54 protein-coding genes and 1 riboswitch (1 of these 55 only partly in view) are annotated in these 57,671 nt (G+C 46.4%); of the genes, 19 read left to right on the plus strand and 35 right to left on the minus strand.

All coding sequences use genetic code 11. The features are described 5' to 3' along the window. Nucleotides 1-21 precede the first annotated feature (21 nt). The 3 genes from BBA02S_RS04060 to BBA02S_RS20530 all read right to left on the minus strand — a co-directional run bounded on the left by BBA02S_RS04060 (nucleotide 22) and on the right by BBA02S_RS20530 (nucleotide 3,097). Complete coding sequence (locus tag BBA02S_RS04060) at nucleotides 22-1,515, minus strand: peptide MFS transporter (protein ID WP_041100602.1); 1,494 nt, start codon at nucleotides 1,513-1,515, stop codon at nucleotides 22-24. Between the two features lie 255 nt (nucleotides 1,516-1,770). After that, nucleotides 1,771-2,712: a manganese-dependent inorganic pyrophosphatase gene (locus BBA02S_RS04065; protein ID WP_041113901.1), complete on the minus strand. Its 942-nt coding sequence runs from the start codon at nucleotides 2,710-2,712 to the stop codon at nucleotides 1,771-1,773. Between the two features lie 244 nt (nucleotides 2,713-2,956). After that, nucleotides 2,957-3,097 carry a hypothetical protein gene (locus BBA02S_RS20530; RefSeq protein WP_156136650.1) on the minus strand — a complete coding sequence of 47 codons (141 nt, stop codon included), beginning with the start codon at nucleotides 3,095-3,097 and terminating at the stop codon, nucleotides 2,957-2,959. 139 nt (nucleotides 3,098-3,236) lie between these two features. Between BBA02S_RS20530 and BBA02S_RS04070 the strand changes: the two genes are divergently transcribed. Next, nucleotides 3,237-4,541 (plus strand): MFS transporter, encoded by a 1,305-nt coding sequence (locus BBA02S_RS04070; protein WP_041113902.1) that lies wholly within the window; start codon nucleotides 3,237-3,239, stop codon nucleotides 4,539-4,541. Here BBA02S_RS04070 and BBA02S_RS04075 read toward each other — a convergent pair. The 6 genes from BBA02S_RS04075 to BBA02S_RS04100 all read right to left on the minus strand — a co-directional run bounded on the left by BBA02S_RS04075 (nucleotide 4,488) and on the right by BBA02S_RS04100 (nucleotide 12,685). Continuing rightward, entirely contained in the window at nucleotides 4,488-5,183 is a 696-nt protein-coding gene (locus BBA02S_RS04075; protein ID WP_041100596.1) for a uracil-DNA glycosylase, read from the minus strand. The genes BBA02S_RS04070 and BBA02S_RS04075 overlap by 54 nt on opposite strands. Nucleotides 5,184-5,393: 210 nt before the next feature. Beyond that, nucleotides 5,394-7,370 (minus strand): TRAP transporter permease, encoded by a 1,977-nt coding sequence (locus BBA02S_RS04080; RefSeq protein ID WP_041100594.1) that lies wholly within the window; start codon nucleotides 7,368-7,370, stop codon nucleotides 5,394-5,396. 21 nt (nucleotides 7,371-7,391) lie between these two features. After that, entirely contained in the window at nucleotides 7,392-8,396 is a 1,005-nt protein-coding gene (locus BBA02S_RS04085) for a TAXI family TRAP transporter solute-binding subunit (RefSeq protein ID WP_041100592.1), read from the minus strand. Nucleotides 8,397-8,638: 242 nt separating this feature from the next. After that, nucleotides 8,639-10,015 carry a sigma-54-dependent transcriptional regulator gene (locus BBA02S_RS04090; protein ID WP_041100590.1) on the minus strand — a complete coding sequence of 459 codons (1,377 nt, stop codon included), beginning with the start codon at nucleotides 10,013-10,015 and terminating at the stop codon, nucleotides 8,639-8,641. After that, nucleotides 10,012-12,060, minus strand: a complete 2,049-nt coding sequence (locus BBA02S_RS04095) for a transporter substrate-binding domain-containing protein (protein ID WP_041100588.1) — start codon at nucleotides 12,058-12,060, stop codon at nucleotides 10,012-10,014. The genes BBA02S_RS04090 and BBA02S_RS04095 overlap by 4 nt, the downstream gene beginning before the upstream one ends. A 91-nt stretch (nucleotides 12,061-12,151) precedes the next feature. Continuing rightward, the gene (locus BBA02S_RS04100; RefSeq protein ID WP_041100586.1) at nucleotides 12,152-12,685 is read right to left on the minus strand and encodes a hypothetical protein; all 534 of its coding nucleotides are present in this window, start codon (nucleotides 12,683-12,685) and stop codon (nucleotides 12,152-12,154) included. A gap of 118 nt (nucleotides 12,686-12,803) precedes the next feature. Between BBA02S_RS04100 and BBA02S_RS04105 the strand changes: the two genes are divergently transcribed. Further along, a complete protein-coding gene (locus tag BBA02S_RS04105) occupies nucleotides 12,804-13,439 on the plus strand; it encodes a TetR/AcrR family transcriptional regulator (RefSeq protein WP_052477327.1) in 636 nt (211 codons plus the stop codon). Further along, a complete protein-coding gene (locus tag BBA02S_RS04110) occupies nucleotides 13,420-13,905 on the plus strand; it encodes a GNAT family N-acetyltransferase (protein WP_052477328.1) in 486 nt (161 codons plus the stop codon). The genes BBA02S_RS04105 and BBA02S_RS04110 overlap by 20 nt, the downstream gene beginning before the upstream one ends. A gap of 26 nt (nucleotides 13,906-13,931) precedes the next feature. Here BBA02S_RS04110 and BBA02S_RS20155 read toward each other — a convergent pair whose 3' ends face one another. Next, nucleotides 13,932-15,071, minus strand: coding sequence for a TcaA second domain-containing protein (locus BBA02S_RS20155; protein ID WP_082028235.1), 1,140 nt, complete (start codon nucleotides 15,069-15,071; stop codon nucleotides 13,932-13,934). A gap of 13 nt (nucleotides 15,072-15,084) precedes the next feature. Beyond that, nucleotides 15,085-16,146, minus strand: coding sequence for a DUF5105 domain-containing protein (locus tag BBA02S_RS04125; RefSeq protein ID WP_041100582.1), 1,062 nt, complete (start codon nucleotides 16,144-16,146; stop codon nucleotides 15,085-15,087). Nucleotides 16,147-16,552: 406 nt separating this feature from the next. Between BBA02S_RS04125 and BBA02S_RS04130 the strand changes: the two genes are divergently transcribed. From BBA02S_RS04130 to BBA02S_RS04140, 3 genes are all read left to right on the plus strand, one after another. Continuing rightward, nucleotides 16,553-16,861: a PadR family transcriptional regulator gene (locus BBA02S_RS04130; protein ID WP_041100580.1), complete on the plus strand. Its 309-nt coding sequence runs from the start codon at nucleotides 16,553-16,555 to the stop codon at nucleotides 16,859-16,861. 31 nt (nucleotides 16,862-16,892) lie between these two features. Beyond that, entirely contained in the window at nucleotides 16,893-18,083 is a 1,191-nt protein-coding gene (locus BBA02S_RS04135; protein WP_041113932.1) for a chromate transporter, read from the plus strand. 117 nt (nucleotides 18,084-18,200) lie between these two features. After that, nucleotides 18,201-18,683 carry a hypothetical protein gene (locus BBA02S_RS04140; protein ID WP_041100578.1) on the plus strand — a complete coding sequence of 161 codons (483 nt, stop codon included), beginning with the start codon at nucleotides 18,201-18,203 and terminating at the stop codon, nucleotides 18,681-18,683. A gap of 57 nt (nucleotides 18,684-18,740) precedes the next feature. Here the strand turns inward: BBA02S_RS04140 and BBA02S_RS04145 are convergent, their stop codons facing one another. The 6 genes from BBA02S_RS04145 to BBA02S_RS21720 form a co-directional block, all read right to left on the minus strand. After that, nucleotides 18,741-19,424 (minus strand): hypothetical protein, encoded by a 684-nt coding sequence (locus BBA02S_RS04145; protein ID WP_041100576.1) that lies wholly within the window; start codon nucleotides 19,422-19,424, stop codon nucleotides 18,741-18,743. Between the two features lie 290 nt (nucleotides 19,425-19,714). Beyond that, complete coding sequence (locus tag BBA02S_RS04150) at nucleotides 19,715-20,725, minus strand: ABC transporter substrate-binding protein (protein WP_041100574.1); 1,011 nt, start codon at nucleotides 20,723-20,725, stop codon at nucleotides 19,715-19,717. 228 nt (nucleotides 20,726-20,953) lie between these two features. Then, nucleotides 20,954-21,268: a DMT family transporter gene (locus BBA02S_RS04155; protein ID WP_041113903.1), complete on the minus strand. Its 315-nt coding sequence runs from the start codon at nucleotides 21,266-21,268 to the stop codon at nucleotides 20,954-20,956. Continuing rightward, on the minus strand, nucleotides 21,268-21,603 hold the full coding sequence (locus BBA02S_RS04160; protein WP_041113904.1) for a DMT family transporter: 336 nt from the start codon (nucleotides 21,601-21,603) through the stop codon (nucleotides 21,268-21,270). The genes BBA02S_RS04155 and BBA02S_RS04160 overlap by 1 nt, the downstream gene beginning before the upstream one ends. Nucleotides 21,604-21,663: 60 nt before the next feature. After that, nucleotides 21,664-21,761: riboswitch (guanidine-I (ykkC/yxkD leader) on the minus strand. Nucleotides 21,762-21,830: 69 nt separating this feature from the next. Next, a complete protein-coding gene (locus BBA02S_RS04165; protein WP_041113905.1) occupies nucleotides 21,831-22,796 on the minus strand; it encodes a cation diffusion facilitator family transporter in 966 nt (321 codons plus the stop codon). Between the two features lie 175 nt (nucleotides 22,797-22,971). Continuing rightward, a complete protein-coding gene (locus BBA02S_RS21720; RefSeq protein WP_041100566.1) occupies nucleotides 22,972-25,071 on the minus strand; it encodes a methyl-accepting chemotaxis protein in 2,100 nt (699 codons plus the stop codon). Nucleotides 25,072-25,389: 318 nt separating this feature from the next. Here BBA02S_RS21720 and BBA02S_RS04180 point away from each other — a divergent pair, with 318 nt between their 5' ends. Further along, nucleotides 25,390-25,998: a hypothetical protein gene (locus tag BBA02S_RS04180; RefSeq protein ID WP_041113906.1), complete on the plus strand. Its 609-nt coding sequence runs from the start codon at nucleotides 25,390-25,392 to the stop codon at nucleotides 25,996-25,998. A gap of 103 nt (nucleotides 25,999-26,101) precedes the next feature. Next, nucleotides 26,102-26,893 carry a TIGR00266 family protein gene (locus tag BBA02S_RS04185; RefSeq protein ID WP_041113907.1) on the plus strand — a complete coding sequence of 264 codons (792 nt, stop codon included), beginning with the start codon at nucleotides 26,102-26,104 and terminating at the stop codon, nucleotides 26,891-26,893. A 100-nt stretch (nucleotides 26,894-26,993) separates the two neighbouring features. Here the strand turns inward: BBA02S_RS04185 and wrbA are convergent, their stop codons facing one another. Then, nucleotides 26,994-27,605 (minus strand): NAD(P)H:quinone oxidoreductase, encoded by a 612-nt coding sequence (wrbA, locus tag BBA02S_RS04190; RefSeq protein ID WP_041100558.1) that lies wholly within the window; start codon nucleotides 27,603-27,605, stop codon nucleotides 26,994-26,996. Nucleotides 27,606-27,869: 264 nt separating this feature from the next. After that, nucleotides 27,870-29,051 (minus strand): multidrug effflux MFS transporter, encoded by a 1,182-nt coding sequence (locus BBA02S_RS04195; RefSeq protein WP_041113933.1) that lies wholly within the window; start codon nucleotides 29,049-29,051, stop codon nucleotides 27,870-27,872. Between the two features lie 210 nt (nucleotides 29,052-29,261). Between BBA02S_RS04195 and BBA02S_RS04200 the strand changes: the two genes are divergently transcribed. Continuing rightward, entirely contained in the window at nucleotides 29,262-30,254 is a 993-nt protein-coding gene (locus BBA02S_RS04200; protein ID WP_041100556.1) for a LacI family DNA-binding transcriptional regulator, read from the plus strand. Nucleotides 30,255-31,118: 864 nt separating this feature from the next. Here the strand turns inward: BBA02S_RS04200 and BBA02S_RS04210 are convergent. Beyond that, nucleotides 31,119-31,727, minus strand: coding sequence for a flavin reductase family protein (locus BBA02S_RS04210; RefSeq protein WP_041100551.1), 609 nt, complete (start codon nucleotides 31,725-31,727; stop codon nucleotides 31,119-31,121). A 108-nt stretch (nucleotides 31,728-31,835) separates the two neighbouring features. Here BBA02S_RS04210 and BBA02S_RS04215 point away from each other — a divergent pair, with 108 nt between their 5' ends. Further along, complete coding sequence (locus BBA02S_RS04215; RefSeq protein ID WP_041113908.1) at nucleotides 31,836-32,582, plus strand: MerR family transcriptional regulator; 747 nt, start codon at nucleotides 31,836-31,838, stop codon at nucleotides 32,580-32,582. 62 nt (nucleotides 32,583-32,644) lie between these two features. Here BBA02S_RS04215 and BBA02S_RS04220 read toward each other — a convergent pair whose 3' ends face one another. Continuing rightward, nucleotides 32,645-33,412, minus strand: coding sequence for a vWA domain-containing protein (locus tag BBA02S_RS04220; protein WP_041100547.1), 768 nt, complete (start codon nucleotides 33,410-33,412; stop codon nucleotides 32,645-32,647). 175 nt (nucleotides 33,413-33,587) lie between these two features. On the opposite strand from BBA02S_RS04220, the gene trhO reads away from it, so the two are divergent. Further along, entirely contained in the window at nucleotides 33,588-34,547 is a 960-nt protein-coding gene (gene trhO, locus BBA02S_RS04225) for an oxygen-dependent tRNA uridine(34) hydroxylase TrhO (protein ID WP_041113909.1), read from the plus strand. 162 nt (nucleotides 34,548-34,709) lie between these two features. Here trhO and BBA02S_RS04230 read toward each other — a convergent pair whose 3' ends face one another. Together BBA02S_RS04230 and BBA02S_RS04235 are read right to left on the minus strand one after the other, a co-directional pair. Continuing rightward, complete coding sequence (locus BBA02S_RS04230; RefSeq protein WP_041100543.1) at nucleotides 34,710-35,927, minus strand: cytochrome P450 family protein; 1,218 nt, start codon at nucleotides 35,925-35,927, stop codon at nucleotides 34,710-34,712. 180 nt (nucleotides 35,928-36,107) lie between these two features. Further along, complete coding sequence (locus BBA02S_RS04235) at nucleotides 36,108-36,473, minus strand: hypothetical protein (RefSeq protein ID WP_041100540.1); 366 nt, start codon at nucleotides 36,471-36,473, stop codon at nucleotides 36,108-36,110. 181 nt (nucleotides 36,474-36,654) lie between these two features. On the opposite strand from BBA02S_RS04235, the gene BBA02S_RS04240 reads away from it, so the two are divergent. Further along, nucleotides 36,655-37,803 (plus strand): MFS transporter, encoded by a 1,149-nt coding sequence (locus BBA02S_RS04240; protein WP_041113910.1) that lies wholly within the window; start codon nucleotides 36,655-36,657, stop codon nucleotides 37,801-37,803. A 250-nt stretch (nucleotides 37,804-38,053) separates the two neighbouring features. On the opposite strand, the gene murB is transcribed toward BBA02S_RS04240, so the two are convergent. Both murB and BBA02S_RS04250 read right to left on the minus strand, forming a co-directional pair. After that, nucleotides 38,054-38,971 (minus strand): UDP-N-acetylmuramate dehydrogenase, encoded by a 918-nt coding sequence (murB, locus tag BBA02S_RS04245; RefSeq protein ID WP_087903755.1) that lies wholly within the window; start codon nucleotides 38,969-38,971, stop codon nucleotides 38,054-38,056. 234 nt (nucleotides 38,972-39,205) lie between these two features. After that, a complete protein-coding gene (locus BBA02S_RS04250) occupies nucleotides 39,206-39,571 on the minus strand; it encodes an MGMT family protein (RefSeq protein ID WP_306305163.1) in 366 nt (121 codons plus the stop codon). A gap of 257 nt (nucleotides 39,572-39,828) precedes the next feature. On the opposite strand from BBA02S_RS04250, the gene BBA02S_RS04255 reads away from it, so the two are divergent. After that, entirely contained in the window at nucleotides 39,829-40,188 is a 360-nt protein-coding gene (locus tag BBA02S_RS04255; RefSeq protein ID WP_041100534.1) for a DoxX family protein, read from the plus strand. A gap of 41 nt (nucleotides 40,189-40,229) precedes the next feature. Here BBA02S_RS04255 and BBA02S_RS04260 read toward each other — a convergent pair whose 3' ends face one another. From BBA02S_RS04260 to BBA02S_RS04280, 5 genes are all read right to left on the minus strand, one after another. Beyond that, nucleotides 40,230-40,673, minus strand: a complete 444-nt coding sequence (locus BBA02S_RS04260) for a hypothetical protein (protein WP_041100532.1) — start codon at nucleotides 40,671-40,673, stop codon at nucleotides 40,230-40,232. 148 nt (nucleotides 40,674-40,821) lie between these two features. Then, a complete protein-coding gene (gene hutH, locus BBA02S_RS04265; RefSeq protein WP_041113911.1) occupies nucleotides 40,822-42,342 on the minus strand; it encodes a histidine ammonia-lyase in 1,521 nt (506 codons plus the stop codon). Nucleotides 42,343-42,593: 251 nt separating this feature from the next. After that, nucleotides 42,594-43,031 (minus strand): hut operon transcriptional regulator HutP, encoded by a 438-nt coding sequence (gene hutP, locus BBA02S_RS04270; RefSeq protein ID WP_041113912.1) that lies wholly within the window; start codon nucleotides 43,029-43,031, stop codon nucleotides 42,594-42,596. A 221-nt stretch (nucleotides 43,032-43,252) separates the two neighbouring features. Further along, nucleotides 43,253-43,687 carry a hypothetical protein gene (locus BBA02S_RS04275; protein WP_041100526.1) on the minus strand — a complete coding sequence of 145 codons (435 nt, stop codon included), beginning with the start codon at nucleotides 43,685-43,687 and terminating at the stop codon, nucleotides 43,253-43,255. Between the two features lie 20 nt (nucleotides 43,688-43,707). Next, complete coding sequence (locus BBA02S_RS04280) at nucleotides 43,708-44,058, minus strand: ASCH domain-containing protein (protein WP_041100524.1); 351 nt, start codon at nucleotides 44,056-44,058, stop codon at nucleotides 43,708-43,710. Between the two features lie 379 nt (nucleotides 44,059-44,437). Between BBA02S_RS04280 and BBA02S_RS04285 the strand changes: the two genes are divergently transcribed. Further along, nucleotides 44,438-45,604, plus strand: coding sequence for a tetracycline resistance MFS efflux pump (locus BBA02S_RS04285; protein ID WP_041100520.1), 1,167 nt, complete (start codon nucleotides 44,438-44,440; stop codon nucleotides 45,602-45,604). Between the two features lie 53 nt (nucleotides 45,605-45,657). On the opposite strand, the gene BBA02S_RS04290 is transcribed toward BBA02S_RS04285, so the two are convergent. From BBA02S_RS04290 to BBA02S_RS04305, 4 genes are all read right to left on the minus strand, one after another. Continuing rightward, a complete protein-coding gene (locus tag BBA02S_RS04290; protein WP_041100518.1) occupies nucleotides 45,658-47,928 on the minus strand; it encodes an S-layer homology domain-containing protein in 2,271 nt (756 codons plus the stop codon). A gap of 186 nt (nucleotides 47,929-48,114) precedes the next feature. Further along, nucleotides 48,115-49,419, minus strand: a complete 1,305-nt coding sequence (gene hutI / locus BBA02S_RS04295) for an imidazolonepropionase (protein WP_041113913.1) — start codon at nucleotides 49,417-49,419, stop codon at nucleotides 48,115-48,117. Continuing rightward, nucleotides 49,419-51,092 (minus strand): urocanate hydratase, encoded by a 1,674-nt coding sequence (hutU, locus tag BBA02S_RS04300; protein ID WP_041100515.1) that lies wholly within the window; start codon nucleotides 51,090-51,092, stop codon nucleotides 49,419-49,421. The genes hutI and hutU overlap by 1 nt, the downstream gene beginning before the upstream one ends. 214 nt (nucleotides 51,093-51,306) lie before the next feature. Further along, the gene (locus tag BBA02S_RS04305) at nucleotides 51,307-52,785 is read right to left on the minus strand and encodes a helix-turn-helix transcriptional regulator (RefSeq protein WP_041100514.1); all 1,479 of its coding nucleotides are present in this window, start codon (nucleotides 52,783-52,785) and stop codon (nucleotides 51,307-51,309) included. 304 nt (nucleotides 52,786-53,089) lie between these two features. On the opposite strand from BBA02S_RS04305, the gene modA reads away from it, so the two are divergent. From modA to sspK, 5 genes are all read left to right on the plus strand, one after another. Then, on the plus strand, nucleotides 53,090-53,887 hold the full coding sequence (gene modA / locus BBA02S_RS04310; protein ID WP_041113914.1) for a molybdate ABC transporter substrate-binding protein: 798 nt from the start codon (nucleotides 53,090-53,092) through the stop codon (nucleotides 53,885-53,887). 24 nt (nucleotides 53,888-53,911) lie between these two features. Beyond that, nucleotides 53,912-54,598 (plus strand): molybdate ABC transporter permease subunit, encoded by a 687-nt coding sequence (gene modB, locus BBA02S_RS04315; RefSeq protein WP_041100512.1) that lies wholly within the window; start codon nucleotides 53,912-53,914, stop codon nucleotides 54,596-54,598. Between the two features lie 12 nt (nucleotides 54,599-54,610). Then, on the plus strand, nucleotides 54,611-55,291 hold the full coding sequence (locus BBA02S_RS04320; protein WP_041113915.1) for an ATP-binding cassette domain-containing protein: 681 nt from the start codon (nucleotides 54,611-54,613) through the stop codon (nucleotides 55,289-55,291). 28 nt (nucleotides 55,292-55,319) lie between these two features. Beyond that, nucleotides 55,320-56,114 carry a histidine racemase CntK family protein gene (locus BBA02S_RS04325; protein ID WP_041113916.1) on the plus strand — a complete coding sequence of 265 codons (795 nt, stop codon included), beginning with the start codon at nucleotides 55,320-55,322 and terminating at the stop codon, nucleotides 56,112-56,114. Nucleotides 56,115-56,221: 107 nt separating this feature from the next. Then, the gene (gene sspK / locus BBA02S_RS04330; RefSeq protein WP_041100506.1) at nucleotides 56,222-56,383 is read left to right on the plus strand and encodes a small, acid-soluble spore protein K; all 162 of its coding nucleotides are present in this window, start codon (nucleotides 56,222-56,224) and stop codon (nucleotides 56,381-56,383) included. Nucleotides 56,384-56,450: 67 nt separating this feature from the next. Here the strand turns inward: sspK and BBA02S_RS04335 are convergent, their stop codons facing one another. Then, nucleotides 56,451-57,671 carry the 3' portion of an aminotransferase-like domain-containing protein gene (locus BBA02S_RS04335; protein ID WP_052475290.1) on the minus strand. It continues 201 nt past the right edge of the window, so the window shows 1,221 of its 1,422 coding nt (coding positions 202-1,422); its start codon lies off the right edge, out of view — the gene reads right to left on this strand; it ends in the stop codon at nucleotides 56,451-56,453.

Consider the following 57,671-nt stretch of genomic DNA (forward strand, 5'->3'; position numbering starts at 1 on the left):
AACGGCAACGGTTGTCTCCTCTTAGTTAACCCCTTTCATCATTTTATGAATTTTTGGCGATACCAAGAAAAGGATTAACCCGAGCAGAACCGAAATTCCGCCGATCACACCGAAATAAATGATTTCTGTATCAGGATGATAAAAGCGGACAATCTGCGCATTGATCGCCTGCGCGGAAGCATTCGTCAAGAACCATAAGCTCATCGTCTGTGCTGTAAAGGCAGACGGCGCTAATTTAGTTGTTGCAGAAAGACCGACAGGAGACAAGCACAATTCACCGATAACGACGAGGAAGAAGCTAAGCACCAGCCACATCGGGTGGACAAGTGATTCGGTTCCATTCACATACGCCGGAATAATCATCACGATAAAGGACAACCCGGCAAACACTAAGCCAAACGAGAACTTTCGCGGAGTTGTCGGCTGGCGGTTTCCAAGCTTCACCCATAACCAGGCAAACACTGGAGCAAATGCCACGATAAACAGCGGGTTCAACGATTGGAACCAAGAAGATTGCAGTTCCATTCCCGCAAAGCTCAATTGTGTCCGTTCATCAGCATATCTGGCAAGAATAATCGAGCCTTGTTCCTGAATGGCCCAGAACATCATCGCCGCAATAAAGAGGGGAATATAAGCAAGCAGGCGGGAACGCTCTACTGCTGATGTTTTGGGGCTGCGATACATCACAAAGAAATAAACAGCCGGAATAACAATCCCAAGAATACTAACCATCAAAATAAAACGCTTGATTGTCAATAAGCCTGTCTGGATGCCAATCACACCTAAGACAGCAATGAGCAGTGCGCTTCCGCCGAGACGAATGAATACTTTCTTCTTTTCGTCGCCAGTTAATGGGTTAGGCACATAAGTTCCTGCTAACCCAAGATTTTTTTTCTTGGTGATCACAAAGACAATTAAGCCGAGCAGCATGCCAAACGCTGCTAAACTAAAGCCAAGGTGGAAATTATATTGCTGGCCGACAGTACCGACAATTAACGGAGCAATCAGCGCTCCGGCGTTAATGCCCATGTAGAAAATACTGAACCCTGAATCCCGGCGCGGATCTTCATCTGCGTATAGATCACCGACAATGCTTGATACATTCGGTTTTAACAGGCCGGTACCGATAACGATAAGCCCCATCGATACAAATAATGCGCTTACACCAAAAGGAAAGGCAAGAACAATGTGGCCGATCATAATCAGCACGCCGCCGTAAAATACCGTCCTCGAGGTGCCCAGCAGCCTGTCAGCAAGCCAGCCGCCAATAATACCGGACATATAAACAAGCGAGCCATAAATAGCCATAATCGAAGCAGCTGTCTCTTTATCAAGACCCAAACCGCCTTTAGTCACTTCATAATACATATAGTAGAGCAAGATCGCTCTCATGCCATAATACGAAAAACGCTCCCAAAATTCCGTGAAAAACAGCGTAAACAGCCCTTTAGGCTGACCGAAAAATCCCTTCTGCGGTACACTTTGGACAATTTGTTCTTTCTGGTGACTGTCCAATGAAAACTCTCCTCTCTACCTATCTCTTTATTTCCTGTATTATCAAAAAATTCAATAGGTATAAGTTATTTAAGAAAAATTAAACCATCTTATCATAAATTGATTTTACTTAATTGTCAATCAAATAAAATTATTTCAAAATAATTAAAATGTTCTTTTTATTTACATTCCTAATAAGAAGTCTCCTTCATTCATTTAAAATGACAATAAAAAAAGCACGGCACAAGCGTTAGCCTGGCCATGCTTTTGCCTCTATTATTTTGTCATTCCCTGAAAAGTATCCGTTAAAACCGGGATAATTTGTTTTTTTCGTGATACGACCCCATCAAGGACAATCGTTCTGTCATCGGAAATCGGCGCGTTAAATGCTTTTTCCACAGCTGCCGCTTCTGTGCCTGCCACAATCGCCACAGAATCACTGTTTAAGATGTCTGTGATAACGAATAAGAATAGGTCCAGATTCTTGTCTGCAATCGTGCTCTCTAATGCTTTTTCAATCTCTTCTTTACGTACCAGGACATCTTTTACATCAATCGCGTTCACTTGAGCCACTTCCACTTGATAATCGCCCATGGAGAATACTTTGGAATCAAGCGATACGAGCTCCTCCGTTGACTTGCTTCTTAAGTCAGCTCCAGCCTTTAGCATGTCGAGGCCGTACTCTTCTGCATGAACGCCCGCAATGCTTGCCAGCTCCTGCGCTGCTTTTACATCTTCTTCCGTGCAAGTCGGAGATTTAAATAAAAGCGAATCAGAGATGATCGCTGATAACATCAGGCCAGCGATCTCCTTTTGGACGGAAACGCCATGTTCTTTGTACATTTTATTTAAAATTGTCGCTGTGCAGCCTACTGGTTCTGCACGATAGTATAATGGATCGCTCGTTTCAAAATTGGCAATACGGTGATGGTCGATGACTTCAAGCACACGCACATCGTTAATGTCATCCACACTTTGCTGGCGCTCATTATGGTCCACTAAAATCACTTGTGCAGCTTCCGGTGCCGCCTTGTCGATCAGCCGTGGAGGCTCCGCGTTAAATTGCTTCAGCGCATATTCTGTTTCGCCGTTCAACTCGCCCAGGCGGACAGCTTCAACGTCCATTCCGAGTTCTTTTTTCAACGCAGCGTAGGCAATAGCAGAACAAATAGAATCTGTGTCCGGGTTTTTGTGACCGAAAATAAGTACTTTACTCATTATTGAACTCCTCACTTGTATAAATAATAGGCAGCAGCGCCAGATGGCCCCGCTTTCACTTCATGCTCCTATTTTAACGCAAATCCGCTAAAATTTCTCGTTAACTTTCTAATTTTAATTAATCTTATCTAATTAATAAGATTAATATTCATTTTTCGGGCAGCGAAGCGCCTGACAGGGGAATGAACCGGCCCCACCCGCAAGCAAAAGAAAAAAGGCTGTACGGAACAGCCTTTTCACTTCTTCACTTTCTCCTATTTTCCTGGTCTTTCAAACGATTTTGCTCGTCCGGACGGCGGGCTTGATTTTTAAATTCATTTTCCTGCTGCATTTCCGGCTTTCTTCTTTCTTCGTCGCTGAGGTGATTTTGATTGCTACGAGCCATGCCTCCTCCTCTCGCTTGATATCCATGCTTTTCCCTCGCCCCTTCATTAAAACTCTTTTTCTATTCGACAGGGTTCTTGTCCCTTCTGGCTGCACTTCGGCTACAATAAAGAAAATACAGATCAGGAGAGGATGGGACGATGGCACAATTAGAACAGAGTGAACCGAGGGCAAAACGGCCGTTTTGGGGATTGTACTTTTCTCTGCCCGTTTTATCATGGGCGTTATATGACTTTGCAAATACAATTTTCTCTTCCAATATTATTACGATCTTTTTTCCATTTTATCTGCAGGAAACCATCGGGGGAAATGAACAGCTTAACCAAATAGCAAGCACCTTTATTTCCTATGCCAATGCAGCGGCCAGCCTGCTTCTTGTGCTGTTTTCGCCTCTTTTCGGCGTCTTGATTGACCGGACCGGCAAGAAGAAGCGCTACATTATTCCGTTCACGATCGTTTGTGTTGCCTGTACGATTTTAATGGGGCTTGCGGCTTCCGCCGATACTCCGCAGCGTTTCGCCGGCCTGCCCGTTTCGCTTGTGTTCGTGATTCTGCTGTTTGTAGCTGCCAAGTTTTTCTATCACTCCAGCTTAATTTTTTATGATACGATGCTGGCCGATTTAGGAACGAAGGAGGAGGTTCCGTTATTGTCCGGCTTTGGCGTAGCAGTCGGCTATATCGGTACGCTCGCCGGCCTTTCTATTTATCCTTTCATTGGGGATGAAAGCTTTCACCGGGCGTTTATTCCGACCGCCTTTTTATTTCTTATTTTCTCCCTTCCGCTCATGCTGACAGGACGGGAAACAAGATTGCGGCCTTCTGCTGAAAGACAATCTTTTTTGAGCGGGTATCGGGAAATTTTTTCTACGTTTAAGGAAGTCAAGGCTCACCGTGGGATCTTCCTTTTTATGATCGTCTACTTTTTCTTAAATGATGCGATCGCTACAGCCATCGCCATGATGGCCGTTTATGCTAAAGCAATTGTTGGCTTTTCTTCAGGTCAATTTATTCTTCTTTACCTTGTCTCCACCATTGCCAGCATTGTCGGCTCTTTTCTATTTGGTTATATTACCAAAGCCATTGGTGCCAAAAAAGCCGTCACCCTTGTCGGCCTCGTCCTGCTTGCCGCTCTGTTGGCTGGCACGTTCGCTGTCAATGAAGCGATGTTTTGGGCGGCTGGCAGTTTGTTCGGCGTGTCCCTTGGCGCCGTCTGGGTGACTTCCCGAACATTTATCATCGAGCATACACCCGAGGAGAAAAGAGGGCAATTTTTTGGTCTGTTTGCGTTTTCCGGCAAGGTATCCGCCATGGTCGGCCCCTTCCTGTACGGCACCATTACCTTGATTCTCGCTGATTACGGCAATATCGCAAGCCGCACAGCCTTAGGATCTTTAATGATTCTTGTGCTCGCCGGTCTCATCGTTCACCGCCGCATTCGCATATAAGTCCGGATGCCTCACCAATCTTTCCAGCTTGTCCATATCCTCATGAATCAGCTCCAGCAGCTGGCGATTGTAGAAGATGGAAGCCGGATGAAAGGTCGGAAAAATCACGTACTCTTTATCTGTCCATTCATACTCGCTGCTTTCCAGGCTCTTCAGCCGTTTCACCGGCTGCTTCATCAGACGGCCATGTGCTTCTGTCACTTTTAGATCCGGTCCGCATAAGCGTTTTAAGCCGATATTGCCGAGCGTGACAATGAGCGGGGATTGGACATGCTCTATTTCATAGTCAAGCAAGGGCGCATGAGCCAAAATCTCCGCGGAGGACGGGGCACGGTTGTACTTTCTTCGTACCGTCTCTCCGGCTCTTGTCCGCTTTTCCCGCCATTTATAAGGGCGGCTTCTAACGGCGCTGGTTATGTATACTTCTTCCCTTGACACGCCGGCTCTTTCCAAAAATTTCATCAATTCATTGCCCGCCCTGCCGCTGAAGGGAATGCCGTTATGGATTTCTGTTTCTCCCGGCGCCTCGCCGACAAGCAGGAGCTTCGGCTTTTCAGGGCCGGCTCCATAAACAAACCCTTCAACGGGATAAGGGCTAATCCGTTTTCTTCCGAGTTCCGCCAGCCATTCTGGTATTCTCATCCGCTATATCTCCCTTCCCACTGTTGGGCGCAAGGCATTAGCTCAGCAACTGGAAAGCAGCCGCGCCGATCGCTGCTTCTTCGGCCTGCACAGCCTTTATCCTCCGCCCTTTCTATTGAATCTATACCCGCTCCCTGCTATCTGTTAACTACTGGTGATTTTCTTGCAAAATGACTTTGAGCCGCAAGCGATGCTTGCGGCTCAAAAACTTTATACAATTTTGGATGTCGGGATATCCGGCCGTGCTTTCGAGCGGGCAAGAAGCTGCTGGATTAACACAAGAGCAAGAATGCCCAAGCCGATAATATCTGTCCACATGCCTGGAATGATTAATGTCACGGAGCCGGCTAAGCACAAAGCAGCTAGCGGCAGCGGCAGGTCTGCGATTAAATATCGTTCCAGCGCTGCGCTCAGCCCGAGAATGCCGATAATTGCCGTAGCAGCCACCCAAGCAACCTCAAGCGGGCTCGTAACGTCCTGCATCAGGATCACCGGCGAAAAGACGAAGATGTACGGAATGATGAACCCGGACAAAGCAAGCCGCAATGCTTCGAACCCCGTTTTGTTTGGACTGGCGCCGGCGATTCCGGCTCCCGCGAATGCAGCTAGGGCAACCGGCGGCGTCACATTGGCTAGAATCCCGAAATAAAAGACAAACATATGAGTAACAAATGGCGCGACGCCGAGCTCAAGCAGGGCTGGAGCAGCCATCGTTGCCGTAATAATGTAGGTCGGAATGGATGGCAGCCCCATTCCCATAATAATACACGCAATCATCGTAAAGACCAGCGTCAGGAACATGTCTCCTTGACCAAGCACGAGAATAGATTGCGTCAGCTTTGGCCCAAGACCTGTCAGCGTGCTGACGCCTACGATCAAGCCGACCATTGCACACGACATGGCAACCCCGAGCGCTGAACGGACACCATCTTCCATGGCTCCCAAGATCTCTTTCGGCCCCATTCTTGTTTCCTTGTTAAACCAGCTGACAACGATTGAAAGAACAATCGCATAAAAAGCAGCATATAGCGGAGTCTTCCCAGCAATCAGCATGCCGATCAGCACAACAATCGGGATGAGCAAATGGCCGCCTTTTTTAAACACTTGCCATAAGTTAGGCAGCTCCTCTTTGGACATGCCGCGAAGACCTAACTTTTTCGCCCGGAAATGAACGATGCAAATAATGCCGAGATAGTATAGAAAAGCCGGCAGGATAGCTGCAAGAGCAATCTGATTGTACGGCATGCCAAGTGTTTCTGCCATAATAAAAGCGGTCGCTCCCATGACCGGCGGGATAATCTGGCCGCCAACGGAAGCTGTTGCTTCCACGGCACCGGCAAACTCCGGTTTGTAGCCGACGCGTTTCATCAGCGGAATCGTAAAAGCTCCTGTCGTTACAACATTGGCAAGCGCACTGCCGTTAATAGAGCCAAGGAGTCCGCTTGATACAACAGCCACTTTCGCCGGGCCGCCGGACGTGTGCCCTGCGATACTGAGTGAAATATCGGTGAAAAACTGGCCCATTCCCGACCGATTTAAAAAAGCACCGAATAAAATAAAGAGAATAATGTAAGAAGCGGAAACGGAAATCGCAATACCGTAAATCCCTTCTGTCGATAAGTACATATAGGTCACGATATCTTCCAGGTCTTTTCCGGAGTGCTTGAATAAGTCAGGAAAATACTGGCCGAAAAAGGCATATAGGAGAAAGAGTACAGTTAAAATGGTTAAGGCATTGCCGGCTACACGGCGGCCGCCTTCAATCACAACAGCAATCGTCAGCAGTCCAAAGGCGATATCCACACCGCTCGGCATATAAATGGACATTCTTTCTGCAATGCCTTGATAGTCAATGATCATGTAGCCGCCTGTAGCAAGAGCAGCGGCCATCCAAATCATATCAATCGGGGTAACTTTCTTCGATCCTTTTTTATAGAAAGCCGGATACAAAATAAATACAAGTGCAGCAATGATAGCAGTATGCAGCGACCGGTGGCGGAGCGCATCCAGCGGTCCAAAGTAAGCGGTATACAAATGGTAGCCGGCAAGGCCTACACTTAGCGCAAAGATCGCCCAGCGCCAAAAGCCGTGATCAATTTTTCGAAACCGCGATTCACTATCATATTTTTGCAAAATTTCTTCCTGGCCTTCTATCGTCTCTGGTACTTCTTTTATTGCATTTGTCATTGATATCCCTCCTTTATTCCTTTACTGCAAAGCGCCTTGTTCTTTAAAATATTTTTCTGCACCCGGATGCAAAGGCAGCGGCAGCTTGTCTGCAGCTTTTTCCAGCTTAATGTTCTTGGCTGAGCTATGGGCATTTTGAAGCTGGTCAAGATTTTCAAATAATGTTTTCGTCAGCAAATATACCTCTTCATCCGGAAGATCTTTATGGGTAATCAGCAAATTGTTGACTTTCACCGTTTCCCTGTCTTTTTTGACTCCTTTGTACGTATTGGCCGGGATGCTGCCTACTTCAAAAGCAGGGTATTTCTTTTGCAGGCTTTCCGTAATGCTCTTCGGAACCGGAATAATTTCTACTTCATCTGTGGCCGCCAGCTCCATAATTCCGGAGTTTGGATAGCCGGAAGACAGGAAAGCCACATCAGTTGTGCCATTTTTAATCCCTTCAATGCCTTCCGAGAATGATAAGAAATCTGCATTTACCTCATCATAAGTAATGCCGGCTTCTTCTAAAATCCGCTTAGCCATAATTTCGGTACCGCTTCCAAGAGCGCCAACCGCAAGATCTTTTCCTTTTAAATCTTTAAGTGTCTTGATGCCGAGCTTTTTAGGAGCAACGATTTGCATATAGTTCGGGTAAAGCGAAGCAACAGCGCGGACGTTTGAAAGCGCCCCTGCCTTCGCAAAATTGCCTTTTCCCATATAAGCATCGGTTACTGTATCAGCCATTGCAAAGCCGAGCTCCGCTTTCTTTCTGGACAGCTTAGCCGTATTCTCTGCGGAGGCTCCGGTGGTCTGTGCACTTGTCTGCGCACCCAGCTCCTCCCCGTAAATTTTGGCAAGCGCATTGCCAAGCTGAAAGTAAATTCCTGATGTTCCCCCTGTTAAAATCGTTACCGGCTCTCCCGCCAGCGGCCCTGCGGCCTTTCCCTCCTGCTTCTCGTCCTCTGACGAAGCGGAATTGCTGCACGCAGACAAGCTCATAAGAACGAACATTAAAAATAAAATAAATCCTTTACGTAGCTTCATGTCCTCACCTCTTTATCTATTTCCATGTTTATAATGCAATATTTGTACCATTAATAAAATTCAGTCAAATCAACTGTTTATTCAAAAAAGCGGCAAAAAATGCCGGTCAGGGGCGGCAAATTATTCCTGACCGGCATGTTTTTCTTTTCATTCTCACAAAGAGCATGATGGATTTTTTCATCAATTCCGCTGCAGGCGGATGCTTTCCTTGATCCTCTCAGCCTCAAATAGGACTGCAGCTGTTAGATGGGCTCTTCCCTGTAAAGCTGCAGCTTATTGCGCAGGCTCCGCTCGCTGATACCGAGCATTCTGGCCGTTTCTTTCCGGCTTCCCCCGCAATGTTTTAATATAGACTCAATCATTATTTTTTCCGCCTCCTTCATCGTGGCGCCGACCGGCACGGCGATAATCCCCGAAGAAGGATCGGGCGCCTGCTTAGGTGAGCTGCTTTCAGCACGGACGGTAATTGGCAAATCTTCTTCAGTAATCACCTTTTCTTTGGCCATGGCAACTGCATACTCAAGAATATTGCTCAATTGCCGGATGTTCCCCGGATAATCATAGGCGAGCAAACGGTTCCACGCTGTATCTGAAAGCACCGGCAGCGGACGCTGCATCTCCTCTGCATATTTTTTCAGGAAATAAGGAATTAACACGGGCAAATCTTCTTTTCTCTCGCTTAGCAGCGGCAGTTCAATCGGTATGACATTTAGGCGGAAAAACAAGTCCTCCCGAAAAGAGCCTTCCGCCACCATTTTTGGCAGATTTTTATTAGTGGCGCTGATGATTCGCACATTGACCTTCTTGACTTCCGTAGAACCAAGCGGCGTCAATTCCTTCTCCTGCAATACGCGCAGCATTTTTGCCTGCAAAGAAGCCGGCATATCGCCGATTTCATCAAGAAACAAGGTTCCGCCATCAGCGGCTGCCACTTTTCCTTCCTGGCTGCCGGCCGCTCCGGTAAATGCTCCCTTCGCATAACCAAACAGCTCACTTTCCAGCAAGGTTTCGGGAATAGCGGCGCAATTCACGGATACGAACGGTCCGCCCCGCCGCCGGCCCTGCCTGTGCAAAGCGCGGGCTACAAGCTCTTTCCCCGTCCCGCTTTCTCCAAAAATAAGGACGCTCGAATCAATATCTTTCACTCGCTCAATGATGGAAAATACATTTCTCATTGCCGGGCTGTCGCCGATCATTTGATCATATCCTTGAATCTTCTCAATCGTTTCGTTTAACTCGCGGATCTTGCTGTACAGCGATTGATGCTCCAGCGCTTTTTCAATCAGCAAGTGCAATTCATCAATATCCAAAGGTTTAGTAATATAGTGATAAGCTCCCCGCTTAATCGCTTCAACAGACGATTCAATCGTTCCGTGAGCCGTCATCATAATGACAGACAGCTGCGGATAATCCGCTTTCACTTCAGCCAAGACCTGCAGCCCGTCCGCTTCCCCAAGCCGCCAATCCAGCAGCATGACGTGTACCTGGTCTTTCTCCAGAATGGCTCGGGCGTCCTCTACTGCCGTAACGGCCCGCACGTTATACTCATTTTCCAGAGCGAACCGCAGGGATGCCCCAATCGCCGGCTCATCATCTAAAATTAAGACAACAGGTTTCACTTTTTCTCCCCCTCTTCTTCTGCGGTTGGCAAAATGATAGTAAAGACTGTTCCTTTCCCTGGCTCTGTCTCTACCTGCAAATCGCCATGGTTTTCCTTTATCCACTGATAACAAAGAGCCAATCCAAGACCGACCCCATGCGGCTTTGTTGTATAAAATGGCTCAAAAATCTGCAGGGCGCTATGCGAATCTATGCCCATGCCTGTATCCGCTACTTGGATCACCCCTGATCCTTTCCTCTTTGCCGCTTTAATTGTTAATTGTTTTTTCTCTGTTTGTTCCATAGCATCTAATGCATTCAACAGCAAATTGAGCATGACTTGCTTTAACTGATCGGGATCACAAATCACCTCTAGCTGCGGATCGGCCTGAATCTCTAAGCGGACACGATGCTTCTTCAGCGTCGGCTCAATAATATCGGCTACTGACTGAATAAATGCCGCTGCTTTCAGCTTTTGTGTTTGCGGATGCTTGGGGCGGGCATAATCAAGCAAGGATTCAACAATCGTATTCATCCGTTTTAATGCTTCTGGCACATATTTAACCAGCTCCTGGCGAAATGCCGGGTCCTCGTACTTCCTTGGCAGAAGATCCACGAATGTTTTCATCGAAGTAAGCGGATTGCGGATTTCATGGGCAACTCCGGCAACCAGCTGTCCAAGTGCCCGCATCTTCTCTTGTGTGGCCAGCTTCTCCTCCAGCATCTTCGCTTCTGAGCGGTCAGCTAATGTCAGAAGACAGCCATTCTTTTTGCCGCTTTCCTCGTATAAGGGAATGAGACGGCATAAAATAAAACGCTTCTCCCCCTTTTCCTCAAAGGTGATTTCCTCGGAAAACAGCTGCTCTTCCTTGCGTCCCTTAAAATATTTATAATGCTGGAGAATACTGGCCATGTGCGGCTGCCGAAGTATATCCTCCGTCACTACCTTAGCCTGGCTATCAATGCCCAGCATCGTCTTTGCCCGTTCATTCAAGCTCGTAAGCTGCAAGGTATCATCAAATGTCAAGATTCCATAATACATATGGTGGATGATTTGCGTTTTAAACGCGTGTGCTTCTGAAATCGCCTGCTGTTGAACTTCTAATTGGGCGTTTGCCTCGGCCAGAGCGGCTGTTCGTCTCGCTACTTCTCTCTGCAGCCGTTTATTCCATAAATAAGCGAAGATAAGCACTGCCACGGCGCAGCTAATGAGGATCACTAAAACAATAATCCAATTGCGCATTTCTTTCAGCTGGCCATCGGGATATAAACCGAACCACTGTAAATACAGCGTTTGGTAATCTCCATTTTCCTTCATGCGTGCCAAGGAACCGTTGATCATTGACAATAGCTCGGTTTCCCTCGGACGGACAACAGCAGAGAAATCAGACGGCACGCCAATATTCTCAAGAATGCGGTAATGATCCTGTTCACCAGATCTCTTTAAATAAAATTCCGCTGTCCATTTATTCGTTAAGAAAGCATCCGCTCTCTCCATCAGCAAGAAATCAAAAGCATCCCGCGGATTAAGTGCCAGCTGAAACTCCACCCGTCTTACGTTCAATAGCAAATCAAATGAAGCAGGCTCCTCCTGCATGACGATTGTTTTTTCACGCAAGTCCGTTAAATTTTTGATGTCCGCCGTTGCCTCCTTCGGCACAATAAGAACGTCAGCCATCGTAAAATAGGGCTCGGAAAACTGAAACCGTTCGCTTTGCTCAGCGGAATATTTCATTCCCATGATGGCATCCACTTTTCCTGCTTTCAGCGCCTGTGACGCCTCATAGAAGTTCATGGGGTAAAATTGAAATTCCACACCTTCCTCATCAGCAATCCGGCGAAACAACTCCACACTGAAACCCGTAAACTTTCCTTCCTTATTAATATAAGAAAAAGGCGGCAAATGCTTTTCCCCGGCAATTCGATATACTTTTTTGGCCGGCAATTTATTGATCTGCCTGGAAGGGCGATCAATCAGATTTGCCGAAGCCGCGGACGGCAGGATGCCGGCTATTAAAATGACACAAATAAAACTTGCGGCTAATCGAAGCGAAAAGGGCATCATCGTCTAGCGTCTCCTTGTTAGAATCTTTACAATATTGTATCACATAAAAACTAGCCGGCTGCCATTGGCAGCCGGCGATGCACGTTCGCTTCTACGCTTTTTTGGGCCAGACAAAGTGGCTGATGGCAATTAAAAAATCAATGCCTAAAACGAGTGACCAAAAACGCAATATACCGCTTAGCGCTTCCGTTCTGGAAGGGTCGCCAACCAAGAAAATCAAACCCGCCAGCAGAACAGCCCCAATGAAATAAGCCAGCACATGCCGGACCCATCCGGAAAAATAATGTTTGGCATACGCCATTCCATATTTTTTAGCCGGCTTTGGCCCTTGTTTCATCACATAATATACAAACCTTTCATCCGCCCATTGAATCATGCTTTTTCCAAACCCAATAGAAACACCAATATATACAGCTGCCAGCGCGTGAGCCTGGGTTGCAGTCGCTCCATTCAATAGATCTGCCCCCGTAGCAATAACCAGCACTAAATCAATTACTGGCGTTAAGGCTAAAAACAAAAGGCCCAATTTTTTGCGCTTGAACACATATCTTGTTGCCAGCCCCAGAATAATGACCACCCAAAATGCAATTTCACACGCTACAATTAGCCAAACAATCAGGTTCATGGAACCTCTCCTTTTTTAATACATTTGTATTATTTAAAAACAGTTTAACATTTATCTTTTTATAATACAACCGTATCATAAAATTGCTTCCAGCTTTTTTTCCTGCTAAGATAAGGATATGCCTAAAATAGTTGATCACGATAAACGAAAAAAAGATATTGCTGAAGCCACGTGGCGAGTTATTCTGGAGCAAGGAATGGAAGGAGCGACAGTGCGGAATATCGCTAAAGAAGCAGACCTCTCCCTTGGTGCGCTGCGCCATTACTTTTCTACACAGGACGAGCTGCTTGTTTATGCGATGGAACTCGTAAAGGAGCAGGCAGAGGCACGAATTAATCAAATTGTTCTAGAAAACTTGCCGCCAAAGGAAGCTCTTTTAAAAATTTTAATGGAGCTTGTTCCAGCCACTCCAGAAACGATGGCAGAAACAGAGGTGTGGTTTGCCTTTATTGCTTACGCCCGCCATAAAGATACCCCATTCAGTGCCCAAGATGACGGGGTTTGGGATGGGATCAGCCGGATGGTTCATTCCCTTCATCAGGCTCACCTCTTAAAGGACGGCTTGAATCCCAGCCTGGAGGCGGAAAGGCTGTATGCCCTTGTAGATGGGCTGGCTCTCCACGCCATGCTGGACCCGGATCGGGTTGACAGAGAACGGCTTATAGATGTGCTTTCTAGCCAAATTGATTCGATTTTGAAAGAACAGGATGATCAAATGTCAGGGGGCTGCAAAGATGAGGAAGAAAAATCGTAAGCTATTGATTCAAGAACTTGATATTACTGAAGCAAAGACAGCGCAGCAGGTGTGGCAGATCCAGATTCCAGCTTATGAAGCTGAAGCAGAACTGATTAAGTGCTGGGACTTGCCTCCCTTAAAAGAAACAGCTGCCTGCCTGCAACAATGCGGCGAAACGTTTTACGGCGGATTTATCGATGGCCAGCTTGCTGGAGCCATTTCCTTTAAAATAACGGATGACGCGCTTGATATTCACCGTTTGATGGTCGCTCGGCATTTCTTCAGGCAAGGTGTAGCCCGGGCTCTTATCGGATACGTGGAACAATTGGCTGCCGGCCAAAAAGAAATCATCGTTGCAACCGGCACTGATAATCTTCCAGCTGTCGAACTCTATAAGCAGCAAGGCTTTAAAGAAGTAAAGAAAGTCGTTACTCCGGAAAATCTTTCACTTACTTTCTTCTCAAAAGAAAAAAAGAAGCCTTGAAAACCACGTTTTCAAGGCTTCTTTTTTTATAATGGAACCTCAGTTCCCGGACTGCCTTCCCTCTTCCACTTCAGAACAGGCGGGCTGCTCATTTTCATTTCTTGTTTGTTCTTCCAATAGTCTGCTTCCTGGTTGCCTGGTTCACGGCTTTTCACATCATTGATGAGCCACTTCTTCTTTGATTGATCATAGAATAAAGAATACGTGTTCACCGACTTAAAAGAAGTATCCTCAAATTCTTGGACGTTGCGATATTTCACTTTGTTATTATAAGCAGTAAGGGCCGTGACATCAGCTGACCACCGTCCATCAAAGTGGTGGACAGACAGGTCATCCAGATTGACGACAGCGCCTTCGTACTGGGCATGAATCTCATCGATATAATCCTTCACCGCTTCAAAGCTTTCCTGAAGCGATAAAGATCCTTCCAGTACTTCATCTGTCACATTGGTCAGCTTAGTTTTATCAAAGCCTGATGTTTGATAGACCACGATATCATTATTAAACATATCCATGGCTTTCATGACAGCTTTCTGCACGCCTTTATCGGAACTCGCCAGTGCGTTGCTGTCAATGACCACACTCACTTCTGAGCTGCCCCATACTTCCTTTTTCTCTTTCTTCTCAAATGTGCCTAAATCATTGATCACTTTCACCTTTAACTGGTAGATGCCCGGAATAACAGGACCGTATTTATTGTCCTTCTGCTTTTTAATCGCTTGGTCCGACTTGCCGGCAGTCAAGCTCACCCGGTCATCCTCATTCTGGCCTGTTACCTTAATGACGGCTGTTTTTACTTTCAATTTATATTGAGGAAACAGACCCCACTTTTTTCCGTCTTCTGTTAAGGAGATTTGCTGGGACGTTGATGTATAGTCACCTTCGTTGATTTGTTCCTCAAGCCCTTCCTTAATCGCATCATAACTGCTGCTATTTTCTTTTAAATAAGCAATTAGCGCTTGAACAGCTGTTTTGTTAACAGCAGCCTGCTTATTGTCAGTTACAATGACGTCTTGCAAGAGAGCAGGATCATCGTCTGCCACCGCTTTTTTTAATACATCTACAGTCTTTTCCGGTGACGCAGACTGCTTCAAGGCAAAAAATACACCGCCAATTACAAGAAGAAGAATCACAGCCGGAATAATAATCAAGCTTTTTTTATTCATAGCTCTCTCCTATTTAGTAAGCTTTTCCTTCACCAAACGCTTGAACCAGATAATCAGCATAATGATCAGAAGTGTCTACTGTCCACTTTCCATCCTTTTTCACCATCTTGATCTCTGCTCCGTGCTGGCTTTTCGCTACTTCTAACGATTGAACTGCTGCATCGAATTTAGAAAGAGCGTATTGTTTTTCTTTTTCTGTATCAAAGCCGCCTGTGTTTGTTCGGTATTCTTTTTGATAATCGTATAGTTTGTCATAAAGCTTATTTGTTGAAACGGTCGAATAGTCAAGTTTCACCACAGCTTTATCGCCTGCTTTAGCCGTAGTCTTCGCTTCTACTGTAGCTTTTTCTCCAAGAGCTGACTTATAGCTGTTATAATACTTGTCGATATCCGCATCAGTTGTCGCATCCGGCAGCGAAAGATCAAGCTGCTTCTTAAATCCAGTTTTTGCTTCTTCTTGAACAGCTTCTTTATCGGCAGTTACAAGCTTTTCATAGTCTTCATTGTCTTTTCCAAGATAAATAACGTCAATGTAAGCTGTTAATGCCTTCGCTGGATCTTGAAGTTCATTAAAGCTTTTTGCATATTTTTTCGTATCAAGCTCAAGCATAATCTCTTCTGCTTCTTCGCCTGGTTTAGATAAACGCGGCGTTACGCCGATTTTGTATTTTTTATCTTTTTCAGCATTGAAATACAAAGGAATCGTCTTTACTTTTCCCGCACCGATATCGCTGCTTCCTTCAGTCTCTAAATCAATTCCCCGCGCATAGACCGATGTCTCCGGGCTCAGCTGTTCATCACCGTCATATAAATACACACCATCATATGAAGATACATTAATAGAAGACTTAGAATCATTTTTTACCTTTAAATCGACAAGCAGCATCCCCGCTGTCTCTTCTTCGGCTTCCCCGTCATCTCCTGCCAGGATAAATTCTGCTTTATCAATAGAAACTTCCGCTACCTTGCTTTTTCCTGTTTCACCGCTGGCCTCCTTAGCGCCCGACCCGCCGCATGCAGCCAGTACAAGCATAATAGAAAGCATGAATGCGAATATACCAATCTTTTTATTCATTATATTCTCCCCTCTACACAAGTTGCTTTTTCTTGGTATTTTTTCTCCTCTTTCCATAATAGTTAATCAATTTCAATAGAACAAGATGGAATCTGCGGGGATTTCTTCCTGTTTTGACAAAGGTTTCTCACACTTATAAGGTCTATTTAACTATATTCTGTAAAATATGCAAAAATTCTTGATGATATTTTCCTGATCAAGCACTAATTTTGTCATACATTACCAATTTTATAATTAAGATTATTTCTGCTTTGGATACCTTCTCTATCTCTTTTCTAAGTTTGTAAAGGTTTTGTAAAATCTCCCGCATCTCATAGATTTACTTTTCGTCATTTATTATAATTGATTATGCTTTTCGATATCGATTTTCGTAATTATTAATTTAAAATTAAGGAGGGACCTTCCTTTGGAAGAAAAAGTGCTGCGCAAGTTATTTTTAGGATTTATTCATATCCACATTTTGCATCATGCAAAGGAGCATCCGGTTTTTGGGGCTTGGATGGTAGAGGAGCTGAGAGAACATGGGTATACGATCAGCCCCGGCACTCTTTATCCAATCTTACACTCGATGGAACGCGACGGTCTTTTACATCGTGAAGACAAACTAGTCGAGGGGAAAATCCGCAAATATTATACAACGACTGCCAAGGGCGAAAACATCCTTGCAGAAGCACGCCAAAAAGCATTTGAGCTGTTTAAAGAAATTCGGGATTGAAACTGGAAAGGAGTTTGATCGAGTGAATAACATGAAGAAAAAACCTAGCATAAGCCAGCTCATGGAAATTCTGCTTATTTCCACCCGGCTGGGCTTCACTTCCTTCGGCGGGCCGGTTGCACACTTGGGCTATTTCCATGAAGAATACGTTCGCCGCAGAAAGTGGCTGAACGAGAAGGATTACGCTGATTTAGTCGCTTTGTGCCAATTTCTTCCTGGTCCAGCGAGCAGTCAGGTTGGCATTGGCATCGGGGTGATGCGTGCGGGAGTCATTGGAGGGATTCTTGCTTTCATTGGCTTTACCCTTCCCTCTGTCCTTGCTTTAATGATCTTTGCGCTTGCTTTGCAAGGAATGGATATGGAGAGTGCCGGCTGGATCCATGGGTTAAAGCTTGTCTCCGTAGCAGTCGTTGCTCATGCAATTGCCGGAATGGCAGGAAAGCTGGCGCCTGATCTAACCCGAAAGGCGATTGTATTAGCAGCTTTAACTGGTACGCTGCTTTGGCAAAGCTCTCTCTCACAGGTGCTCGTTATTGTGATTAGCGGAATAGCCGGCTACCTTGTATATAAGCAGACAAACAGCACAGAACGCTCCACACTGTCCTTCCCTTTATCCCGGAAGTTCGGAGCCATCTGCCTCGGTCTGTTCTTCGGCTTGCTCTTTGCTCTTCCGCTCTTAAGGGAAATGGTTTCATGGAACTGGCTGGCGATGACAGACAGCTTCTATCGGGCAGGTTCATTAGTGTTTGGCGGCGGGCACGTTGTTTTGCCTTTATTAGAAAGAGAATTTGTTCCCGGAGGCTGGCTGAGCGCTGAGCAATTTCTGGCAGGCTACGGAGCGGCCCAAGCTGTTCCTGGACCACTCTTTACTTTTTCCGCCTATATCGGCGCTGTTATTAGCGGCTGGAAAGGCGGATTGATTGCGACATTTGCGATTTTCTTGCCCGCTTTTTTACTTATCCTGGGAACCTTGCCTTTTTGGAATACACTCCGCCGCAACCCGCATGTGCAAGGGGCTCTGATGGGGGTAAATGCGGCTGTAGTTGGCATTTTGATCGCTGCTTTTTATGATCCCATCTGGACAAGCTCCATATTGGAACCAGCCGATTTTGCTTTTGCGGCTATCCTGTTCAGCATGCTCTCCTATTGGAAGCTCCCGCCTTGGGTTGTTGTGCTGACCGGTGCTGCTGGGGGATTCATCTTTCCTTTCCTGCCAATCTAGTTTTTATCGATAAAAAGAGGAACAACTTATTAAATATTTCAATAGGACTTATGAATTCATCCTTCTCCGTTTAAAGACAAATCAGCTGGGAATGATAGGAGAAAAAGGAGGAATGACATGAAAACGCCTATTTATTTACTTGCAGTTATGGCTGTTATGCTGCTGACAGCTGCCGGCTGCGGCTCTAAAAAGGACGAAGCAGCCGAGCCTGCTTCAACAAGTACAGACACAGCTAAAGAGCCGGTGATAACAGAGGAAGCAGAAGAACAAGAGGAGAAAGAGAAACCGGTTGATCTGTCCGGCGGCTTGGAAGAAGTATCTATTGCTCTGGAAGAACTGCAAAGCACTATAGATACCGCCCCCCAGAATGCTGCTCAATTACAAGCTTCCGGAAAAAAAGTAGAGGAAAAATGGGATGCCATTGAAGAACAAGTAGAGGAATCACATCCAGAGGACTATAAGAATATTGAAGAAAGCCTGTATCCTCTCATTGATGAAACAAAAAAGGATCAGCCCGATGCTGAAAAAATCAAACCCTTACTTACGAAGACGATAGAAAAATTAAACGCGTTTCAAGAAAAAACAGCTTCAAACTCCTAAGTTCTTGCAACATGCTTTGAAAGAGCCTGTTCCCATTGGGGCAGGCTCTTTTTGCCTTTATCTTTTCTCTTTTTCCAGCCAAGCGGTGAACATCCTTCCGAATCGCCCTGGAGAGAAATTGTTATGCTTCTGCCGTTCATAGTGCATCTTAACAAATTCCATAAACTTTGGAGAAATGGGTTTGGAAGCGATAAGCGGATAATAGAGCTTATAGGCTTCTTTTAAGTGCTCCCATCTCCGGTCACTTCCTGGCTTTACATATTCCGAGACATCAATCAGCTTAATTCCGCCATCTTGCAGAATAATATTCTTTAAATGAATATCCCGCGGGTTTAAGCCAGTCTGCTCGGCCTCTTCTATTGCCTGATCCACTTGTTCGATGGCTTCGGGAGGAATATAGGTGCCTGTCGCGAGGCAGTCGTATAAGTTCATGCCCGGCTCGAAGCTAATCACAATGAATCGGCTTCCTTCCCCATAAAAAACGGGATAGAAGGAAGAGCCGGCCAGCTTCTTATACGCAGCGACTTCATTAACTTTCGTTTGCTCCTTGCCCTCCGCATACACTTTAAATGCATAGCTTGGACTAGACACATGAACAAATACAGCAGCATCCGTTCCTATGCCTGCACAATGCAATTGGTCAGGCATGTTCCTTATCGTTACCGGCACATTTCCTTCTCCCGCCTGCACCTCAATTTCTTCAATTAATGGTATAGCTTCTTCCCAGTGGAATTCTTTCACAAGATTGCCCCTCTACCCTTTCCTAAGATTGCTAGCTCGCCGTTATCAACTTTTCCCCGTTCTTGCTAAGTATATGCAGCAACTGTTTTCTCTTACCCTCGATCTTGCGACTTTTATTCATCGTTGCCTCTTTCCGGGTTATTTAATCATACGGATCATAACGAAAAAGGTTTTAAAAAATTAAATGAACTGGCAGCATATTTAATTATTCTGTGAAGAGGCATGAAAGCCAAAGACCGCCGCAGCACTCAAATATCATAGAGTGCTGCGGCGGTCTGGATACAAGATTTTTATTCTACTATTTTTGCTTTCTTTTGCTGTTCCTCTGTTAATTTGACTCCAAGAAGATCGGCTGTTTTCTTGTTGACGACCAGCTCCAGATTTTCAGGAACGCCCACCGGAATGTCGCTCGGTTTTTTTCCTTCAAGAATGTCAACAGCCATTTTTCCCGTTGAGTAGCCAAGGTCATGGTATTCAAACCCATAGGAAGCAAATCCGCCGCGCTTGACTGAATCGCTTTCTCCGACAAATGCCGGGATCTTCTTCGCATTGGCCACTGTCAGGACTGATTCAAGAGCGGAAACAACTGTATTGTCTTTCGGAATGTACAAAACATCAGCCCGTCCAACCAGCGTTTCAGCTGCCTGCTTGACCTCCGAGCTAGCGGAAACTGTAACTTCCACAGCCTCCATACCATTTTCCTTCAGCGCTTTTTTCGCTTTATCCACGTTGACTACAGAATTTGGCTCGCCTGAATTATAAATAATCCCTACTTTTTTAGCATCAGGGAAAAACTCTTTAATAGAAGCAATTGTATTTTTAATCGCTTCCGGATGAGTGTCCGATGTGCCTGTGACATTTCCGCCCGGCTCTTCCATGCTTTTGACGAGCTTAGCGCTGACAGGGTCAGTAATCGCCGTAAATAAAACCGGAATATCCTTCGTTGCTTGCAAAGCCGCCTGAGCGCTTGGCGTAGAAATCGCTAAAATTAAATCATTCCCATCATTCACAAGCTTTTGTGCAATGGTCATATTATTATTTACATCCGCTTGCGCATTTTGATAATCAAGCGTTAAGTTCTTTCCTTCTTCATATCCCGCATCCTTCAATGCTTCAATAAATCCTTCTCTCGCTCCATCTAAGGATGGGTGCTCTACCAGTTGGGTGATTCCCACTTTCACATCTTTCTTTTTGGAGGTGCCTTCCCCCTCAGCACCGCCTCCGCTTTCGTTGCCGTCCGAGCTGCACGCTGCTAACACGAGCAGCAAGCCCAGCATAACTCCCAGTAGCCACTTTTTCATTCGTTCTCCTCCTAGACCTCAAAACTGTTTTTATTTTCAAAATATTTTTTATATTACGATAGTACCATGCCTTTACAGAAAGATACAATCATTAATTTAAGAAAGAACCTTCTTTAAAACAGGCTGATCTTCATTCCAGCGGACGCCTTCTGCAGGAGTCGCCGCCTTCATTCCAATCAGCCCAGAAGAAGCAATCTATTTTAGGAGCGTAAGGGACCGCTCTCTCTTTTAGGACACAAGCTTCAAACCGACGGCGGCTCCGAGCACGATGGCAATGCAAGCTATTCGCTTCCAGTCTTTGGACTCCCCATATAGCAGCATTCCTAAAATCGCGCCGCCTGAAGCACCGATGCCTGTCCAAATAGCGTAGGCTGTTCCCATGGGCAGTGTCTCCATCGCTAAAGCCAGAAAAAGAAAGCTTGCGCCGAAGCCAGCGGCCATAAGAACGAATGATTGCCAGTTTTTATTTTTATGAAGGCTGTTAATCATTGCCACTCCTGTCATTTCAAAAATTCCCGCAAGAATAAGATAAAACCAGCTCATCAAGACCTCTCTCCTTCCGTTTCATCTGTCACAAGCTTTAAACCGATCACTCCGATAAGCAGCACAAGGATCAGCACAAGCTTGGCCGCCTTGATGGGTTCGCCAAAAAAGAGAATTTCTGATAAAACCGTGCCAGCTGTTCCTAGTCCGACAAACACGGCGTATACGGTACCGACCGGCAGCTTATTGCCGGCCGCGATTAATGCATAAAAGCTGATAGCAATAGCGATGGCCGTTCCTGTCCATTCCCATGGACCGTCGGCATGCTTTAAGCCAATTACCCAGAAGACTTCGAAGAAAGCTGCAAAAAACACTTTAATCCATTCTTTCGTCATCCTTTTTTCCTCCTTTTGAAAACAAAAAAGCCCGAAAGATTACACAATCTCATTGTGGTAATCTCCCGGGCTTTTATCCCTCCGTGTCACAGAGCAGTTCTGTGCGCCTTCTCTCGGACCAGGCCGGAACCATCCGCGGAACCCTAGAAAGCATAAACTATTCAAATCATTATGTTTTTAACTTTAGCAACAAATAATTGCACGGTCAATGATCTTTTTGAAAAGAATCAGGTCGGCTCGGGCACCTCTTTCCAATGTCTTTTCTCGTCATCTTCAATGATGCCGAGAGTGACATCGGCCACTTCAGGTTCGCGGAGCAGCCGGTCCATCACCCGGAATTTAATATCATCCGCCTGAGCGAGCGAGAGGCCTTTTCTCAACTCAACAATCCCATCAATGTGATAAATCCGTCCCTCCTGAATCATTCTCATCTTGTAAATATCGACCACATCCGGGTCAGCCAGCATAATGCCAGCCATCTTATTTTCTACCTCCATGGGCGCAGCGACACCAATCAATCCGACCATATTGTCATAACCGACACGAAAAGCGACGATGATCATCAATAAACCGATCAATATGGTAATGACGCCATCCGCTGCAAGAAACCCAAAAAACTGGGTAACAATAATGCCAAGCAAAGCAAGAACCGCTCCCGAGGTGGCCACTAAATCTTCATAAAATACTAACCGTGTAGCAGGAGAAGCCTTTCCTGCATTTTTAAAAGCAGTGACGATAATGTTTCCTTGTTTCTCTGCACGCGCTTCTTCCGCAATTTCCTTCATTGCCTTAACTAAAATAAATCCGTCTACAGCAATCGCCGCTGCCAGCACAAATAAATTCAATAGAAAGTCACTTGGCTCAGACGGATGCTTTAACAGCTTCCAGCCTTTCATAATTGTTTCATAAGCCATAATCGTTACGACGATCACCGCTACCATGCAAAAAATATTGATCAGCCGTCCAAAGCCGACCGGAAACCGCTTAGATGGCTTCATTTCAGCCAAGGCGCTGCCGAAGTACACAAACCCCTGATTCACTGCATCGGCCAGCGAATGCATAGCAGAGGCAAACATTGTCCCGCTGCCGCTGAATGCAGCGGCAATTCCTTTTAAAATAGCAAGTACTGTATTGCCAATAGCTGCAATGCCTGACGATGTGTTTCCTTTTTTCAATAATTGAATAAAGCCCATGATTCGCCTCCCCGTTTTTTTATTGCTTTACCCAGGTTTAACCGTAGTTATCCATACAGACGATCTATTTCAGCAGATAGAAAACCAATATAAGAAAACCAATATAAGAAAACCCGGAGATTAACATTATTATGTTAATCTCCGGGTTTTCTATTCTTTCGCCGATCTAGAATTCTTACACGGTAAAGCGGCTGACCACTTCCTTCAATTCATGGGCAATACTGTTCATCTGTTCTGTGGATGAGGCCACCCGCCCCGTTTCTCTCTGCTGCTCGGCAGCTGAAGCACTGACTTGTTCAGCAGAGGCGGCGGTCTCCTCTGAGATAGCCGATATGCTTTGAATAGATTCGACCGCCTTCTCTTTATATTCCACCATTTCATCTAGCTTCGCAGCTAGCCGCGTGACTAATTCACCCAGCTGGTTAGCAAGTTCGGCGTTTTCCTTAAATGAAGATTCTGTATGAAGCACCGATTGGTTTTTCACCTCTACCAATTCAATATTCTTCGTAATCACAGCAACTGTTTGCTTGGACTCCTCCAGTATTTCCTGGACGGTTTGTTGAATGACATCCGTTTCTTGACGAGATTGCTCGGCAAGCTTTCTTACTTCCTCAGCCACAACAGCGAATCCTTTTCCATGTTCTCCTGCCCGTGCCGCTTCGATGCTGGCATTTAAAGCAAGCAAATTGGTCTGTGCTGTAATGCCGTGGATGGAAGCGATCACCATGTCAATATTAGCAATTTTTCCGGATAATGTCTGAATCTGCTCTTGAACCTTTTCATTCATCCGGTCGGTATCTTGATTGTGCTCCCGCAGCAGCTGCACCTGAGCCAGCCCTTGCTCATTTGATTGGCCAGCTTTTACAGATAACTGATTCATGCTAGTAGAGAGAGCAGCCAATGCATCTATTTGTTCGGCAAGGTCGGCCATTAGCTGATTGGCATCCTCTGTGTCTATCGACTGCTGGGAAGCGCCTTGGGCAATCTCATCAATAGCCGCCGCCACTTGTTCACTCGCGGCAGAGACCTCTTCAAATGTGTGATGCACCTGACCGGCAGAGTCCTTTAATTGAACAGATGAGTCTTTCACCACATTGATCGCTTCGTTCGTTTTACCGAGCATATCATTAAAGGCATCTGCGACTAAGCCGATTTCATCCGGACGAATATGCGAGGGATCAATCTTAGTTGTTAAATCACCCGTCGCGGCTTTTTCAATGGCCTCCCTTAAGTACGTTAAAGGCTTTAGCTGCCGATGAATGAACCAGGTTGAAACGACAGCCATTAAAAGAATCATCAAAACGGCTGCGGCAATTGTCAGCCATAACACCGTTTTAAATGTCTGCAAAATACTCGAATTTGGAACAACTGTCTGTACAGACCAGATTTGATTTATTCCTTCAACAGATACCGGAGCAAATGTATTAAACGCCTTTTCCTTGAGCTGCTTGGAATCCACATATAACGTATCGGCTTTGCGCTCGCCTAAGCGGGAGCGGATGGTCTTCCAATCCAACGCCTCTTCTATATTCGTCCCGGTTAGCTTTTCATTAATGCTGTTAGCTACCACCAAGCCTTGATCGGTCACAATGCTGGCATAGCCGCCATCTGGCTTCATGTTTCTTACTAGATCATTTAAGAACTCAATCGAGAAATCCGCTGTCATCACTCCAATAAACTGCTTGTCTTTGGAAAATAACGGAACAGAAATAGTAGCCATGGAGACAGTTTGACCTCCAGCCTCATACTCATAAGGCTCTGTTAAAACCGGTCTTCCCGTTTTCTTAGGAATTAAATACCAGTCGCCCTTTCCTTCCTTTTCATAGCCGTGAATAGCCTCTGTTTGAATGCGGCTTTCTTCTTTATATAAATAGGGGATGAAACGGCGGGTTTGATCGGTTAACTCTTTGTTGACAGTTTTCTCAATCGGAACCGCATTTTCTTCAAAAACGAGACCCATGCCGAAAATGTTCGGGTTCTCGGAAAGATTCTTCTCAATCATTCGCAAAGCAGACTGCGCTGTCAGCTTTTTATCATTATGCAAAGCTTCAAACACGCGCTTTGAAGTGAACAGCATGTTACTCGTTTGTTCAAAGCGCTGGCTTAATTCAGCTGCATATAACTTCGCATGTTCACTCGCGTATGCCTCTGAATCTTCCACACTTTTATTGTATAGAATCGTATTGGTGACAAAAGAATACACGACAAAAAGCAATAAAAACAAGCCAACAATCAGTCCGGACAATTTCCAGGCAATACTTTTCGTCTTTCCCATCTGCTTCACTCCTCTTCTTCGGGCTTAATCACGCCGCGTCCCGTTTTTCATTTCTTTATTCATAAGCGAGATTTCTATTTTTTCTGACAAGCCAAAAAACAGCCGTCACTCTTTCACCTATTTTTTCTAAGATGTTCTCTAAATTCATCGGCTGTCCATACACAATAGTTAATAGGCGTAAATATTTTTTTATCATTTCCATGACAAAAAGGCCGGGGAACCAGCTCTCTCCCATTCATTTGTAGTAAATTTTTCCTCAAATGTTTTTTATTTGGATTATACTATTAAGAAAAAACCGAGCAGCGAAAGGAGAGCGGAATGAAACAACTATTAAAGCGGGGACTTATCATTGCCGTCGGATTATTGGCGGCTGGATGTGCAGCTGGTGAGAAAAATCAAACGCCGGCTAGCACGGAATTAACAGTGGCACCTTACACTCTCAGCGAGAAAGAGGAAGAATTAATTAGCAAAACAGGGGTCAGCCATATCGAATTTTTCACATTAGACGGTACATTGAAAAAAGGGGAGGACATTCAGTACACCATCGTTTTGTATGAAAAAGGAAAGTTCAAGCAAAACATGCTTTTCTCCTATGGTGAGCAGGAAAACAAATTTAAAGACAAACTGATTTCTTTCGGCATGCGCGCTGCAGATGGGGATAAACAGGCCATCACCCTGCTGGAGGGATCGCCAGACGGCCTATCTTCTACAGAATTCAGCCATAAAGCAACAGGCTGGACATTCAGCTCCCTGATTCATGAAAAGGTCACATTAAAGAAAAACAAGCCCCTGTATTTGGCAGGCTGGGCAGGCACATCGAAGAACACGATGCGGAGCCTCAACAGCGAACACGGGGAGCTTCCGGAAGGGTTGAAGGAGATGGAAGTAGCCTTGTTGTACAAAATAGAATGGACGGACGCTGAATAAAGAATGAATGAGCGCTGCTCCTGCTTTTACAAAACATTTTAAAAAGAATGAAACCTTTTTGAAAAAATTACCGTACTATTTTGTATAAGAAGGAGGAGTTTTGATGAATAACCATGAAATTGATTACAAGATTTATGGAGACGATATGCAATTTGTCGAAGTAGAACTGGACCCAAAAGAAACCGTGATCGCTGAGGCAGGCAGCTTGATGATGATGGAGGATGGGATTGAAATGGAGACTGTCTTCGGTGACGGATCATCTAACCAAGGCAGCGGGTTGATGGGGAAACTGCTTGGTGCAGGCAAACGGGTGCTAACCGGGGAAAGCTTATTCATGACCACATTTACTAATGAAGGACAAGAAAAGAAGCACGTTTCTTTCGCCTCTCCATACCCGGGCAAAATCATTCCGATGGACTTGAGTGCGCTGAATGGAAAAGTGATCTGTCAAAAAGATGCCTTCCTGGCAGCCGCAAAAGGCGTATCTGTCGGCATTGAGCTGCAGCGCAAACTGGGTGTCGGCTTCTTCGGCGGCGAAGGATTCATTATGCAAAAGCTTGAAGGCGATGGCATGGCATTTGTGCATGCCGGCGGAACGATCCATGAAAAAACATTGGCGCCTGGCGAAGTGCTGCGGATTGATACCGGCTGCCTGGTGGCAATGACAAGAGACGTTCATTATAATATCGAGATGGTAAAAGGTGTAAAAACAGCCTTATTCGGCGGCGAAGGACTCTTCTTGGCGACATTGCGCGGTCCGGGAACCGTGTGGGTTCAATCACTTCCATTCAGCCGTCTGGCCAGCCGTGTCTTTGCCTCTATGCCAGCGACAGGCAAAGGAAAAGACGAAAGCGGAATCGGCGGGCTGTTCAATATGTTCAGCGATAACGATTAAAGAAACGCACTGGCAGCGGCTTGTAACTTCTGCAAGCCCGCCAGCGACGAAAAGGGTGTCCGGACAATGTTCCGGACACCCTTTTCATCACTTATTTTGTTCACTGCATGCCATTTTTAATGGCTTTGGCAACGGCCACTGTTCGTTTCGCCTGGTGCTTCACAGCCTCTTCCACATTTTCCTTCATTTTGCCGTCCTGATCGACTGTAACAGAGGTGCCATACGGGTTGCCGCCAGCAGCAAACACCGCTTCTCCCGTATAGCCGGGTGCTGCGATGATCGCTCCCCAATGATACATCGTCGTATACAATTGCAAAATCGTCTGTTCCTGTCCGCCATGCGGATTTTGCGCTGACGTCATCGCGCTCACCGCCTTGTTTGCCAGCTTCCCTTTCGCCCACGCCCCTCCGGTTGTATCAATAAACTGCTTCACTTGTCCAGGGACATTTCCAAAACGGGTGGGCACACTGAACACAATGGCATCCGCCCAGACAAGATCATCAACAGTTACTTCAGGCACCTCTTTCGTTGCTTCATGGTGAGCTTTCCAGGCTGCATTGGATTCAATCGCCTCCGGCGGCGCAATCTCCGGCACCTTTAGCACTTTCACTTCAGCACCTGCAGCTTTAGCTCCTTCTTCTGCCCATCTGGCCAACTGATAATTGGTGCCTGTCGAGCTGTAATAAACAATGGCTGCTTTTACACTTTCCATTTTGAATCTCCTTTCTATCACGTATTACACATTCATTCTTCACCTGTTTTTCACTATCTATTCTCAAACTTCCCCCTCTGACTAACAGCTAAACAGCCTCGACTCCAACGATTCAGACAAGAGCCTGACACGCTTGATTGCCAGCTTTTCTTCACGTTGAACAAATCAGCTGTTCTATTTCAGTCTATAAAGGAGGGAGGATTGACAGTAAACCGATGCCGATTAAAAGAAGAAGACCCGAAAGCAAAGGCTTTCAGGTCTTCCTTAATGAGCTTTCCGGCATAAAAGCATGTAAGAGAACACGGCCGCCAAGTGACAGCCGACCATAATGATTCCCATCGGCAAAGTAGTGCTTCCGGCGCCAATACCGGCAAGCGGCGCTGCCAGAGCGCCAAAAATATAAGGCATAAGGCCAAGAAATGCCGATGCGCTTCCAGCTGTTTGTTCCTTATTATTCATTGCTAGCGAAAAACACGTGGTCGATACGACCCCCACGCTTGACACAGCGAACACGAGCGGAATCAGAACAGCTATTAAATGGGCTTCTATAGCGAGCATCAGCAGCATAAGGGCGCTGCCCCCAAGCGCCATCACAAGTCCGGCCTTCAGTAAAGCGGATTCGCCGATTTTCCCGGCAAGCTGACCGGTCATTTGCGTAGCAACAACAATGCCCAGGCCATTGACCGCAAAGCATAAACTAAAAGCTTGAGGTGATAATCCGAAGAAGTCCTGCAATACAAACGGCGATCCCGCTATATAAGCGAACATGGCCGCCATAACAAACCCTTGCACCAGACAATAGCCCATAAATACTTTGTCTGTCATTAATAGTTTAAAAGTAGAGAGGGTTTGTTTGATCCCCCCGGCAGACTGCCGCTCCGCCGCAAGTGTTTCAGGCATGCCGGCAAATACCGCAAACAAAGTAATCGCTCCCACGATCGCAAGCACACCAAATACACCAGGCCAGGACACGAAGGAAAGCAGCTGCCCGCCGATCACCGGTGCCGCGATCGGAGCCACTCCGTTCACCAGCATCGTCAAAGCGAAGAACTTGGTCAGTTCCGACCCGGAATAAAGATCCCGAATCACCGCCCGCGAAATGACGATTCCCGCTGCGGCCGCAGTTCCTTGGACAAACCGCATCGCAATAAGTCCCCAAATGGAAGGCATGATCACACATAGAACAGAAGCGGCCGTAAAAATAACAAGCCCCGCCATCAGCGGCTTCCTTCTCCCATTCGCATCACTTAAAGGCCCCGCGACTACCTGCCCTGCCGCCAGGCCAATTAAAAAGGCGGTCAAGCTAAGCTGAGCAACAGATGCTGATGCGTGTAAATCATTCGCCAAAATCGGCAAAGCCGGCAAGTACATATCCACCGATAACGGTCCAAATGCCGACAGCGAACCAAGCAATACAATCATCCATAACCGATTGGGCCGTCTCATAGCCTCTTTCTGCGGCAATGGCTTTAATGCAGATTGTTTCACCCTTTCCCCTCCTTGTCCCTATGATAATGGTTGCGCCATCTATTTTTTTCCATCATACACTATGTCGTTTCTATACACTAGCCGTCCCAACAAGGATTCATCCTTTCTGCCTAAATTTAGAATAGTGTATAATAGGAACCGATAGAAAGAGACATAGGGGATGAGAAAATGAAAACCATCGCGGATATTGCGAAGCTTGCCGGCGTAGCAAAAAGCACTGTATCCCGGTACTTAAACGGCGGTTCTGTCAGCGAACAAATGAAAAAAAGGCTTGAAGCGATTATTGAGGAAACAGGCTACACACCTAACACCTTTGCCCAAAGCTTGAAGGCAAAGAAAACCAATATGATCGGCACGATCGTCCCCGGCCTCGATTCATACGAAACGTCACAAATTCTGACTGGCATTGACAATGAATTGCGCAAGTGGAATAGCCACATGCTGGTGTCAAACACCAATCAAAATCTGGCCCGCGAGCTTGAACTTATTTATAGGCTGGCAAAGCAAAAGGTTGCCGGCATTATTTTACTGGCTACGGAAATTACAGAGGCGCACTTGCAGGCCTTTCAGGAAATCGCTATCCCTGTCCTCCTTGTCGGCCAGCAGCACGAAGAAGTGCACAGTCTCGTTCACAATGATGAAGAAGCCGGCTACGCCATCGGAAAATACATTATTGAACAGGGCCATAGGCGTCTGGCGTTTCTGGGAGTCAGCGAACAAAATATCGCCATCGGCATCAATAGAAAAGAAGGTTTTAAGCGGGCAGTAAGAGAAGCGAACGGCTGTGAAGTGCATTTTTTCGAAACTGGCTTTACGATGAAAGAAGCAGCCGAAGGCGCACTTGCGGTTTTTGAAGGCTACTTCCCTTCTGCTCTGATTTGTGCAACAGACGACATCGCCATCGGTGCGGTCAAAGCTGCCTACAAAAAGGGGATGCATGTTCCAGCTAACATCTCAGTTACCGGATTTGGCGGCTACAGCATTACCGAGATGATGAATCCCGCTTTAACAACAGTGAAGCTCCATTTCATCGAAGCCGGTGAAAAAGCTGCCCGTCACATAATCAAATTGGCCAATGGGGAAGACATCCCCAAGCTCATTTATTCAGGCTTTGAAATTATCGCAAGAGAGAGTGTCGACAAGCGCTTTGCCCCTGGCTGATTGCTATATTCATCTCATGTATAGCAGAAGAGAGGACAACTATTTGATTAGCAAAAAGTTCGCCTCCCATTCCAGCCAGCCGGGGCATATTTTTATTGTCCTTTTCGGAACCGGTTCCTTAGTTTTGGAACAAAAATCGATTTTTTATCCATTTTTACAGAACCGGTTCCAAATTCAGTAATAACAAGGCTTTTTGCATGTATCGAATTCCTTCATTCTTTTCTCTCCTCCCCGTTATCAAGCTGGCGGATCAAACCAGCCAGAAGGCTTGTAGCGTTTTGTTTAACACAATTCGACAAGTCTATTATGTTGATTTCTATTTTGGAATACTAATTACTATACCTTGCGACAATCCTCATTCACTTTTTATGCATATATTATGAATGACATTGCATAAAAAGTGAATAAATCATACATACCCTAAGCTGACTTCCAGCCGGTTTGTTCGCTTTTCGGCCCTTTCCTTTTGAAAAAATCCGGGAAATAACTCGTTGTTTTCTTCAGCCAGACAACCCTTTGTGCAGATTTTCTTTTCGTTTTTTCGCAAAAAATCTTTGCGCTAAACTTATAATTCGACTTTTTTCCGCTTTTATTTTTGGCTCCTTCATCCAAAAAATAGCCGTTGGCCGTCATCTATGTAGTGACGGCCAACGGCTATTTTATTCAGATGCTGTTCTTTTTAAAGGACACGAGGCTCCTTAATGAAAGGAAGGATAAGAACTGAGACCATAACCATTTCTATTTTTAAGAAGCGCCCTGATCGCCGTGCAGTGCACTGCACGGCTTTCTGGAGATTTAGTCAAATAAGGATCATCGAATCATTCCCGGCAGCACATCGGTATGTACGGGCTCAAAATCTTCAGGCTATCTCGGTCTCTCCAATGAAAATATGTCTCCAATCTTTGCATAGTCAGCTCCTGCTAACCGGCTGACAGCTTGTAATTCACTGTAATCAATTTTGCCATCCTTATAAACGCGCTCGTCAAAATGAAAGAAAACAATTCTTCCGATCAAAAGGTCGGTCGAGGGAGACTCCTCTCCCCCCAGCTCCAACGCGTGCTCCAGCACGCATTCCATACGGATACGGGCTTCCTTCACACCTGGAACAGAGATTTTTTCGCTCTTTTCTAATGTTAAACAGGCCCGTTCAATTTCGCTTTCATCAGGCGGAAGTGCCGCGGCTGTCTCATTGATTTTCTGGACATTGCTTTCATCCACAATATGAACGACAAACTCCTTGAATTGAATCGCATTGCGGGCTGTATCTTTTTGCTTTGTTCCCGTTCTTTGAACAGCAAGAGAGAGAAGCGGCGGATTGGCCGACACAATATTAAAATAACTGAATGGCGCGCCATTAATTTCTCCGCTCTCCGTTTTTGTTGTCACAAATGCAATCGGTCTGGGAATAATGCTCCCAATTAATAACTTGTAATTCTCCTTTACGCTGTTGGCTGCTGGATCAACTGAAATCAAGCTCTTCACTCCCTGTCCTATTTTTAAAACCCTATTTTTTTCTGACTGGCGGTTGACTCTGCCGTTACGTCATACTTTATATTACATCTATAAGGGAGGCAATCAGCAATGACGATGAAAATTAAAGAAGTCGCTGATATTGCAGGCATCAGTGTGCGCACACTTCACCATTATGATCAGATTGGCTTGCTGTGCCCGACTAGCACCACCGAAGCAGGCTATCGATTGTATACGGATGAAGATCTCGAAGCCCTGCAGCAAATTTTGTTTTTCAAAGAGCTTGGCTTCCCGCTGAAGAAAATCAAAGAAATTATTGAAAGCCCCTCATTTAACCGCCGGGAAGCACTGGAGCTCCATCAAAAAATGCTGCTTGAAAAACGGCGGCGGCTCGACCAAATGATCGCTACAGTAGCGAAAACCATTCAACATATGAAAGGAGACATTCACATGTCGAACAAAGAAAAATTTGCAGGCTTTGACTTTAGCCAAAACCCTTTTGAACAGGAGGCGCGGGAACGCTGGGGAAATGAAGCGGTAGATTCATCAAACGTTAAGCTGGCGAGCCTGTCCAAAGACGAAAAAGACGGCTTCGCTGAGGAAATGAATGCGCTCTATGCGAGGCTTGCAGCTTTGCGCCACACTTCTCCTCACTCTGATGAAGCACAAGCGGCTATTAAAGAATGGTATGTCCTTTTGAATCGAATGGGAAACTATTCTCTGGATGCCTTTAAAGGATTGGGACAGCTGTATATCAGCGACGAACGCTTCACAAAAAATATTGACCAGTTCGGTGAAGGACTTGCGCAGTTTATGTGCGAGGCAATGGGCATTTACACAAATAATCATCAGAAATAGGCCATATGCGAAGAGCGCAGCATCCAGACCGGTGCTGCGCTGCTTTTATGGATACTCTCCCTTTAACGATTAAACAGCCGGCCGAAAAATCCTTTTCTTTCCCTGGATTCCGGCTCAGGGGACGGCTCCTCGGCAGCGGCAGCTTCTCCTGACCCTGCCAATTGTGCTAATACGCCTTTTTGTCCTGCCTCCTTTATCCAGCTTGGAAATTCATTCAAGAGTGCATCGTACAGTTCGTCATCTGAGATTTCGTCAATTTCCTCAATATGAATGAAATGAGCGTTATCTGTCACTCTCCCTTCCAGCTCATCCAGCTTTTTCAGGAAATCGAAGTTGCCATTCCCAATACCGACAAATTGCCAAAATAAAGGCTTGTCCGCTGAACTTTCAATCAGTGACTTAATATTTTTCCGGCAGCCGCCGTCATTAATAAAGACGATAAAAGCCGGCTCTTCCGCTGGATCTTCCTGTAAATACTTTGTTAATACATCTTTCATAACCGGCAATTCATCATTTCTTCCAAATTTATGAACAGCCTCGTTTTGCAAAATCTTCCGGTCTACATATCCTTCGAAATCCTTCTCTGTCACCGGGTCAAGCCGGGAAAATTCATTGTCATATACCCAAATATCAAGCATCCCGTCGTCATCAAATTCCGTCGCTACAGCTAAAATCCGTTCCACTACTTTCTGGACGGTTCCACTTTTATAAAGCGTTCTCATGGAGCCGGTGATATCGAGTACTAAACCGACACGGGCTGTTACCGCTGTTAATTGCTTTTTTTCAAGAACAACCTTCAAACTCTTTTTTTGCAGATCAATGGTTCCCATTTCGTTTCTCCACCTTTCAATTTGTCATTTCTGCTATAATTGTACAGAATATTCCAGATGATGAAAACGCATAGTTTTTATAAAAGAAGGAACATTTGCTATCGCGCTGAAAAATTGTTTAAATAATAACTGTATGTTTTAGGGTGACACTATTTTATAAAAGGCGGTAAAAACATTGATTACCACAAAACCATATCGAGTTTTATTATATTACCATTATGTTTCGATAGATCATCCGGAAGAATATGCGGCTCAGCACTTGCAACTTTGCCAAGAGCTCAGGCTGAAGGGGCGCATCTTAGTTTCTGATGAAGGGATTAACGGCACCGTATCCGGCACAGTGGAACAAACGGAAAAGTACATGAGCGAGATGAAGAAAGATCCCCGCTTCGCTGACATGGTATACAAAATTGACGAAGCGGAAGGCCATGCATTTAAAAAAATGCACGTGCGTCCGAAAAAGGAGCTTGTCACTTTACGGCTCGAAGACGATGTTAATCCGTTAGAGCTTACCGGCAAATACTTGGAGCCTAAAGAGTTTTTCGAGCGGATGCAGCAGGAGGATACGGTGATTCTGGATGCCCGCAATGACTATGAATATGACCTCGGGCATTTTCGCGGAGCTATCAAGCCGGACATTAAAAGCTTCAGGGAGCTGCCGGACTGGGTGCGCGAAAATAAAGAAAAGCTGGAGGGCAAGAAAATTTTAACGTATTGCACCGGGGGCGTCCGCTGTGAGAAGTTTTCCGGCTGGCTTCTAAAAGAAGGATTTGAAGACGTGTCCCAGCTGCACGGGGGCATTGTCACGTACGGCAAAGACCCTGATGTTCAAGGTGAACTATGGGACGGGCAATGCTATGTATTTGATGAGCGCATCAGCGTTCCTGTCAATCAGAAAGAGCCTGTCATTGTCGGCCGGGATTACTTTTCCGGCGAGCCGTGCGAACGCTATGTGAACTGTGCCAACCCGGAATGCAACAAAAAGATTTTGACCTCAGAAGAAAATGAACATAACTATTTGCGCAGCTGTTCCCATGAATGCCGCGTACATCCGCGAAATAGATACGTGGCTGAACATGGAATTTCTGAAGAAGAGTGGCAGGAAAGAGCCAAACAGCTCCAGAAGAAGCAATAAATCCAGAAAGACCCCTTCCATTTTTTGGAGGGGTCTTTTGTGAATGCTCACTTTTCTGCTTACAATTCTATATTCTTTGTAAAATGTTTTATCGAAATAATATCTATAAAAATGATAGAGCCTGATTAGCCGCTCACTTTCAGAAGGAAACCTTTACTGCTCCTATTCAATGCTTCGTGATGGATATAAAGAAACCGGAATTTCTTTTACCCCGCGGACAATCATTCCCGGCCTCCACTCTAATTCAGCTGGATCGATACTTAACTTCATGGCCGGAAAACGCCGCATCAAGCTGCTAATGGCAATCTCTCCTTCCATTCGGGCAAGCGGGGCGCCGAGACAGTGATGAATTCCTGTACCAAACGCCAAATGCGGACTCTTCTCCCTCGTAATATCGAGCAGGTCCGGGTTCTCAAACTGCAAAGGATCATGGTTAGCAGAATTAAGGGCAACAATGACGATGTCGCCTCTTTTCATCGCCTGCCCCTTGAATTCAAAATCTTCTCCTGCCCAGCGGGAGGTGCTGAATTCAACCGGACCCTCAAAGCGAAGCAGTTCTTCAATAGCCGACTGAATCAGCTCTGGATGGCTCTGCAGCTTCTCGAATTGATCAGGATGCTGCAGGAGAGAAAGCATGCCATTCCCAATTAAGTTCACCGTCGTTTCATGGCCGGCGATAATAAGCAGCGACACCACGCCATACAATTCCCTTTCCGTCAGTTGATCGCCCTTCTCCTCTGCTTGAATAAGCTGACTGATTAAATCATCCCCCGGATTCTCCTGAGTTTTGGCAAACCAGCTGCCGAGGTACCCGGTAAATTCATTCATATGTTCATAAATCCGTTCCGCATTTTCACCGTTTGACCCTTCGATTAAGGAGTTGGACCAAATCCGGAACTTATCGCGGTCTGCCGATGGAACGCCAAGCATTTCACAAATAACGATAATCGGCAGCGGAAAAGCAAAGTCATCAATTAAGTTCATTTGCGGCCTTTCAGCTGCCTTCTCCAAAAGCTCATCAGTAATCTCTTGAATACGCCCTCTCATGCCCGCAATCATCTTTGGTGTAAACGCCTTTTGAACAAGCCCGCGCAGCCGTTTATGATCAGGCGGATCAGAAAAAAGCATATTTTCGGTAAACACGCTGCGATGGCCCATTTGGTCGCCAAACAGCTTGGAAAAGTCCTTGATCATCCGCTGGTCTTTTAAAGCCTCCATTGCTGCTTCATATGTGGTAATCATCCATCCGCGCTGCCCGTCAGGCAAAGTTATCGGGTATACGGGATCTGTTTCTCTTAGTTTTTCATAAGCAGGATAGGGATTTTTCGCGAATTCCTTTGTAAATAGAGCCAAACCGCCATTGCTTTCAGAATAATTCATCAGTGAGAAACCTGCTCCCTCCACAATAAATTTCAGTTTTTACAGAAAATAACTGATTTCCTAAAGAATAACACAATCAGGGGAGCCGATCCAAACGTAAAGATTGAACAGCCGGCTGACTATTACTATAGCGAAAAAACAAAAAAACTTTGCCATTGAAGACAAAGTTTCCGCATCTAATTAATAGGCTCTTCGGCGTATTTCCATCACAAGCAAAACAGCTGCCGCTACAAACACAATCATCGCAATTATGACAGCCGCCGTTGAAATAGTAGACATAAATACGATCAAACTAGCCGCTTGCAGGAACGCAACCGTCAGTCCGACCATAAATCCCGCCTTGTTTCTTTTGCGGCCGGCCACAAACATTTGCAGAGTAATCAGGTTCATGAGAAGAAACAGACCAATCAGCTTCATAAAGGAAACAGAAAAGATACCGGCATCGGCCTCTGCGCCGTACAATATAAATGCCGCAATCGGGAGAGCAGACAGGTTCGTAACAAGAAACGCCAGCCCCCACACAATCCAAAACCACACTTTATTCATGACAAAACTCCTCTTTTTATGCTGCCAGGGATAAAACTCCTCTTGCTTATTTTGAATTATTTACCGGTAAGACTCAATAGTTAAGTATGGAAATATTTAAAAAGATACAGGCTGCCTTGACAAAACTTTAGACGAAAAGAAGAATAGTAGAAAGGACATCGAGATAGGAGCGGCTGAACATATGCGTGTGTTTGTTTATCTAATTATTTTCTTTTCATTTTTTGATTTATTTACCCAGCTGCCAATCATCAGCCCCTTAGCGGCGTCTCTCGGCGCTACGCCGTTTTTGACAGGGCTTGCTGTTGGCATGTATTCGTTTTCTAATACCATCGGCAATATTCTCTCTGGGTTTCTTACCGACAAAAAAGGAGCGTTCCAGGTTCTATTAGCCGGACTGCTGTTAACAAGCGGGGCTTTGTTTCTCTATCATCTTGCGGCGGATGCCTGGTCGCTGCTTGCTATCCGCTTTTTACACGGACTGCTTGCGGGCTTCATTGTGCCTGCCGCGTTCACTTATTTAGCTAATGCGGCAGCGGAAGAGAAAAAAGGAAAAGGCGCTGCCATCTCCGGAGCGTTCGTCGGGTTGGCAGCCATTATCGGACCAGCCTTCAGCGGCATTGTCGCCAGCAGAACAAGCGAAACAACGGTCTTAACAATTACAGGCGCCGCTCTGCTTCTATTAGGCGTGCTCACTTTGTTCTTGCTGCGCACGAGCTTGGCAGCCAACCAAAGCGAGGAACCGAGCGAACAAATGACGGTTCGGGATTTTTTCAAAAGCACAGAAGTAGTCAAAGCATTTATCGGCGCCTTTTTGCTTATGTTTTCCCAAGGCGTGCTCGCATACATGCTTCCATTAAAAGTGATTCTTCTCGGCAATGATGCCCAGACGAGCGGCATGCTGTTGAGTGTCTTTGGCATCGTTGCGGTCATGATCTTTCTATTGCCGACAAACAGAATCTTTGACCGGGTCAAAGCCACCTCCACTTTAGCTTTTGGAATGACGATGATGGGACTCAGCCTTGCTTTAGCCAGCCAAATGGAAGAGGTTTCACTGCTCTATCTATGTATGGCCTTGTATGGCATCGGCTTTGCCTTCTTATTCCCCTCCCTCAATTCCTTGCTCGTCGGTGCGGTTGCCCCTTCCCACCGCGGCAAAGCTTATGGATATTTTTATGCATTCTTTTCATTCGGCGTTGTAGCCGGGTCGGGCGTGACCGGCCTTCTTGCCTTTACAGTGAACCAAGGCTTTCTATTTACAGGCATCTTATTAGTGCTTGCGGCCGTCGGCAGTCTGCTCAAAGAGCCGCCGGTCATGAAGGAAAATCAATAAAAAATACGATTGCTGATATTTCAGGGCTTTCCTAAAAGGTCATGAAAAATGACTTTTCGGGCCGGCCCTTTTTCTTTTCGGAAACAGCCGACCTCCATTCCGGCGGACGCTTCCCCTCTGCACCATGTCCCTTGGCACGTCGCTCCAGAGCTTTAAATGAAAAATCAAAAAGAGCTCGGAATAAAGTCATTCCGAACCCCTTGGTCGATCAGCTGCACAGCCCTGTGCATACCAAGGCTGTTTGCTTCACCTATTTTACTTCTTCTCCGACGATTTTCGCCTCTAGCTCTAACTCTACTCCAAATGTTTCCTTGACTTTCTTGCGGACCATTTCAATCGTGGCAATATAATCAGCCGCTGTTGCATTGTTTTTATTAATGATAAACCCGGCATGCTTCGTTGACACTTCCGCACCGCCGACTCCTTTTCCTTGCAGGCCGCTGTCCTGGATCAGCTTCCCGGCGAAATAGCCCGGCGGCCGCTTAAAGACACTTCCCACAGACGGATACTCAAGCGGCTGCTTTGATTCTCTTTGGAATGTCAAATCAGCCATTTTTTCTTTAATTGCAGCCTGGTCGCCTGCTTCAAGCGCAAAAGCCGCTTCGAGAACAATGTCTTTATTTTTGCTGATAATACTTGTGCGGTAGCCAAGCTCCAGCTCCTCTTTCTTTAAGGTGCGCAGCTCACCCTGTTGGGTCACTACCTTTACATGGTCGATAACATCCTTGACCTCGCCGCCGTAAGCACCGGCATTCATAACCATCGCTCCGCCGATTGATCCCGGAATGCCGCAAGCAAATTCCAAGCCCGTTAAACTATTCTCGCATGCTAAACGAGAAGCGTCCTTAATGTTGGCCCCTCCTTGAGCAATGAGTTGATTTCCCTCAACCCGCAGCCCTGCCAAATGTTTAAATTGCATCACAATCCCGCGAATGCCGCCGTCCAAAACGATCACATTTGATCCATTTCCCAACAGGGTAAAGGGCAGCTGATGCGCTTCTTTTAAACGAATGACTTGGGCGACCGCTTCATATGTTTCAGGCATGACCAGAAAGTCTGCCTTGCCGCCGATTTTTACTAGCGTATGATCTTTCAGCGGCTCGTCACGCAGGACGTTCTTCTCGCCGCAAATAGCAACCAGTTCTTTATAAATCTCTTCATTCCGCATATGTTCATACCTCATTACGTTTATCGTATTATTAAAAAATCTGGTGGAAGAACTATTCTTCCCTTTTCCATTCTAGCCAAAAAAAACAGTTTTGGAAAGGGAGACCGCCTATCTGCTCCGATCAGCTCCTTTCTTCATTTATCGATCTATTGTCTGGCCTTGTTCATTTTTGGCTGGTTGAATAGAGCAAAAAAGAGAAGGTCACTTATACTATATATTGAATGACGAATGGCTTCATGACTCTTTTGTGCCATGTTCTTCTCCTGTGCCCTCTTCCTTCGCCAAACAGTCAAATTGCTTCCAGTCTACGCGCCCGTCTTTCGTAAACACAATACCTTCTTTTTCCAGCAAGCTTCGCTGCCATTGACGGGAATCAGCATCCGGCACAGCGATTTCCCCTTTTGCATTCACGACCCGATGCCAAGGCAGCTGATATTTCCGGCTCATGGAATGCAGAATGCGCACCACTTGCCGGGCAGCACGCGGGCTACCCGCCATGCGCGCCACCTGGCCGTATGTGACAACACATCCGGAAGGAATTTTCTTTAAGATACGAATTACTTCCGCGGTAAACGGTGTTAATTGCTCATTCTTTCCCAAAAAGACACCCCCATACATCTATTTCTTTTAATGAAAAAACAACTCCTTCCGAGGAAACTTTCTTCGCCAGATCAATGGCTTATTTCCCAAGAAATCATTTGATCTCCAACCTTGGAGCTATTTTTATTTTTTGATGCCCGCCTTGTTCATAATAGGGTAAAGGAAAAAAGGTGACTGCAGACAATATCTCTTTTCTTGGCAAGTCGACCGCAAGAAATAGAGTATCTGTCCACTAGTCTGAAGAAGGAGTGGTTTTAGTGAAACAAATATTGCGGCTTTTATATGGAGCAGGATTTCTTGCTGCGGGTATCCTTCATTTTACGCGCACAGCAGGATTCCAAACGATCATTCCCCGTCAAATTCCCTTTAAAAAAGAAATTGTGTGGATCACTGGTGTCATGGAAATCTTGTTCGGCGGCTTGCTTCTTATCAACAAGGGTGTCAACTTTGTTGCAAGGCTGCTGCCGTCCTTCTTAACGGCTGTATTTCCGGCTAACCTTTATATGGCCGCAAAAAATTTGCCGCTCAATGGCAAGCAATTGCCGAAGCCGCTGTTGTGGGGACGCTTGCCCTTGCAATGGGCATTGATCAAAGGAGCGAAAAAATTAGAGCGCTAGCTCGCCGGATTCAGGGGAGGCAGCCGCCCTTTAAAACGGCCTTATGCTTCCCCTTCCTCTTTCATCAAGGGACGAGCGGGCTTTGATAAATATAAAAGCTGTGCCCATTGCTCCTTTTCCTTGTAATACTCGGCATACTCACTTTTCTGGAGGGGCAAACAATCCGGATGGGTATCATGGAAAGGAAGAGCTGCCGGAACAGGGAAATAGTCCGCTTCCTGCTTGCAATGAGGACAAGGGAGTGAGGATCTTCCTTCTGGACGTTCGCTTAGGAGCAAGCTGCAGCGAGCCAGCTCGCGTTGATACATCCGGCTTAACCGCCCGCAATGACTGCATTCACCGAGCTGATTAAGCTCCGCCAGTTTCCTTTTTTCTTCTTCTTTAACGTCTATACGCCTCATTAAACATTCAAGTAATCGATAAACTAAAAAACCGGCTGTCGGCATTCCAATTAAGCAGACTAAAAGTGTCAGGAACTGGTTCAACTTGATCGTCTCCTTCTGCAAATTGGCTTCGTTCAGATCTTTTACATGGATTCTCTCTCATCATACCACATTCGCACTTTTTGAAAGAGGCAGGGTCTAACCGAAAAAAACCGCCGATTCTTTAAAAGAACCGGCAGCTTTTTCAGTTTCAAGCGAGGTCAGACACCCTTTTTTTGAGACGTTCAGCAGTAATTGGGTGAAGGGCCTGGTTCATCCTTTCCATGTCCTCCGAGAACACTCGATCCTTCTTTATACTTGGCACGATGCTGCGCAGCTGTTCCCATTTAGCGCGGAGCTTCGGGGAAGATTTTTCTATTCCCCTGTATTCCAATGCCTGCATGGCACAAATACACTCAATCGCCAGCACGCGTCGGGCGTTTTGGATAATCAAACCGGCGTGGCGGGCGGCGATCGTTCCCATGCTTACATGGTCTTCCTGGTTAGCCGAGGACGGGATCGAATCAACGCTTGCCGGATGAGCTAAAGTTTTATTTTCCGATACAAGAGAAGCAGCGGCATACTGCATAATCATTGCACCAGACTGCAGACCGGGGGCCGGGCTTAAGAATGGGGGCAGATCATTTAACTGCGGATTCACAAGCCTCTCAATCCGCCGCTCAGAAATATTAGCCAGTTCGGCTACGGCTATTTTCATAAAATCCATTGCCAAGGCAATCGGCTGGCCATGGAAATTGCCGCCTGAAATCACAAGAGCGCCTCCTTCAAAAATAAGCGGGTTATCGGTAGCCGCATTGATTTCAATTTCCAGCTTCTCCTTCACATAATCCAGCGCCTGCCAGGAAGCACCATGCACTTGCGGAATGCAGCGGATAGAATAGGCATCCTGCACCCGCTTTTCACCCTGGCGTGTGATGAGCCCGCTGTCCTCCAGCCATTCGCTGATGCGCTGAGCAACAGCAAGCTGCTGCGGATAGCCTCTGGCTTCATGAATAGCTGGATGAAACGCATCGATAATTCCTTCGAGTCCCTCCATCGTCAAAGCAGCAATCCATTCACTGTCATAGGCCAGCTGTTCTGCTTCCAAATAGTTGATAACTCCCATCGCTGTCATTGCTTGTGTGCCGTTAATAAGAGCCAGCCCTTCTTTTGCCTGCAAAACAATCGGTTCAATTCCTTTTTTCTGAAGCACAGCAGCACACTCTACAGGTTCGCCATTCTCCCCATGCACCTTGCCTTCACCGATCAACACAAGGGCAAGGTGCGAAAGCGGGGCCAAATCTCCCGATGCTCCGAGCGAGCCTTGCTGGGGAATGTACGGGTGCACAGCTTCATTGATCAGCGCCGCCAACGTTTCCACTACTGCCGGGCGAACACCGGAAAAACCTTTCAACAAAGCATTTAAGCGCAGCACCATCATAGCGCGGGAAACCACTTCAGGAAAGGGATGTCCGATTCCGCAGGCATGCGAGCGGATTAAATTGAGCTGCAGCTCCTGGACATCTTCTTCGTTGATGACTACATCACTGAATTTTCCAAAGCCTGTTGTAATGCCATAGATTGTCTTTTTCTCTTTAACAATTTGCTCCACTGCCCGCCGGCTTTTGAGTACCCGTTCCATACTATCCTTGGAAATAACAACTTTCTCCTGCTCGAAGCAAATTCGTTTCACCTGTTCAACCGTTAAAGATCCTCCCGTTAACTCAACCATTTCCTGCTCCCCCTTTTTTCCATGTCAACCTGTTGCCTGAAACGCCGGTCTTGCCGCTTTGTTTCTGACAATAGAAAAGGAGGCGATAATGGCCTATTTAAATAAGCCATCATCACCTCCTAACATCTCGTTACTATAGGTTATGATTATTCTATTCAGTTGACTCGTTGCTTGATACAGCCGGCATTCAAGGTCGATGCAACTAGTTGCCCGCATCGCTGCCTCTATAGGCGGCCTCTGTTATAAGCTCTTTAAATATGATTAATGCCGAGACCAATCGCCTCATGCTCCAATCCTTTTACCGGCGCGCCGATCGTCCCGTAAAAAGCGACCGCCAGCCACTCTCCCTCGCCTGCTTCTTTGTACGGCTTTCCCCGCACTACAGCAAAGCGAAGTCCTACGGTTCTCATCATCTCACCTATGGCCAGCTGCCCTCTCGTCACTCCTTCAAGCGCTTCAAGAATGGCATGATACAGGGCATGCGTCTCCCTGTATCTATTCTCTTCAATGAGCTGATGCCTTTTCACCGCCGTCTCTACAGCTGAAATCACCTTCTGTGTGTTCATGGAGCCTACTTTGCCCTGGCAGAAGGACACTTGATCAAGCATCTCTTCAAACAAGCGGCCCTCCTCATCGCTTAACATGGCCAGCAAGGTGGCAATTTTGCCGATTTTTATTGTCTGTGACATGTAACCACCGCCAAAGTCTGAAAATAAAAAACTTTCATTACTTATACTTATTATAATCGCAGCTAAAAATGCTCGTCAATTATTATTTGGAAAATTTTAGTATATTACCATGTTATCAGAGTAAAGAGCTTTTCCTGGGATAAAAAAACAGTTAAGGGAAGGCATGCTTTTGAGGCTGCCTTCCCTTAGTCTTTTCTTTTTCACAGATGAAGCCAATGCCATTACCATACATTCGGCTTCGCGGTCATAAACCAGAGCATGAGCAACAATAAAAAGATATACATCCACACAGAACGGTGAAGCTTGTCCATAAGCACTTGTTTATTTGCACCGGGCTCCTCAAATCTTCGCAATGTCGGTGAAAACGCCCGGGCGAGAAAAAATACCGAACTGAACATTATGATCACTGTCATGACCACCCAGGATGTCATCCACGGCCACGGCCCATCTATAAGAAGCAAAATACCGGAGGCCACCAATACATGGCCCGCGTGCTTCACCACTCTGACAGAGACGGTGAATACATGAATATAAGCCCGCTGCGCCTCGGCTCCGGCTGCCCGCATGTTTTTAATCACTGCGAGCAGCACGAAAAACGGGCCGATTGATGCAACGGCGCTAACAATATGTGTATACACAAGAAGTTGATAATACATAGTCCGTCCTTACTATTACGTTATTTCTTTACAGGCTGAAATTCATGCACCCACACTTTCATGCTGGGCAGCCAAGGCATGCCTGGATGTATGGATAGAATCGATTCCTTATATTTTTCCAAGCTTTCATATCCCTCTTGCTTTGCTTGCTCATCGGTCAGCTCGCCAAGCGACTGGGAATATACACGCTCTACGACAAAGTCTTTCCCTTGCAGCGTCATAACCTCGCCAATATCAGCGTATCTTCCATTGCGGCGCGTAGCCGTTTTTTGTCCGTTAAGCACCTTTTCAACATCTGCCGGAAGCGTCACTAACCGTTCAATCGTGCATGTTTTCGGGGGTAAATTAGTATTGTCCTTCTCGTTCGTCATCGGCAAAACCCACCTTTGCTAATAGAATTCCATTTCATTATACTCCATCTGCCGGCAGCCGCAAAAACATCAGACTTCCCTGAGAGAAAAAGAGAAGCGTGCATATTTTTATCATTTCCGTGCATAAATTGGCTGGGATCGCGCATAAATCCAGCTGATCCGCGCATAAAATGACTAATTCCGCTTATAAAAGAAGCCGCAACGCTCAATAGCCGGCATTAGAGGTTGCTCATTCCCCAAATAAAGGCTCCCCTAGTTTTCTTTTCTATATTTTGTTGTTAAACTAATTAAGCTGGCTCATTTATTGTATTCATACTTACTTCCCAGCATCACTTCTAAACAGCATGTTTGATTATTTAACAAAATTGGAGGAATGGTCATGCCGGAAACGAAAAAAGCCTTGCCTATTTTATTTATTGTCATGTTTCTTGTTATGGTCGGCTTCGGGATCATTATTCCTGTGCTGCCGTTTTACGCCGAAAATATCGGCGCTTCGCCTACACAGCTCGGCCTCCTTATGGCTGTCTATTCATTAATGCAGCTGCTGTTCGCGCCGATGTGGGGCCGGGTATCTGACCGCATTGGCAGAAAGCCGGTTATCATGATTGGAATTTTTGGCCTTGCCCTTTCTTTTTTCCTGATGGGGATTTCTTCTTCGCTATGGATGCTGTTTGCAGCAAGGATTATTGGCGGTATCTTATCTGCTGCCAATATGCCTACAGTAATGGCCTATGCGGCTGACATCACCACGCCGGAGGAACGCGGCAAAGGGATGGGAGTGATCGGCGCTGCTACCGGGCTCGGCTTCATTTTCGGCCCGGCTATCGGCGGAGTGTTCTCAAAAGAAAGCTTGAGCATGCCTTTTTATATTGCTGGAGCGTCTTCATTGTTCACTTTCTTTCTCGTTCTCTTCGTGCTGAAAGAATCATTGGCGCCTGAAAACCGGCACGGAACACACAGCGAAAGGGAACCGCTTCGCCGGGCCATGCGCGGTCCTGTCTCTATCCTGTTGGTGCTGCAGTTATTCATTTCGTTGTCATTATCTGGCCTAGAGGCGACGTTTGCTTACTACGGCGCCAAAAAAGCCGGACTTGAAAGCGTCAATTTAGGCTATATCTTTATGATTATGGGCTTTGCCAGCGCAATTGTACAGGGAGGGCTCGTTGGCAGACTAACGAAGAAGTTCAGTGAAGGATTCGTCATTCAGCTGGGCATCGCGATTTCAGCAATTGGCTTCGGTCTGATCCTGCTCACTAACAATTTTGCCACTGCCGCTATTTTCCTTACGATCTTCGGAATTGGCAACGGCATGATTCGTCCGGGAGTCTCTGCCCTGCTGACGAAAACATCAAAGAGCGGACATGGCAGTGCGACAGGCCTGCTGTCATCCTTTGATTCACTTGGCCGGATCGCTGGCCCTCCGTTAGGCGGCTGGCTGTTCTCGCTCGCGATCGGTCTGCCATATATTTCTGGCATCCTCTTGTCCGTTATCGCTTTTATGTTATATCGCTTCTACACTAGCCAGGCGAGAAAGATTGCCCATTAAAAAAGAAAAAAAGCTGTCCCGCGGCCAATCAAATTTGGCTGGGACAGCTTTTTTTATTCAGCAAGCAAATCAAGCGCATCTTTCGGACGGTCTTCTACGTCCGCTTTTCTCGTGCTTGCAGGATAAGCTTGATTAACCATATCACCAAAGCCCTGCTCACGAAGAAGCTGGATGACTGCCGGAATTATCGGCCTCTCATTGTCAACAAGGTATTGGGTTTTTTGCTTGATCATGGCGTCAAAGGCTTTACTGCGCGGAATGCCTGTTTCCGCAAAGATGTTTTGACTTAATAACAGATCCATCAAGGTTAAATTTTCATAATCGTTGCCTTTAAATACTTGATTGCCGTTATATTGGTACCATAAATCCCCATTCGGCCGTACCCAGTTTAAGTTCTCCACACCGGCCTTTAGCTGACGGGCAGTTGTCAAATAAGCAGCATTTTGCGTTTGCTTATAAGTCTCCAGCAAAAACCTCATTTCACCAAGGGTATGGTTCAAGGAAGCGTGAGTTCTTACTTTTGGTCCGCCTGCTTTATAATAATCAGCAATTAAATAACTGGATGCGGTGACTGGAATAATATTTCCAACCCCTTTTTGTGATACCAGAAAATCAGCGTAGCGCAGATTAGCGGCTTTCAAACTTGGAATATTTAATATCTCAGCTGTATTCTTTAAGAACAGAGCGGCATTTTCATTATGGCGTGTATCAATATAGGGTGCTGTCAGTCCATATTGGGATTTCAATCCGGAGCTTGTATACTCTGTTTCAAACATGGGATTTTGGCCGGCTGTCAGGCCTCCCTCCGAAAGCGTATCTAAATCGGCCAGCGCATTCACAACAAGATCACGAAGATAACGTTCCTTGTTTTCCTTGTAGGCTGTTAGGTAAACGCCCCCTTGCAGGCGGCCTACATTGCGTCCATACCCCATTTGATGGGAAGGCTCAATCGACCATGGCAATTTAGTATAAGCTCCGTCCGCTGTCAGCCAGTTATTGATAGAAATATAATCAGTAATCGTGCGCTTAAACCAATCATCTCTGTGCGTAGCATGAGCAAAGAGCGGCTTTCCGGAGATCAGCATCCAGGATTCGGAAACTGCTTTTCCTCGTACATCCATATCTATCCGGGCGGTCATTGTTTGCCTGTCTGGATCTTTTCCAACTTCATAGCTCTCTTTTTCTTCGAGCAGTTCACGGATAACGGACCGCTGTCCGTTAGGGTAATTCGTTTGCCGTTGAACAGAAAGATAGTTTTTGCCCAGCATCACTTCATTTTGAATAGCTGAACCCTTTTTTACAGATAAAATCCCGATCGGGTGAGAGGTTTTATCTACACCAAACACACCATGGTGCTGTTGGTTCACCGACCCGAAGGAGGAATATTTGGCTAACGAGTAGCTATCCGCCTGTTCAAACGGCAGAATGACAGAAGCGGAGTAAGCGTCCGTGCCGTCATGTACAAACTTTGTAAAAACAAATGTATCGCCATTGTCAAGCTTGCGCAGGGTGACTTGCAGGGAGCCAAGCGGATTGGATGCCTTCCCTACATGATAATAATAATGCACATCGGTCGAAAGAATATGAGCGTCCGTTTTCTTTTTGTTGTACGTCAGCGGCACGCCTTTCGTATTCATGCGCACCTTTACAGACTGCTGATCGGCAATCGGAATTTCTGCCTCCTGGCTGTCTGTTTGCCCGGGCTCATTCTCGCTATCGACCATGCCGAGCTTTTCCAGCATTCGATAGATGAATACAGCCGCTTCTCCCCGTGTAGCTATTTTTTGCGGTTCAAATTTATTATCGGCCGTTCCTTTGATCAAGCCGTAATAACTCATTCTTTCCACAGACAGGTAGGCGTATTTCCCAATTTTTGAGGCATCCGCATAGGTGAGCGGCTGCCTCTTTGTGTAGTCTCCCTTTAACTGCATTGCCCGGTCAAGCATAGCAGCCACGTCTGACCGCGTGACTGGCGCATCGGCAAGAGCCAATCCTTTATCATTTCCAGTAATCAGTCCAGCCTTTTTAGCCGCTGCTATTTCCTTATACAGACGGCTGCTGGCCGGAACATCCGGAAATGCTGAGTCACCGGCCGGCAACTCCAGCGAACGAACCAGATAAGCAACAAATTGGCCACGGGTCACCTGAGTATACGGCCGGAACGTTCCATCCTCGAAACCGCTAACAATTTCTTTGCTAGTGAGCCATTCAATTTCCTTCTTTGCCCAATGGTTCTCTATATCCTTCAAGGACTGGGCAGAAGCAGGGAAAGCAAAGGCCAATATAAAGAGCAAAGCCGCCAAACTCCCTACAATTTTTCGCATAATGATTCTCCTCTATTACTCTAGTTAAAATATTACAGAAAGATTATAACACAAGAGAAATTTTTACAGCTGACAATTTCAACAGCCGGCCTTGCTGCACATTTGCTCATCAAAAAAGCCTCTCATTAAAGCGAAGCTTTTTGAAAGGCTCTCCTCTTCAAAATGTTTCACGTGAAAACATTTGTCTTACTTTGTCAGCGCTTGCGTATTGGCAGGAGACAGCTGTTTGGCATGATTGACGACTTCCTTTCCCTTTTTCCAGACCGAGTGAACGTGATTCACACCAAATAAATATTGCAGTTCCTGATAGCTTCGTACATTCCATAAGACGATATCCGCCTGCTTGCCAGCCTCTAATGACCCAATTTGCATTTCGCGGTTTATCGCACAAGCAGCATTATAGGTGGCGGCTGTTAGCGCTTCTGCCGGGGTCATTCTCATAGAAATACAGGCCAAATTCATTACGAGCGGCATCGAGGTAGTTGGCGAGGAGCCGGGATTGCAATCGGTCGATATAGCTACCGGGACTCCGGCATCAATCATTTTTCTTCCTTTTGCCGCCTCTTCTCTTAAATATAGAGCGGTAGCTGGCAAAAGACAGGCAATCGTTCCGGCTTTGGCCATCGCTTCGATGCCTTCGTCCGACACTTTAAGCAAGTGCTCCGCCGAGATAGCGCCTACTTTAGCTGCGAGCTCGGCACCGCCATACGGTTCAATTTCATCGGCATGTATTTTCGGGATTAATCCATATGTCTTTCCCGCTTGTAAAATCCGCTCTGACTGCTCAGGGGTAAATACTCCTTTTTCGCAAAAGACATCATTGAACTCCGCCAGTCCTTCCTTCGCAATCACAGGCAGCATATCGGCAATTAGATGATCCACAAACTCATCTTCCCGTCCTTTGAATTCCGGCGGGACGGCATGAGCGCCCATAAATGTCGGCACCAGATCGATAGGGTGCCGCTGCTGCAATTGCTTCATGACCCGCAGCTGCTTTACTTCCGTTTCTATATTCATGCCGTAACCGCTTTTTCCTTCTACTGCCGTCACTCCATGGGCTAAAAAAGAATCTAGACGGCGGGCGGTTTGCTCGATCAATTCCGCTTCTGGCGCTTCCCGCGTCATGCGGGCAGTCGCGTGAATGCCGCCCCCCGCATTCATAATGTCCATGTAAGACGCGCCTTCAAGACGCATTTCAAATTCGCGTGCCCGGCTTCCCCCGTATACCACGTGGGTATGCGGATCAACTAGCCCCGGTGTCACTAAACGGCCGGAAGCATCAACAACCCCCGCTTCGCTTAATCGGTCTTTATAGCGTTTCTCTACTTCTGCCGTTGTCCCGGCCGCTTTGATTTTCCCGTCCTCTATCCATAAACTGCCGTCTTCAATTAAACCGAGCTCTGACATCGCTTCTTTCGAACGTGCCCCCTTGATATCAGAAGCGAGCGTTGCCAGTTGCGCAGCATGTTTAATCCAAATCGGTTTCGCCATTATTGGTTTCCCTCCTCAAGCATAGGCATCTTAATTCCTTTCTCACGGGCCGTCTTCTTAGCAAGCTCATAGCCGGCATCCGCATGGCGGACGACACCCATCCCCGGATCAGTGGTCAATACGCGTGCTAGCCGTGCTTCTGCTGCTTTGGTTCCATCCGCCACAATGACGACTCCGGAATGCTGAGAATATCCCATGCCTACACCGCCTCCATGATGAAGCGAAACCCAGGTGGCTCCTCCAACGGCGTTGACCATCGCATTCAAAAGCGGCCAGTCCGATACAGTATCCGAGCCATCCTTCATCGCTTCCGTTTCGCGATTGGGAGAAGCCACTGAGCCGGAGTCCAAGTGGTCACGCCCAATAACAATCGGTGCTTTTAATTCTCCATTCGCTACCATGTCATTTAAAATTTTTCCGAAACGGGCTCGTTCCCCATAGCCGAGCCAGCATATCCGCGCAGGCAGCCCCTGAAACTCGATTTTCTTCTGTGCCATGCGAATCCAGTTGCATAAATGCTCGTTGCCGGCAAATTCACGCAGAATAGCCTCATCTGTTTTATAAATATCTTCTGGGTCACCTGATAAGGCTACCCAGCGGAAAGGTCCTTTTCCTTCACAGAACTGAGGACGGATATAAGCAGGCACAAAGCCGGGAAAGGCAAACGCCTTTTCTACTCCTTCATCCTTTGCCGCTTGACGGATATTGTTGCCGTAGTCAAACGTAACAGCCCCCTTTTCCATCATGGCAAGCATCGCTTTCACATGGACGGCCATCGAAGCTTTAGAAAGCTTCACATATTCTTCCGGGTCGGCCTGCCGAAGTTCAGCAGCTTCCTCTATCGACATATTCGAAGGAATGTAGCCGTTCAGCGGGTCATGGGCAGACGTTTGGTCTGTTAAGATATCCGGGATAAATCCCCTGCCCAGCATCTCCGGCAGAAGAGCGGCGGCATTTCCCAGCAATCCAATGGATAATGGTTTCCCCATCCTTTTTGCCTCTTCTGCCAATTGAATGGCTTCGTCAAGAGAGTTTGTTTTCACGTCTGTGTAGCGGGTTTCAATCCGGCGGTCGATTCGCGTTTCATCGACATCCATGGCAATGCACACTCCGCCATTCATTGTTACGGCCAGCGGCTGCGCCCCTCCCATGCCGCCAAGGCCAGCGGTGACTGTCAGTGTCCCTTTGAGTGTACCGCTAAAATGCTGCTTCGCCAGCTCGGCAAATGTTTCGTATGTGCCTTGGACAATTCCTTGGGAGCCAATATAAATCCAGCTGCCTGCCGTCATTTGTCCGTACATCATCAGCCCTTTCCGATCAAGCTCATGAAAGGTCTCCCAATTGGCATAAGCGGGCACAATATTCGAATTGGCAATCAAGGCGCGCGGCGCATCCGGATGTGTTTTAAAAACGGCCACCGGCTTTCCGGATTGAATGAGCATCGTCTCATCCGATTCCAAGTGCTTTAATGTTTTCACAATCGCATCAAAGGCTTCCCAGTTGCGTGCGGCCTTTCCGATCCCTCCGTAAACGACAAGCTGTTCCGGATGCTCTGCTACATCAGGGTCGAGATTATTCATTAACATGCGCAGCAGCGCTTCTTGCTGCCAGCCCTTCGTATGCAAATCCGTTCCTCGATAGCGCTTGACTTTCTCATTCGACATTATGTTCATTTTCTCAGCCCCCTTTATTCGTTATATTTATTTTATATAGAAAATTCTATTATTTATTTATAATTTGATGATTATTTTATGCTTGGTTGAAAAGAAATTTATATTTCTCTCGTTTTTTACATTTTATTTCAGAACTTTTCTTTTTTTAAAAATAAAAGCGATTCAGCAGACACTGAATCGCTACGCTTGTCCATTAAGACAGGGTTCCACTTTTCTATTTCTCATAAGACCCATAGCCTGACCGATAAGCTGATGGCGTAATGGATTCATAGAGCTTAAATTTAGCATTGAAGTACGTCTGATGGCTATATCCTGTTAACTGGGCCACTTCCGCCAGTGTTAAATCCGTTTCTTTTAAGAGCCGTTTAGCTTCTCTTAAACGCACTTGGTGCAAAGTATCGCGGAACGTCTGGCCCGACTCGGCAGCAAAGCGGCGGCTAAGTGTGCTTTTATTGATGCCTAATGCTTCTGCGCATGCGGCTAAGCTCCAGCCTGCATCCCAATAGTTAGCTTCCATTAACTCTCTCGTCTTCTCTGCAAGCGAGCGCCTTCCTCCTTTTAATTTCCCGTGCTCCTGAAGAAGCAAGCGGTCAATGAAAGACAGGAAGGCTTCGATAATTTTATACATGACCGGCTCATGGATAATCTCTTGAAAGACAGTATGATAGCCGGCTTCCATAGAAGGGCTTTGGAGCTCATGGGACTTCATATGCCTGCGCACCTGCGCCAAAATACTCGTCAAACGAATGCGGATCATTTCCGGATCAGGATAAGGCGGAGCAACTGTCAGAAAAGCACTCTCCATCCAGTCGCGAATCACTTTTGATTCTCCCTTTTCCATCATTTCAACCCACTGCCGCTGTTCCAGCGGGGTTAAGAACGGATCTATTTCCCGGGAATTAGTTGTTCCCTCTCCCTCTAAAATAACATCGTAGCCTTCAAAGAAAATCTGTCTCGTCAGCTCGCGTGTTTTCTGATAGACCGCCTTGAACGTTTCCCCAGAGGACGCGGCTTGAATAACTATAGCAAGCGGTTCTTCCGTGCTCTCCTTCCATTCAGCAAAGAAAGCTTGATACTCCTCTTTACAAACCGCTTCCTCCCCCACCTCCTGTACACACAAAATAAAGCCGGACAAGGCGAATACCTGATGCCCGCCGCTGAAGGGATGATTCCGAAGCTGCTCATACACGAGCGGCAGCTTCGCTTGCTGCGGTGTTAGAAAAGCGGACATCATGATCGGTTGGGGAACTGGCCGATCCAATAAAAAAAGGGCGGGATAATCAACCAGGCTGCAGTCTTCCTTTGGGACGCCCGTCAAAGAGACCAGCTGGTTGCGCTGCTCATACCGCAGCTGCTGGATGCATTTAATCATGTCCAGCGGAGAGAAAGGGCGAAACAACACATCTTCTGCACGGTAACGCAGCGCCCGATAAGCGGTCTGGAAGATTCTCTCTGAGGAAATGCCGAGCCAGCGAACGCCTTTTTTTCTTAACGTTTCTCCAAGCTGCGACTGTTGATCGGTCCAGCTATCCATATTTAAAATAGCCAGAGCGGCAGGCTCTCTCTCTAAAGCCTCTTCAAACTCTTGAACTGTCTTCCATACAAGCAGCCGGACCCCGGTCAGATGAGACTCAATCATCCAGCGGATGCCTTGCGCTTCTAATTCATCCTTTGCTACTAAATGAATATTCATGATCCGTTCCTCTCCATTTTTAACGTTTTTCCTCCATGTTCTGGAACCAGTGTCCGTTAAAAAGCAAAATAATCGGCTTTATCCCTAAAAATATTATATAACGGAAAAGTCACAACTTGTCTGCGAAGCTAGTGTTCTTTCTTTTATTCCGTTCAAATTCTTTGCATTTTTCTTTATAATCAGTTTATTGGTCTTTTATTCCTTGCAGCAAGGATTGCAGGGACAGCTTGGTTACCACCAGCAAGTTTTATATAATGGGGGAAATGAGAAGATCGTTTCATCAAAAAAGAATGGAGGGTTTACAATGTTTCAAAAAATATGGCTGCTGATCGCCGTCTGCTTGCTGCTCCTGGCGGCTCCTGGATGCTCCGGCAGCAAGCAAACAGCTGATGACTCGGCTGCTGCTCCAAAGGAACGAGCAGAATTATTCATTTCTGCCGCCGCCAGCTTAACAGATGCGCTGGAGCAGCTGAAAACCTCGTATGAAAGTCAACATCCGGAGGTGACGTTAACTTTTAATTTCGGCGGTTCCGGCAAACTAGCCCAGCAAATTCAGCAAGGGGCTCCGGCGGATGTTTTTTTATCGGCCAGCCAGCAGGACATGAATACTCTGCAGGAGAAAAAGCTCATCCAAACAGATTCCCGGCAGGAGTTTGCCAAAAACACGCTCGTTCTGATTGCGAACAAAGACGATTCCCCTGATATTTCTTCCTTTGAGAAAATCGATCCCAAGCAAATTACACACCTGGCTGTCGGAGAGCCGGAAAGTGTACCCGCTGGAAGGTATACAAAAGAAACACTTGAACACCTTCAGTTATGGGAACCGCTTCAAAGCAAGCTAGTGCTGGGCTCTGATGTGCGCCAGGTGCTGACCTATGTGGAGTCAAACAATGCCGATCTGGGGATCGTCTATTCGAGTGATGCCCAAATGTCAGATAAAGTAAAAGTAATCGCCGAAGCCAAGCCGGAATGGCATGAACCGATCGTGTACCCTGGAGCTGTCGTCGCCAGCTCTGAACATCCACAGGCAGCACAAGCCTTTTTAGACTATCTCACCAGCGAGCAGGGGAAGAAAATATTAAAAACCTATGGATTTAACTAACGTGGGGCAGGAAAGGAGCGCGCCATGAGTACCTTGAGCTATACACCCTTGTTTTTATCATTAAAAGTGGCAGCCATCTCTACTTCCATTGTCTTTCTAGCCGGAGTGTTGTTCGCTTATCTTCTTGCCCGGCGGAATTTCTTTGGAAAGAGTTTTGTTGAATCGCTCTTTCTCCTTCCCCTCGTTCTGCCGCCAACAGTTGTCGGCTTTGGTTTGCTTGTTCTTTTTGGCAAAAACGGGCCGATCGGCAGCTGGCTTTTATCTTGGTTTGACGTCCAGGTTGTGTTTTCCTGGATCGGCGCGGTGATCGCTTCTGTTGTTGTTTCCTTCCCGCTGATGTACCAAAGCGCCGCCGCCTCTTTTGAAAGCCTCGATCCAAGGTTGGAAAATGCGGCCCGGACAATGGGCGCATCAGAATGGAAGGTATTTTGGACTGTTTCTTTTCCGCTGGCCTGGCCTGGGCTGCTCGCTGGCTTAGTGCTTTCTTTCGCCAGAGGACTGGGAGAATTCGGCGCTACTTTAATGCTGGCAGGCTATATTCCGGGAAAAACCGATACAATTCCGATGGCTATCTATTTCGCTGTGGAAGCGGGTCATATGGAAAAAGCAACCTTTTGGGTCATCATGATTGTTGCGCTCGGTTTCAGCACGATCATGTGGCTGAATTGGTGGACAAAGCGCAATGTCCGCCGCTTTGCGAAAGAAACGTAGGAGGAGAAGGACATGCTTGAAGTAAAAATCAAGAAAAAGCTGGCCCATTTTTCCTTGAATATCCAATGGCAGATGGAGGAGGAGATTTTTGTGCTGTTCGGTCCGTCCGGGTCGGGAAAAACAACGATATTGAACATCCTTGCCGGGCTGGACTCGCCTGATTCGGGCTCCATTCACTTAAATAGCCGCGTCTTTTTTGATGAACAGCAGGGAAGCCTTCCTCCCCAGCAAAGGAAGGTCGGCTACCTTTTTCAGGACTATGCTCTGTTCCCGCATATGACTGTGGAAAAAAATATCCATTATGGCGTCCCCAAAAAAGCAGAGGGCCGCTCAGCCCTGCTCATTGAGCAGCTGCTGGATGTTCTTGGAATTAGCCACCTGCTCAACAAGTACCCCCATCAAATTTCTGGGGGAGAAAAACAAAGAGTCGCGCTTGCCCGTGCATTGGCTACCGAGCCTTCTATTTTGCTGCTGGATGAGCCGCTTTCTGCTTTAGACCAGGAAACACGGATCGAGTGCCAAAATGAGCTGCTGCGTCTTCATGATCTATGGCGAATTCCATTTGTGATCGTCACACATGATCGGGACGAAGCGGAAAAGCTTGGAGATACGATTCTCTTTCTCGAAAAAGGACAGGTTCTTCCCGCTGATCAAGAGCAGGTTAGGGACAGAGACGAAACCGTCCGTCTGTAAAAATGAGTGTAGAATAGGAGTTTTCATCATGAAGCTTGATTTTGTCAAGGCTAGCCCTTCGCAAAATATGACAGTGTTAATCACCAACCAGCCGCCGGCAGCCCGGTATGCAGCTATTGCCAATACGGTGATGAGCTATGAGTATGCCCACGCGGAACAGGTTGGATTCCTTGTTTCTCCCAAAACAGCCGACGCTGTGCTTCGCTTGGAAATGTCAGGAGGAGAGTTTTGCGGCAATGCGGTGTTAACGGCCGCTGCTTACTGTCTTTATAAAGGAATAACAGCGAATGGCTGCTTTTTATTGGAATCTTCCGGTGCAAATCAGCCGCTGGCTTGTGAAGTAACGAAAAAGTCGTCTGCTTTCTTTGAAGCGAAAGCTGAAATGCCGGATCCGCTTTCGGTCGAAGCTTTAACGGTTCACGCAGACAGCCGGGCAGTTGACGGCCATCTCGTGCGCCTGGATGGAATCACCCACTTTCTGACCAGCTGCTGGCTGAACGAGGAGGAATTTGAGCCAGTTCTCAAACAGCTGATCGGAAACATTGACGACAAGGCGATCGGCATTATTCCATACCGGAAATTAACCGATGAAGCCTATGAAATCCGCCCATTCGTCTACGTAAAAGAAACCGGCAGCCAATTTTTCGAGCGGGCTTGCGGCTCCGGCACATTGGCTCTCGGCGTTTACTTGGGGAAAAAACGCCCATTGACAGTTCACCAGCCGGGCGGTGTCATTTACGTGGAAACGGGTGAAAAAAATTTTATTGCGACAACTGTGCGCTTCACTTGTGAAGGTGTCATAAACCTCGAGGAGCAGCCCTGAACCCCACTCCCATAAATTGCATCGGGCTCTTTATGATATTCCTCTCCTTCTGACCCATACTAATAAAGCGTGGATACGCATGTTAACTCTGTATTTGGAGGAGAAAAATGAGAAACAAAGCCAAAGACTTTCCCGATGATAATATGACTGGAGAAGGCGAAAAAGCCAGAGCAAAAGCGCGGTATGCATCCAAGCGGGCAAACGGAACAACGAATACACACCCGCAGGAACGAATGAAGGCATCCAGCGAAAGAACAAGAGAATCTTAAACCGGAAAGCAGGAGGTGCTCCCTCCTGCTTTCTTCGCTGGGCAGCATAAACTGGCAGCAGCCATTGCTAGCGATTCAGGTGGTCCTTTAAAACATCCTTCAGTTTTATAATGCCGGCTTCCATTTTTTCTATCTCCTCATAGGCATAGGATAGGCGGATGGACGGGCCGCTTTCATTGTAAATAAAGCCGGGATTAATCAGCACACCGCTGCTCAAGCATGCTTTAAACAATTGATACATATTGATTTTCTTTTTTAATGTCACCCATATGAAGAATCCCCCCGAAGCAGCGTGCCATGTAGCATATTCGCTTAAATGAAGCGCTAATGCCTGAAGAAGGAACGCCCTTCTTTCCCTCAAACGGCTCCTCACTTTCTGCAGATGCTGTTCGTACAAGCCCGACCGAAGCAGTTCCCTAATGAGAACTTGAGACAAATAACTGGAGCCGTAATCTGTCTGCATCCTCACATCACTGAGACGGTGAATGACATCTTCCGGGCCAGCGAGCCAGCCGATGCGCAATCCGGGGGCAATGGTTTTTGAAAAGCTGCCGACATATAAAACTTGTCCTGCCTGGTCGAATGTTTTCAGCGGAGCCGGGGCTGGTTCGTCTATCCATAAATCCCTGAAGATATCATCTTCGATTACAGGCAATTGAAAATAGCGGCATTTCTCCATTAGTTGCTGTCTCTGCTCTGTAGACATCGTTGTGCCTGTAGGATTTTGATAGGTCGGATTAACGTAGAGAGCTGATGCCCCTTTAGTTATTTTTTGCTGAAAAAGTTCTTTCATATCCAAGCCATTCTTAGTGACTGCAACGGGCTTTATCGTGATGTCGGCCGTGCGGAATAAATTAACGGAATGCAAATAGGAAGGGATCTCCAAAAAGACGGCAGATCCTTTTTTCAATATGCCGATAGTAATCAATGTCAACGCTTGCAAAGCTCCTGACACAATAAGAATACTTTCCGGGGCGATGGACAAGCCGTACTTTTCCATATGCTTGCTAATCTCAGCCCTCAATCCGCTGTCCCCAAGCCCGTTCCCGTAGCCGAAACCGTGCAGCTGCCCGGAAACCTTCGCCAGAGCTTCGGAAATTTCAGACTGAGGAAACAAATCAGGCCCGAGTTCGCCTTTGCTTAACTGGATCAAGTCCTTTCTGTTTTCGAGCTCATTAATCAATTGCACAGTATGGTTGCTTGGAGGCTGCAGCGACCACTGGGCCAAATCATCCCAATTTGGCGGGGAGATAGCAGCTGAAAGCGACCATTGATTATTGACGATATA

The sequence above is a fragment of the Bacillus badius NBRC 15713 genome (assembly GCF_001591605.1).
GTDB lineage: Bacteria > Bacillota > Bacilli > Bacillales > Domibacillaceae > Pseudobacillus > Pseudobacillus badius.

Coding starts and splice junctions, on each gene's coding strand:
- BBA02S_RS04135 (WP_041113932.1), top strand. CDS start 16,893: ATGAAGAAAAAACCTAGCATAAGCCAGCTCATGGAAATTCTGCTTATT.
- BBA02S_RS04065 (WP_041113901.1), bottom strand. CDS start 2,712: ATGAGTAAAGTACTTATTTTCGGTCACAAAAACCCGGACACAGATTCT.
- BBA02S_RS04285 (WP_041100520.1), top strand. CDS start 44,438: ATGCCGGAAACGAAAAAAGCCTTGCCTATTTTATTTATTGTCATGTTT.
- BBA02S_RS04305 (WP_041100514.1), bottom strand. CDS start 52,785: ATGAATATTCATTTAGTAGCAAAGGATGAATTAGAAGCGCAAGGCATC.
- modB (WP_041100512.1), top strand. CDS start 53,912: ATGAGTACCTTGAGCTATACACCCTTGTTTTTATCATTAAAAGTGGCA.
- BBA02S_RS04080 (WP_041100594.1), bottom strand. CDS start 7,370: ATGACAAATGCAATAAAAGAAGTACCAGAGACGATAGAAGGCCAGGAA.
- modA (WP_041113914.1), top strand. CDS start 53,090: ATGTTTCAAAAAATATGGCTGCTGATCGCCGTCTGCTTGCTGCTCCTG.
- BBA02S_RS04085 (WP_041100592.1), bottom strand. CDS start 8,396: ATGAAGCTACGTAAAGGATTTATTTTATTTTTAATGTTCGTTCTTATG.
- BBA02S_RS20155 (WP_082028235.1), bottom strand. CDS start 15,071: ATGAATAAAAAAAGCTTGATTATTATTCCGGCTGTGATTCTTCTTCTT.
- BBA02S_RS04150 (WP_041100574.1), bottom strand. CDS start 20,725: ATGAAAAAGTGGCTACTGGGAGTTATGCTGGGCTTGCTGCTCGTGTTA.
- BBA02S_RS04235 (WP_041100540.1), bottom strand. CDS start 36,473: ATGAATAAAGTGTGGTTTTGGATTGTGTGGGGGCTGGCGTTTCTTGTT.
- BBA02S_RS04125 (WP_041100582.1), bottom strand. CDS start 16,146: ATGAATAAAAAGATTGGTATATTCGCATTCATGCTTTCTATTATGCTT.
- BBA02S_RS04165 (WP_041113905.1), bottom strand. CDS start 22,796: ATGGGCTTTATTCAATTATTGAAAAAAGGAAACACATCGTCAGGCATT.
- BBA02S_RS04075 (WP_041100596.1), bottom strand. CDS start 5,183: ATGAGAATACCAGAATGGCTGGCGGAACTCGGAAGAAAACGGATTAGC.
- BBA02S_RS20530 (WP_156136650.1), bottom strand. CDS start 3,097: ATGGCTCGTAGCAATCAAAATCACCTCAGCGACGAAGAAAGAAGAAAG.
- BBA02S_RS04320 (WP_041113915.1), top strand. CDS start 54,611: ATGCTTGAAGTAAAAATCAAGAAAAAGCTGGCCCATTTTTCCTTGAAT.
- hutP (WP_041113912.1), bottom strand. CDS start 43,031: ATGTCACAGACAATAAAAATCGGCAAAATTGCCACCTTGCTGGCCATG.
- BBA02S_RS04195 (WP_041113933.1), bottom strand. CDS start 29,051: ATGAGACGGCCCAATCGGTTATGGATGATTGTATTGCTTGGTTCGCTG.
- BBA02S_RS04180 (WP_041113906.1), top strand. CDS start 25,390: ATGAAACAACTATTAAAGCGGGGACTTATCATTGCCGTCGGATTATTG.
- BBA02S_RS04140 (WP_041100578.1), top strand. CDS start 18,201: ATGAAAACGCCTATTTATTTACTTGCAGTTATGGCTGTTATGCTGCTG.
- BBA02S_RS04290 (WP_041100518.1), bottom strand. CDS start 47,928: ATGCGAAAAATTGTAGGGAGTTTGGCGGCTTTGCTCTTTATATTGGCC.
- BBA02S_RS04100 (WP_041100586.1), bottom strand. CDS start 12,685: ATGAACCTGATTGTTTGGCTAATTGTAGCGTGTGAAATTGCATTTTGG.
- BBA02S_RS04215 (WP_041113908.1), top strand. CDS start 31,836: ATGACGATGAAAATTAAAGAAGTCGCTGATATTGCAGGCATCAGTGTG.
- BBA02S_RS04155 (WP_041113903.1), bottom strand. CDS start 21,268: ATGAGCTGGTTTTATCTTATTCTTGCGGGAATTTTTGAAATGACAGGA.
- BBA02S_RS04275 (WP_041100526.1), bottom strand. CDS start 43,687: ATGTATTATCAACTTCTTGTGTATACACATATTGTTAGCGCCGTTGCA.
- BBA02S_RS04070 (WP_041113902.1), top strand. CDS start 3,237: ATGGCACAATTAGAACAGAGTGAACCGAGGGCAAAACGGCCGTTTTGG.
- murB (WP_087903755.1), bottom strand. CDS start 38,971: ATGCGGAATGAAGAGATTTATAAAGAACTGGTTGCTATTTGCGGCGAG.
- hutI (WP_041113913.1), bottom strand. CDS start 49,419: ATGGCGAAACCGATTTGGATTAAACATGCTGCGCAACTGGCAACGCTC.
- BBA02S_RS04110 (WP_052477328.1), top strand. CDS start 13,420: ATGAGGAAGAAAAATCGTAAGCTATTGATTCAAGAACTTGATATTACT.
- BBA02S_RS04230 (WP_041100543.1), bottom strand. CDS start 35,927: ATGAATTATTCTGAAAGCAATGGCGGTTTGGCTCTATTTACAAAGGAA.
- BBA02S_RS04160 (WP_041113904.1), bottom strand. CDS start 21,603: ATGACGAAAGAATGGATTAAAGTGTTTTTTGCAGCTTTCTTCGAAGTC.
- BBA02S_RS04105 (WP_052477327.1), top strand. CDS start 12,804: ATGCCTAAAATAGTTGATCACGATAAACGAAAAAAAGATATTGCTGAA.
- BBA02S_RS04220 (WP_041100547.1), bottom strand. CDS start 33,412: ATGGGAACCATTGATCTGCAAAAAAAGAGTTTGAAGGTTGTTCTTGAA.
- BBA02S_RS04095 (WP_041100588.1), bottom strand. CDS start 12,060: ATGATGCCCTTTTCGCTTCGATTAGCCGCAAGTTTTATTTGTGTCATT.
- BBA02S_RS04240 (WP_041113910.1), top strand. CDS start 36,655: ATGCGTGTGTTTGTTTATCTAATTATTTTCTTTTCATTTTTTGATTTA.
- hutH (WP_041113911.1), bottom strand. CDS start 42,342: ATGGTTGAGTTAACGGGAGGATCTTTAACGGTTGAACAGGTGAAACGA.
- BBA02S_RS04325 (WP_041113916.1), top strand. CDS start 55,320: ATGAAGCTTGATTTTGTCAAGGCTAGCCCTTCGCAAAATATGACAGTG.
- BBA02S_RS04200 (WP_041100556.1), top strand. CDS start 29,262: ATGAAAACCATCGCGGATATTGCGAAGCTTGCCGGCGTAGCAAAAAGC.
- hutU (WP_041100515.1), bottom strand. CDS start 51,092: ATGAACATAATGTCGAATGAGAAAGTCAAGCGCTATCGAGGAACGGAT.
- wrbA (WP_041100558.1), bottom strand. CDS start 27,605: ATGGAAAGTGTAAAAGCAGCCATTGTTTATTACAGCTCGACAGGCACC.
- BBA02S_RS04185 (WP_041113907.1), top strand. CDS start 26,102: ATGAATAACCATGAAATTGATTACAAGATTTATGGAGACGATATGCAA.
- BBA02S_RS04280 (WP_041100524.1), bottom strand. CDS start 44,058: ATGACGAACGAGAAGGACAATACTAATTTACCCCCGAAAACATGCACG.
- BBA02S_RS21720 (WP_041100566.1), bottom strand. CDS start 25,071: ATGGGAAAGACGAAAAGTATTGCCTGGAAATTGTCCGGACTGATTGTT.
- sspK (WP_041100506.1), top strand. CDS start 56,222: ATGAGAAACAAAGCCAAAGACTTTCCCGATGATAATATGACTGGAGAA.